The following is a 54,294-nucleotide window of genomic DNA, read 5'->3' on the forward strand; positions in this document are numbered from 1 at the left end:
CGATCAGGTGGAGAGCCTGGCCGGCATCATGGGCGGCGAAGCCACCTCGGTCACGCTCGACACTCGCAACATCTATCTGGAAGCCGCGTTCTGGTGGCCGCAGTCGCTCGCCGGCCGCGCGCGCCGCTACAAGTTCAGCTCGGAAGCCAGCCACCGCGGCGAGCGCGGCGTGGACTACGCCACCATCCCCGAGCACATCGAATTCATCACGCGCCTGATCATTGACATCTGCGGCGGCGAAGCCGGTCCGCTGGATGACCAGATCATCAACTTGCCCAAGCGCGAGCCCGTGCGCATGCGCCTGGCGCGTTGCCACCGCGTGCTGGGCGTGCCCGTCACGCAAGCCGAAGTCGCCAAGATCTTCGGCAGCCTGGGGCTGGACTTCAAGATCGAGGGCGACGACTTCATCGTCACGCCGCCTTCCTACCGCTTCGATCTGGAACTTGAAGAAGACCTGATCGAGGAAGTGGCCCGTATCTACGGTTTCGAGAACATCCCCGTGGAGCCGCCGATGGCGCGCGCCAAGATGTTCTCGCAGCCGGAAATCCGTCGTGGCGCCCATGCGCTGCGTCGCCTGGCTGCCGCGCAGGACTACCAGGAAGTCGTGAACTACAGCTTCGTTGAAGCCGACTGGGAACGCGACTATGCCGGCAACGAAACGCCGGTGCGCCTGGTCAATCCGATCGCCAGCCATCTGTCGGTCATGCGCTCCAGCCTGATCGGCAGCCTGGTCGCCAACATCCGCCATAACGCCAACCGCAAGCAGACGCGCGTGCGTCTGTTCGAACTGGGCCGCGTGTTCATGCGCGATGCGTCCGTTCAGGACGGCCCGCTGGAAGTGGCCGGCGTGCGCCAGCCCATGAAGCTGGCCGGCGCGGCCTGGGGACCGGCCGTGGAAGAGCAGTGGGGCGTGGCGACCCGCCAGGTGGATTTCTATGATGTGAAGATGGATGTCGAGGCGCTGTTCGGCGCGCGCGGCAGCCGCCTGCGCTTCGAAGCCGCCTCGCATCCCGCCCTGCATCCGGGCCGCAGCGCCCGCATCGAGCTGGACGGCAAGCATGTCGGCTGGATCGGCGAACTGCATCCGCGCTGGGCTCAGCAGGCCGACCTGGCGCATGCGCCTGTCGTGTTCGAACTGGACGCCGCAGCCTTGTCCGAAGGCGAACTGCCGCAAGTGCGCGAACTCTCGCGCCAGCCCATCGTGGTGCGCGACCTGGCGCTGTGGGTCGATGCCCACGTGTCGGCGCAATCCATGCTCGACACCGTCGCCGCGGTCGTGAAGGCGGATCCGCAACTGTCGGTGGTGCAGGACGCGCGCCTGTTCGACGTGTGGCGCGAGAAGGCCCACGGCAGCGAACCCGTCACCGAGAAAAGCCTTGCTTTCCGTTTCTGGCTACAGGACACTGAGGTCACGCTGGACGAGGCCCGCGTGGCGGATTGCCTGGCACGCATCAAGGAAGCCTTGGTGGCTGCGCACGGCGCTCGCCAACGCGCTTGAACCATGGGGAACAGTATGCTTGCTGCCGAGCCGCGCACTCTGACCAAGGCTGAACTGGCCGAACTGCTCTTCGAGCGGGTCGGCCTGAACAAGCGCGAAGCCAAGGACATCGTCGATACCTTCTTCGAGGAAATCCGCGACGCCTTGGCGCGCGGTGATTCCGTCAAGCTCTCCGGCTTCGGCAACTTCCAGGTGCGCGACAAGCCGCCGCGCCCTGGCCGCAATCCCAAGACCGGCGAGACCATCCCCATCGCCGCGCGCCGCGTGGTCACCTTCCACGCAAGCCAGAAGCTCAAGAGCGTGGTGGAACAGGCCGCGCCCGCAGCACCCGACGCCGAGGAGTGATACGCTTTGTCGGCAATTGTTATCGGCACCTGACGCATCGCGGCATAAAATCCCCTTATGACACGTACCGAATCCACCGTTACCTTACCGCCCATTCCCGCCAAGCGTTACTTCACCATCGGTGAAGTCAGCGACCTGTGTGGCGTCAAGCCCCATGTCTTGCGGTATTGGGAACAGGAATTCACGCAGCTCAAGCCGGTGAAGCGGCGCGGCAACCGCCGCTACTACCAGCATCACGAAGTGCTGCTGATCCGCCGCATCCGCTCGCTGCTGTATGAGCAAGGCTTCACGATCAGCGGCGCGCGCAATCGCCTGGGCGATGCGCGCGACGTGCCGCATGATCAGGACGCGGCAGTGCGCCTATCGGGCGCCGAAATGCAAGCCCTGCGCAATGAACTTGGCAACGTCTCGACGATGCTGGCCGAAGCCTTGGGCACGGCGGCAAACGCAGCAGGCGCAAGCGCCAGCAACGTCAGCCCTGCGGCCTGATCGTCGGCGCATCGTCTTCCCCATATGGTTTGAACGCAGTACCAGCAACGCGCGGCGCAAGCCGCGCGTTGCATTGAGCAGTACCTCGCGCAGCAATCATCGATGCGCATGCGGTTGATGCAATGGATGAACGCAGCGCGAAAATTTTTTTGAGTATTCAGCACTTTTTTTGCACGAATGCGTGCAAACAATTTTTTGTTCTGCTATACTCTTTTTCTTTCGGGGCGTAGCGCAGCCTGGTAGCGCACTTGCATGGGGTGCAAGGGGTCGCGAGTTCGAATCCCGCCGTCCCGACCAGTAGTTCCAAAGGCCGTCAGTGAGAAATCACTGACGGCCTTTTCATTTTTGTTGGCCTGATATCAGCGAGCGCGGTGCAAGCGCGTTATGCCAATGGCTGATAAAAAACTGCCGGCGTAAAACGGCGCCCTGGCAAAGTGTCAGCCATGGAAAAAGCCACCCGCAGGTGGCTTTGTTTTTTCCGATCAGCTCCGATACTCCAGATGGATCAACGGGTAGGCCCTGCCTTGATCATCAAGCGGCGAACGGCCCGTGCGCTTGAAGCCCATCCTTTCATAGAAGCCCACCGCCTGGCCGTTCTGTTCATTGACGTCCGTCGTCATGTTGGGATGGAGGGATAGGCCGTGCCGCACCAGCGCGGCGCCTATGCCGGTTCCGCGGCAGGCGGGATCGACGAACAGCGCTTGCATGTGGCCGTTGTCGATGAGCATGAATGCCTGGGGGTAGTCGCGGGCGTCGACCGCAAGCCAGAGCGGCACTTGCGGGAGAAAACCGCACACCATCTCGTCGATGGCCTGGCGATCCTCGGGTGAAAGAAAGTCGTGCGTGGCGTCTACCGCGCTGCGCCAGATTTCGACTGCGCGCGCGCCTTCGTCGGGGCGGGAGGTTCTTATCGTAATCATCCTCGCAGCGTATTTGATTTCTTTTTGCGGCGTCAAATTGACGAACCCGAATGGGTACACTGGGACGCTCTTCGACTAGGAAAAGAAATGGCGCAACAGAATGCCGTGAAGAACAAGGCGCGTCGTCGCATGCCTGACGGCCGCCGCTTTTGGTTTATCAGCCTGCTGGGCATCATTGTGACCTGCAGCCCAGATATCCTAGATGCATTGCGAGGCCAATTCGGGCCGGCGCAACGGCTGGTGATCCCGGCGCTGCTGCTGTATTGGCTGTATCGGGGCAGCGAATGGGCGCGCTGGATCTTGATGGTCCTGCTGCTCGGCATCGGTGCGATGAATCTCTACCTGCTGACGGGCATGCTCAAGTATTCCGCCCATCTGTGGTTGCATGCTTACGTCGCCAGCGCTGCGATGGTCCTGACCGGGTTCTATCTGGCATTGGCGAAGAAGGACTTCACGCGTTACTGCAGCCATGTCGCTGTGCGAAACGCCCGCAAGGCAGCCGCGCGGCAGGCGGAACCTCGTTAAAACGCCAGATTGGAAACGTGGAGTGGGAGGAAGTGCCGGTGCTGTACGTGGTCTTGTGGAGCGTGTTGGCGCTAGCTGCATTCACTGGCAGCCTGTTCGTCTTCTGGACGCGGCCGTTCCAGTTCAAGGAGCAGGGCGCGGGGCCGGACTATCGGCCGTCTGCCGGTATCGCAGGGGCCTTGATGACGATCGCCGTTCTCGCGCTGGTGATTGCGCTGACCGTATGACCGCGATCGGTTACGCGCCTGAATGGTATAAGTGCGCGGCAGCGCAATTGCGGTGCGATTGACGGTCAGTGATAACTCCAGGCGGTATGCGGATGAAAGTCATGAGAAGTCTTGCGGTGCTCCTTTTGCTGGCGCTACAGGCGGCCAGCGCTGTCGCTGAAACGCAAGCGGACACGTCGATCTCGCGTGTGGTGGAGGGCGGCCGCTGGACCGACGGCGCGGCCACGGGCGCGTACCGGATCGTCGTGGAAGGGGTAGGGTTCGAGCACGTCAGCTGCCGCATACGGATTCAATGGGTCGCTTCCACGGCCGCAGGCCGTCCCGCCAAGCTCGTTGCGGAACAGACCTTCGAGGAACTCTCGACCACCTTCTGGAGCTGCGGGCAGGGCAAGCAGAGCGTACTCGTCGCCGGCAATGTTTTGAAAGTGCAGGCCACGCACGCGTATTCCGGTGAGCCCTGCACATTTACGGCAAAGCTCGGCAAGCCGGGCCGATATCAATACGCGGGATGCCGCAACGAGGAACCGGCGCCCAAGACTGGCGGCTGAATCGTTTGCTGCACCCATGCATGGCGCGCTTACCTCGGCCTTCTGCAGCATGGCGCGCTGCTTGGTTAAGATAAAGCCCACTCTTCGATATGCCTATTTGATGCCTCCATTCCAACGCACGTCCCTGCTCAAAAGAATATTCGCCAGCAAGATCACGCTTCTGCTGATTGCCTGCAATGTCGCGGTGTACGGCGTGGCGGGATTTTTAGACTCGCGCGCGTTCGAGAGCCTGAGCCAAACCTCGTTCCTGATCGATTGGGGCGGCAACGTACCGGCCTTGACCTTGTCCGGGGAATACTGGCGCCTGTTCACCAGCATGTTCCTGCACATCGGCTTCCTGCACCTGGCAATCAACATGCTGGCGCTGTGGTCGCTGGGGATCATCCTGGAGGCGCGCATGCGTTCCGGGGTGTTCCTGGGCGTGTATCTGCTGTCGGGCCTATGTGGCAGCCTGGTCACCGCGTTATGGCATCGCGACGAGTTTTTCCTGAGCTGCGGGGCGTCTGGCGCAATCCTGGGCATTTTCGGGGCCGCGATCGTTTACGGCTTGCATGACCGGCGTATGGGCCGGCCCCACATCCCGCCCGGCAATCTGCTGTTCAGCCTGGTGCTGACCTTCGGCGCGGGCTTCGCGTTCGACGTCGACAACGCGGCGCACCTGGGCGGCTTGCTGTCGGGAGCGCTGCTCGCGGGCATCGCGCTGTATGCCGAGCGCTTGCGGCCCACCATGGCGGCGGTGGTCCTGGCCGCGACGGGCATGTTCGGCGCCGCAGCGCTGGTTGCGGTGACGCTCGGCAGTCATGATCGCGACATGCAGGAACAGCTTGCCGCCGCGCAGTTTGGGCGCACGCTGGGAAAAATGGGATTGCTGGGCTCGGATCGGGCGCTGTGGAAAGCGTCGTCGCTGGATGAGTGCATTGCCGGCGCGTTGTCCGCCGCTGTGCGCGACGGATCGCAAACGTCGGATCTGCGAGGTTGCGCGAAACCCGGCGACAGGGATCTAGCCTTGTTGGCGAGGTTCATGCCGCAGCAATACGAACGCTGCCATGCGCAGATCGCAGGGTTGCGGAAACTCTACCCGGCTGCCGCTGCGCAGGAGGCGTTGACCGCGGCAGACCAGTACTGCGAACTTCAGACTCGGCTCTATGGCGCGGTCTTTCAAAAAGACGCCGCTGAGCTCGATCCTGAAAAGGCGCGCCAGACACGTTTGAAGATGAACTTCCTGCTCGACACGAGGGGAATGTACCGGACCGATTCAGCGCAATTGCGGGCGCAGGCAGCGGCCTTGAAGGCGATACTCCGGCGGCCAGGTGAACTCGCGCTGGCGGTCATCAGCCGGTCTGGTTGCCCCTATTGGAGTTGCGAGCGCTAGCGCCTGCGATCAGGGGCATACGCAAACGCAGCAATAAACGGGAGGACAAGGCGCGTTCGCATTCGTAGGATGCAGGCATCATTCATGCCTGGAGCAGACGCCGATGTCTTTATCTCTTGCTGGAAAAGTGGCTTTGGTCACGGGCGCGTCCTCGGGCATCGGGCGCGCCGTGGCGTTGCGCCTGGCCGCCGAGGGCGCGGCGCTGGTGCTGACGGCCAGACGCCGTGATCTGCTGGAGCAGGTGGCCGTTGAGATCAGGAGCGCCGGCGGGCGGGCCTGCGTTGCTGCGGGAGATGTCGCCTTGCCGGACACGCACAGACTGGCGGTGCAGTACGCCCAGCGCGAGTTCGGCGGCCTGGACATCGCGATAAACAATGCCGGCACCATCGGGCCCTTCAAGCCGCTTGCGGAAGTTGCCCTGGAAGAATGGGAGCATACGCTGAGCGTCAATCTCACGGCGGCGTTCCTGGGCGCGCGCCATCAGATTCCGGCCATGCTGGAGCGGGGCGGCGGCGCGCTGGTCTTCGTGTCCAGTTTTGTGGGGACGAGCGTGGGCCTGCCCGGCATGACGGCCTACGGCACGTCCAAAGCCGCGCTGATGGGCTTGGTCAAGGGCATTACTGCGGACTATGCCGCGCAAGGCATCCGCGCCAATGCGCTCTTGCCTGGCGGAGTGGACACCGAGATGGCCGGGAGCCAGGAGCAGAAGGACTGGGCGGCCGGCCTGCATGCCATGAAGCGGATTGCGCGCGCAGATGAAATCGCCTCGGCGGCGCTGTTCCTGGCCAGCCCGATGGCAAGCTTCGTGACCGGGTCCGCGCTCTATGCGGATGGCGGCAACTCCGCCGTGAAGTGAGCGCGCCGTCCAGGCTCAATCGCGCAAGACGGGTGCGTCGTCGGCAATCGCCTGTCGGCGCGAGTACATCTCCAGGGCTTCCTCGGCATTGACGCCCAACGGCCCGAGAACGGCATCCAGCGCCTTGGCATTGCGGGCAAGCTGATCGCGGCCGGGCAGTTCACCGTTGACCGCCATGATGACGCGATTGCCCGTTTGCAGATTGAAGAATTCTCCGAACACCGCGGCATAGGTCGCCGATTCGCGTGCATAGAGCTGGCTCTCGGTGAAGGTGTTCGCCACCGCCACGCCGCCCGGCGCGAGGATGCCGCGCACGTGTTGCAGGAATTCCAGCGTCATCAGATGTTCGGGGATGTAGTCGACGTCGAACGCGTCCAGCATCACCATGTCGTATTGCAGGCCGTCGCGATGGGCGCGTTCGATGTAGGCGCGGCCATCTTCCAGAAAGAGGCGTTGCGCGGGGCCTTCCTGGTAACCGAAGTAGCGCGCCGCGACCTTGCTCACGGCGGGATCGATTTCCACGGTATCGATGACGGTATCGGGCAGGAGCGCGGCCAGGGTCTTTTGCAGTGTGGCGCCGCCCAATCCGACGATCAGGATGTTGCGCGGCTTGGGATTGATGTAGAGCGCGGTCATCATCATGCGCGTGTAGGAAAACACCAGCTGCCCGGGATGCTCGAGGCTCATGCAGGTCTGGCGGCCGACGTCGTGCATGGAGTTGAAGTTCATGCAGCGCTCGCCGTTTTCCTCGAACACGAGCAGTTTGCCGAACTGCGAATCTTCGCTGTGGATCAGCTTGGGGCCGCCCGTACCTCGCAGCAGCACCAAGGCGGCGCCGGCGATGACGAGGACGAGAATGGCGCGGAGGGCAACACGGAGCATTTGGCGGCAAGCAACAGGTAGGGGACGCGTCATCGTATCGTGGGCCGGGTCCACCGCGCGGACGCTGGCGTGAATCCCCTGGCGGCAAGACGCCGGCGGCGTCGCGACGGCAGGAATCAACGATCGGTTTTATTGAAAGACTCGTTCGATATATTTCATTTCCTTAAATGCTCGGCTCTCCTTAGAATTTCGCTCGAAACGGGGCGCATAGATTCCCGTCCGGTAAATCAGAGGAGACCTGCATGTTCTACGATCCCGTCCCCAGGATTCAAGCCAGCGTATACGCCCGGCTGCCCGACGAGCTGAAGTGGCAGGGTCAGGACCTGAACGAGTGGGTCGCTGGCCAGCCGCAGGGCAATCCGCCGCGCTCGTTGCTGGAAGGGCCGTCCTTCGGGCCAGACGGCCTGCTGTATTGCGTGGACGTCATCAACGGCCGCATCCTGCGGGTCGATGCGCGTGGCGAATTCGAGCCGCTCGTACAGTACGACGGCTGGCCCAACGGCCTGAAGTTCCATCGCGACGGCCGCGTCTTCATCGCCGACTACAAGCACGGCATCATGCAGTTCGACCTCGAGCGCCGCGAGGTGCGCCCGCTGCTCGAGCGCTACAACATCGAGCGCTTCAAGGGCGTGAACGACCTGTTCTTCTCGCAGGCGGGGGATCTCTATTTCACCGACCAGGGCATGACCGGCTGGCAGGATCCGACTGGCCGCCTGTTCCGCCTGCGGCCGGACGGCAAGCTGGACTGCCTGCTTGATTGCATACCCAGCCCCAACGGCCTGGTGATGGATCTGGACGAGCACGCGCTGTATGTGGCGGCGACGCGGGCCAACGCGATCTGGAAGGTGCCGCTGCTGCGCAACGGTCAGGTCGGCAAGGTGGGCACGTTCATCCAGATGTCGGGCGGCGGCGGCCCGGATGGCCTGGCGCTGGATGCGAAGGGCGGACTGTGCATTGCCCACGTGGGTCTGGGCACCGTCTGGTGCATGGATCCGTTGGGCCAGCCGGCTTTGCGCATCCAGTCTCCCGAGGGGCTGCACACCACCAACCTGGCCTTCGGGGGAGCCGCGGGCCGCACGCTTTACATCACCGAGTCCAGTTCGGCCAGCATCCTGCGCGTCGAACTCGATGTAGCGGGCAAGCCGATGTACCTGCCGGCGCCGGCCCCGCAGGCGCTCTGAGTACCACATACCCCAACTACCAAAAGGACGGAACAGATGGATCAGGCAATTGTGCTGGGCGCGGGCACCATGGGGGCCGACGTCGCCGCCGGTTTTCATGCGGCCGGCTGGCGTGTATGGCTGGTGGAGCCCGACGCGGCGGCGCGCGCGGCGGCCACGCGGCGCGTGAACGACTCCAGCGAAATGATCGGCGGGCAGGCGGACGCCGGGCGCATCGTCACCAGCGCAACCATGGAAGAAATCGACTGGAACGATACCCGCATCGTGGTCGAGTGCGTGCCCGAACTGCTGGAAGCCAAGCGTGCCGTATTCGCTCGCCTGGAACAGCTGGCGCCCGCTTCGATTCCCTTGACCAGCAATTCGTCGAGCTTTCCCATCAGCGCCATCGGCGAGGGCCTGCAGACCCGCGCACGCATGGTGGGTCTGCATTACTTCATGCCGGCCCATCTGGTGCCCGCCGTGGAAGTGATACGCGGAGAGGCTACCGATGAAGCCATGGCCCAGGAAGTCAGCCGCATCATGCGCGATACCGGCAAGAAGCCGGTGCAGGTCAAGCGCGACGTGCCGGGGTTTCTTGCCAACCGCATCCAGCATGCGCTGATGCGCGAGGCGATCGCGCTGGTCGAGGAAGGCTTCGCGTCCGCCGAGGACGTGGATACCGCCGTGCGCTACGGGTTCGGATTCCGCTACATCGCGGCCGGCCCGCTGCTGCAGAAGGATCTGGCCGGCATCGACATCCATTGCGCGGCGGCCGCGACGATGTATCCGCACCTGCGTACGGACGACAGGCCCAGCGCGCTCATGCGCGAGCTGGTCGAGCAGGGCAACATAGGCGTCAAGTCGCCTTCCCTGAAGGGCTTCTATCAATGGACGCCGGACCGCGTCGCCCAGGAGCAGCGGCGCTACCAGGTCGCCTTGGGCAAGGCCATGCAGATCCTGAAAGATGAAGAGGCGCTGGCCTGACGCAGACTGTCGCGGAGCGGCAGGGCTTCGAACTTGCGGATGTCGGGGTTCTTTAGCCGCCGAGGCTGCCCTGCGCCATTCCGATGCTCGCCCCGGCGGGGCTGCGCTTCGGATGGCTCCGGGGTCCTCGGCTGCCAGTCGCCTAATGCGTTGGTTTCAGCCGCCGTTCATGGGCAGATGCCGTGAGCCGGTGTCCGGGCGGAGGGATCCGAAGCGCAGCCCCACCGGGGCGAGCATCGGAATCCCGCAGTCCGGACGCCGGCGGCTTAAGAACCCTGCCGCACAAAAAAACCCAGCCTCACAAAACCGAGGCGGCAGGGCTTCGAGCTCGCGGATGTCAGGGTTCTTTAGCCGCCGAGGCTGCCCTGCGCCATTCCGATGCTCGTCCCGGCGGGGCTGCGCTTCGGATGGCTCCGGGGTCCTCGGCTGGCAGTCGCCTGATGCGGTGGCTTCAGACCACGTTCCTGGGTAGACACCGTGAGCCGGTGTCCGGACGGAGGGATCCGAAGCGCAGCCCCACCGGGGCGAGCATCGGAATCCCGCAGTCCGGACGCCGGCGGCTCAAGAACTCTACTTCACCAAACCGAAGTGCAGCCCGGATTTTCCTCATCCATACGTCCTAGGACTCTCACGGATTTTTTTGACAGAACATAAATTTTTTTCTCTTTTCGCAGGCGGGAGTTTGCGAACATGCGCCTAGAGCTTTCAAGCCATAAGAACGCATCGGGAGACAAAAATGTTCTGTAAGAATGCCGCGCGCAAGCGCATTCACATCGCCGCGGCCGCCTTCATCGCGGCTGCTGCTTTCACCGTTCCTGGCCATGCATCCGCGCAGGCCGCCGACAGCTATCCGAACAAGCCCATCCGCCTGATCATCCCGTATCCGCCTGGCGGCGCGACCGACGTGATCGGACGCATCGTAGGCCAGCGCCTGAGCGAGCAGATCGGCGGCCAGGTCGTGATCGAGAACCGCGGCGGTGCAGGCGGCAATATCGGTGCGGCGGAAGTGGCGCGCGCGCAGCCTGATGGCTATACCTTGCTGATGGGGGCGCTGACTTCGCATTCGGTCATGGCGACCCTGGAGAAGGACACCATCCCCTACGACCTGCGCAAGGACTTCGCGCCCGCCGGGGTGGTCGGCTTTGTGCCGCTGGTGGCCGTGGTCAATCCCAAGCTGCCCATCAAATCGCTGGCCGATCTGGTGAGCTACGCGAAGGCGAATCCCGGAAAACTCAATTTCGCCTCGTCGGGCGCGGGCGCGCCGCAGCGCATGGCGATGGAACTCTTCAAGCAGATCGCGGGCGTCAACATCGTGCACGTGGCCTATCGCGGCAGCGGCCCGGCCATGACGGACCTGGTCGGCGGCCAGGTGGAGACGATGACCGAGACGGTGCCCGCCGCGATCTCCTTCATCAAGTCCGGCCAGTTGCGTCCGCTGGCCGTGCTGACGCCGCAGCGCGTCTCGATGTTGCCGGACATTCCCACCGCCGAGGAACAAGGCTTCAGCGGCTTCAACGTCAGTTCGCTCTTTGGCGTGATGGCGCCGGCCGGCACGCCGGCTCCCATCGTCGCCAAGATCAACAAGGCGCTGACCACGGCGCTGGCCAAGGACGATGCCAAGGCCCAGCTGCTGCAGCAAGGCGTCTATGCCGACGCGCTCGACGTCGAAGCCTCCAAGGCGCGCCTGAACGCCGAAATCGAGCAGTGGGCCAAGGTCATCCGCGACGGCGGCATCACCGTAAATTAACTGGAAGCAGCTTGAACAAGATGAGCAAGAAAAACACCGAGGCGTCGCAGGGCGAGGCCGGCGGCCTGCGCAAAGGCCTCACCAGCTACGGCGACAGCGGCTTTTCGCTGTTCCTGCGCAAGGCCTTCATCAAGGGCGCCGGCTACACGGACGGCGCGCTGGACCGGCCGGTGATCGGCATCGCCAACACGGGCAGCGCCTACAACCCCTGCCACGGCAACGCGCCGCAGCTGCTGGAAGCCGTGAAGCGCGGCATCATGTTCGCGGGCGGCCTGCCGATGGATTTCCCGACCATCTCCATCCACGAGAGCTTTTCCTTTCCCACCAGCATGTACCTGCGCAACCTCATGTCCATGGACACCGAGGAGCTGATACGCGCGCAGCCCATGGACGCGGTGGTGCTGATAGGCGGATGCGACAAGACCGTGCCCGCCCAGCTCATGGGCGCCGCGTCGGCGGACATACCGGCGATCCAGCTTGTGACGGGATCGATGCTGACGGGGTCGCACCGTTCAGAACGGGTGGGCGCATGCACGGATTGCCGCCGGTACTGGGGCAAGTACCGCGCCGAGGAGATCGACAGCCAGGAGATCGCCGACGTCAACAACCAGCTCGTCGCCAGCGTGGGCACCTGTTCGGTCATGGGTACGGCAAGCACCATGGCCTGTATTGCCGAAGCGCTGGGCATGACCGTGCCTGGCGGCGCTACGCCGCCCGCCGTCACGGCTGACCGGATGCGCATTGCTGAACTCACGGGCGCGCAGGCCGTCGAGATCGCCAGGCAGCGCCTGTCGGTCTCGAAGATCCTGACCGCGGATTCCTTCGAGAATGCCATGCGCGTGCTGCTGGCCATCGGCGGGTCCACCAACGGCATCATCCATCTGACCGCCATCGCCGGCCGACTGGGGCTGGACCTGGATCTGCAGGCGCTGGACCGCATGGGGCGCGAGACGCCCGTGCTGGTGGACCTGAAGCCTTCGGGCCAGCATTACATGGAAGACTTCCACAAAGCGGGCGGCATGGCCACGCTGCTGCGCGAACTCAAGCCGCTGTTGAAGCTCGACGCGCTGACCGTGACCGGCAGGACGCTGGGCGAGGAGATCGAACGCGCGGGGCCGGGGTTCCCGCAAAGCGTGGTCAAGACGCGGCAGAACCCGATCTATCCACAGGGCGGCATAGCCGTCCTTTCGGGCAACCTGGCCCCCGAAGGCGCCATCATCAAGCAGTCATCCGCCGATGCCGGGCTGATGGAACACGAAGGCCGGGCCGTGGTGTTCGAGAACGCCGAGGACCTGGCGGGCCGCATCGATGCCGCGGACCTGGACGTCACGCCGCAGGACATATTGGTGCTGAAGAACATCGGTCCCAAGGGCGCGCCCGGCATGCCGGAGGCGGGCTATATCCCGATCCCCAAGAAGCTGGCGTCGCAGGGGGTGAAGGACATCATCCGGATCTCTGACGGCCGCATGAGCGGCACCGCCTTTGGCACCATCGTGCTGCATGTCACGCCGGAAGCGGCCATAGGCGGGCCGCTGGCCTATGTCAGGAACGGCGACCGCATACGCCTGAGCGTGAGTCGGCGCGAGATCTCCCTGCTGGTGTCGGACGAAGAACTCGACCGCCGCCGCCGCGAGCAGCCGGTCACGCCGCCCACGGCCGAGCGTGGCTACAAGAAGCTCTTCCTCGATACGGTGACCCAGGCCGACAAGGGCGTGGATTTCGACTTCCTGCGCGGCGTGCCGGGCAAGTCGAAGTAGGGCTACGGCGTTGCGCGGCGTGCTTCCATGTTGCCGAAGAGGGTCCGGGCATCCTGGGATATCGACGCGGCCATCTTGGCGTGATGGCCGCGGGTATTCCAGATCAGGCCGTTCCTGCGCACGGGCGCACGGTTGGGCAGCGGGATGCGCGCCACGTCGAGCGACTTCCACATGGACGACCAGTCCGGAATCAGTGCAACGCCCAGGCCTTCATGCACCAGCGCGACGATGGCTAGCAGGCCGTCGATCTCCAGCCGCTGCTTGGGCCAGATCTGGTGGTCGCGCAGATAGCGGTCGGCCAGCTGGCCGCCGTAGATGTTGCGGTCGTAGCGTATGAAGGGTTGGGTCGACAGCAGGGTGTGGGCGTCCTGGTCCGCAAGATGGGACGGCGCGACGACGACCAGCGGTTCTTCCATGAATGGCTGCCAGAGACAGCTCTTGGGCACCGCGAACTGCGGTTCCACCACGATGGCGGCGTCGAGTTCGCCGTTGACCACCTTGCCGCACAGGTCTATGGAGCCGCCGGGCGTGACGAAGACGGAGGCGTCCGGATGCTTGCGGTACAGCGATTTCAGTATCGGCGGCAACACGTTCGTCAATGCGGACACGAAACAGCCGATGCGGAATTCGCCCGGTTGGTCGCCGTCGATGGCCATGGCGCGCAGATCGCGGATGTTGCGGATGGCCGCCTTGGTGCCTTCGAGGATACGCATGCCGCTCTCGGTGGGCCGGACCGAACGCCCCGAGCGCTTGACCAGCGCCACGCCCAGGTCCATCTCCAGCGCCTTGATGCGCGCGGCGATGGCGGCCGAGGTCAGATCGAGCTTGCGCGCCGCTTCGGCGAATGAACCGGCTTCGACGACTGCGACGAAGCTCTGCATGCACTTGATGTCCATGATGCGATGGGCCTATTGCCCTGAAAGGAGAAACTTCAGGTTGAAGATCGCACGAACCGCTACGAACCCGGCTGCGATGGCTGCAGGCTTATCGCGCCAATTTTCCGTATGTTATAGCGTCGAGGTTGAAATCCATGATCGAGCATGAACTGGCCCAAGCGCGCCAGGCAGCAGCAAATGTCTCCGGCAAGGGGGACGGCAAGTTTCCCCCTCTGCTCAAGGTAGGGGTTTTTCCCGAGTCGGTGGAAGCGCAGTTCCGCTCGAGGTTCACGTTGATCGACGAGGCGGCGCTGCAAAACGATCCTGCGCAGGCCGATGCGATCGGCGGCATCGTCACGCGCTCGAACTACCGGATTTCCGCCGAGCTGATGGATCGCTTGCCGAAGCTGCGCATCATCGCCACCAACGGCGTCGGCTACGACGGCATCGCGCTGGACCGCGCGCGTGAGAAGAACATCGTCGTGACCAACACGCCGGACGTGTTGAACAAGGCCGTGGCTGAATTGGCGGTGGGGTTGTTGCTCGCCTTGCTGCGCCAGTTGCCTGCGGCCGACAGCTTCGTGCGCACGGGCGCATGGGAGGCCTCGCCCTTTCCGTTGGGGGCGAGCCTGGCGGGCAGGAAGGTCGGCATCGTCGGTTTAGGGCGCATCGGCAAAGAGATCGTCCGGCGGCTCGTGCCGTTCGAAGTGGACCTCAGCTACTTCGGCCGCACGCCCCAGGATACGCCGTGGCGGCATTTTGATTCTCTGCCTGCCATGGCTCGCCATGTGGACGTGCTGGTCCTGTCATGTCCCGGCGGGGCGGCAACGCGCCACATCGTCGACGCCGCCGTGTTGAGTGCGCTGGGGCCGGAGGGGGTGGTCGTCAACGTCGCCCGCGGCTCGGTGATCAATGAGGCCGACCTGTGCCATGCGTTGGCCAACGGCATCATCCAGGGGGCCGCGCTCGACGTGTTCGAAAGCGAGCCGCTGGGCGAGAGCCCCCTGCGGCGCCTGTCGAACGTAATCCTGGCGCCCCATATCGGCAGCGCCACGCACGAGACGCGCCGCCAGATGGCGGAGCTGGCGATGCGGAACCTGGTGTCGTTCTTTACGACGGGGAGGGCGGTTACGCCAGTGGCGTAGCCGGACGTCGGGCTACCCGCTAGAACCACACTGTCGCAATCAGCAGCGCGCAGCCCGCCGTGGCTGTGGCTGCCATGATGGCGGCCAGGCGCAAGGCGATCTTGCGTTCCTTGCGGCCGACGTTGGGGTTGCCGACGTTGGCGGACCGCAGTTGTTCCCAGGTCGACGCGGCGCCCGCTTCGCGGCTTTGCAGGGCCGACGCGGCGTTCGCCGTGGAGCGGGAAATGCGGGTGAGCCGCAGCGCCGGATAGGCCAGCAGCAGCCCGGCCAGGAACAAGGCGCAGGCGCTGATTGCGCCTGCCGTGAAGGCCGAGCTGTCGCGCGCCGCGAACAGGATTAGGGATGCCGCCAGGCCGATGAGGTTCAGGCCGGCCAAGGCTTTCAGCGCCTGGACTCCCCAGGGGCCGGTGGCTTCCTCGGTGAAGTCTCCGACCGAGCGCCAGTAGGCGGCGTCGTTGGATGCGGCCTGGAAAAAGAAGGCGAGATCTCTCAGGAGCACCTCGCCTTGCCTGTCATCGGGGCTGGTGTCTCCATGCCATTGGGTGGCGAACTTCCTGCTTCGATCAGCGTCCGCGTGATGCGCGCGGGCCCAGTTTTCAGCCAAGCCTATCGCGGCTTCGACGGTAAGCGCCTCTGCGGGTCTGGCACTGTCTTTCATGTTTAGCGTCCCCATATATGGGACATTGTACTAGGCCTGAGTGGACGCTACCTTGATGCAAGGCACACCCCGCGCGGATCAAGGCAAGGCGGCGCCGGGATGGGGTGCTGGCCGGGAAAAACACACTTCGAGCAAGCTGTTGCTGCGCAGTTTGAGGGTGACGTCCGTACGCTGCCCGCCCGGCGTAGTGGCGGCGAAGAAACCAAGGGCCAGCGCGCCGAACCAGGCGGGAAGAAAGCTGGCCAGATCCCAGCCCGACACGCTGGCGTTGTAGGGTTGCTTGACCGTCCGCACGGTCAGCCCATGTTCGCGGCACAGCGCCTGCAGCGCTGCCGCGGTTTCGTCGATGTCGACGATGTTCTCCAGAAAGAACGGCTCCTGGACTCGCATCAATCTGGCAAGTTCGCCTGCAGGCAGGCGGTTCTGGAAGTAGGTGCGTACCGTGGACATGTGGCGGGTTCCTGGTGAGCGCAAATCGTCATGCACCGGCTCGGGGGGCGGAAAGCGCCGGGCCAGCATAGTCTATGCCAGATCCACCCGCTGTTACGGTCCCGATTCATCGCCTCTGTGTCTGGTGGGCCGCGCGCCGGCCCCGCACACTTCCCGGGTCGCCGCGCAGTCCGCGTGGCCTGAGAGGACGTTCCATGCGCTACCGTTATGTCACCGCCGATGTGTTCACCAGCCAAGCGTACGGCGGCAATCCGCTGGCGGTCGTGTTCGACGCCCAGGGCCTGAGCACGGCGCAGATGCAACGCATCGCGCGCGAATTCAACTATTCCGAAACCAGCTTTGTGCTGCCGCCGCGGGATCCTGCCCATACGGCCTGGGTGCGCATCTTCACGCCCGACCGCGAGGTGCCGTTCGCCGGACATCCCAATGTGGGCACGGCTGTGGTGTTGGCGCGCGAAATGGCTGCCTCGGGCCTGACCGTGCCGGATGCCTTCGCGTTTGAGGAGGAGGCGGGACTGGTGCGCATTGCGCTGCGCCCAGGCGCAAACGGCGCGGCGGGTGCGGAACTGCTTGCGCCGCAACCGCTGTCGCGCGCCAGCGAGGCGCCGGCCGCCGCGGTTGCGCGGGCCTTGAGCCTGGAGCCTGCGGACATCGATACCTCCACGCATGCGCCGCAGGTGGCGTCGGTAGGCCTGATCTTCCTGGTGGTGCAATTGGCCAGCCGCGACGCCTTGCGGCGGGCCGTGCCAGATCCGGCGGGCTACGCGGCCCTGCTGCCGCTGGACGGCGCAAAGTCCATCTATGCCTACACCACTGACACGGGGGCGGGCGGGGCGGATGTCCAGGCCCGCATGTTCACCGGTCGCATGACGGAAGACCCCGCGACCGGCAGCGCGACGGCGGCCATGACGGCCTTGCGCACGGCCCTGCGCGGCGCCGGCGCAATGCGCCTGAGGGTGGAGCAGGGCGTGGACATGGGACGCGCCAGCGTGCTGCTGGCTCACGCCGAACCGCGCGCCGATGGCGTATGGGCGGGCGTGGCGGGCGAGGCCGTGGTGGTCATGGAAGGCACGCTGGAGGCGCCTGACGCGTCCTGACGTTGGCTGCGCTTCGCCGCCTCGTGTATGCTTGCCCTCATGAACGCACAGCATTTCGCGCCTATGTCTGGCGCAGCCTACCGACGAATCACTCGACGCTTACGTTGAGTGGCTGGTCACGTCCCGGCGCCAAACCATCGGCGCCATATCCTGAAAGCCACGATACCCCTCGTGGCTTTTCTGTTTCTGGCTGGTCCCGCTGTCGAGGCGTATCGCAAGGCTTTCGTTGCCATCCTTGAAGGAACGAAGCATGAGTGCGCAAGACCTCGCCATCCGGCCCTACCATTCGACCGACGAAGCGGCCATCATCCAGCTGTGGCATGACTGCGGCCTGACCCGCCCATGGAACGACCCGCGCAAGGACATTGCGCGCAAGCTTGCGGTGCAGGCGGACTTGTTTCTGGTGGGAGAGGCGGACGGCGCGATCGTCGCGACGCTGATGGGCGGCTATGACGGCCATCGCGCCTGGATCAATTACCTGGCGGTATCGCCCGCGCATCAGCGCCGCGGTCATGCCACCGCGCTGATGCAGGCGGTGGAGCGCAGGCTGCTGGAAATGGGTTGCCCCAAGATCAATCTGCTGATCCGGTCGGGCAATATTGCGGTGAAGGACTTCTACGCGACCCTGGGCTTTCAGCAGGACGAGGTCATCAGCCTGGGCAAGCGCCTGATTCCGGACCTTTGACGGATCCCGATCAGGCGCTTGCGGATGGCGATCAGATCGCCACGGTCAGGTACACCGCTTCGCGACCCACGATGGGCATGCGCGTGGGCATGAAGATGGTGCAGTCGTCGCAGGGCGAACGGATTTCCTCGGTGCCGTTCATGGCGATGAGTTCACCCTTGGCGAAGGTTTCGAAGCCGATCACCGGACGGGTAAAGGTGAAGTCCTCGGACTTCACCATATGCACTTCGAGCAGGCGGTAGCGCTGCGGCGCGGCCGGGGGCGGCGTGCCGGCAGGCATGTCGATCAGGCCCGTGTGCGCGAGGAAGCGCAGCGTGACGTCGGTGGCCAGGTCGGCGGCGGATTGCGCGAAGTGCTGGCCGCATTCGACCACCAGCGAGCCGCTGCTGTCGGAGTGCGGATCGCCGTGGCGGCCGTAGCCCATGACGCCAGTGCCGGGGAAGAGGTCGGGCGGCATCACCAGATGCACCTGCGGCACGCCGACGGCGCTGGCCAGCGCCGTGTTGCGGTCCATCTCGGTGTAGACCCAGAAGGGTTGCACCGGCGCACGCGTGGAATGGATGTCCAGCACGAAGTCGGCGGCGTCCAGCACCGGCCGCAGCTCGCGGGCGCGGCGCAGTTCGGGGCTGTCTTCCGGGCCGTCCAGCATGGCTGCGGACCAGATGCGGTTCAGGTTGTGGACGAGCTGGCGGTTCTCGTAGGGGTTCTCGATATCGAAGGCTTCATAGGCTTCGACGTGCGCGAAGCTGACGGTGAGCGTGCCGATTTTGGGGCGCACGCCCGAGTCCAGCAGATGGGTCGCAGCCACCATGCCGCAGATTTCGTTGCCGTGCGTGATGGCGTTGATCAGCACGTGCGGGCCGGGACGGCCCGACTCGAACCGGTGCACGTAGGGGATGCCGACATTGCCCTCGCGATAGGCCGAGAGATCGCGCGGCAGGACTTCGAGCGGGGCGGTGTCGGGTTCGAAAGCGGGATTTTTCATGGGAGTAAGGCCTATTCAGGACGGATGCCGGCGCGGTCGATCAGGTCTTTGTACAACGCCAGGCGCTCGGACATCATGGCGGTGAACTGTTGCGGGGTCTGGTTCTCGGGGGGCAGCGCGCCGGCCTTTTCCAGGGATTGCGGCATGCCGTCCTCGGTGGCGGCGGTGCGCACGGCGGCCAGCAGCTTCTGGACGATGTCGGGCGGCGTGCCTGCGGGCGCGGCCAGGCCGATCCACGACATGGAATTGAGCACGGGGTAACCCAGTTCCTCGAAGGTCGGCACGTCGGGCAGGGAATCCAGGCGTTTTGGCGCGGCCACCGCCAGCGCGCGCATCTTGCCGACCTGGATGTGGGGCAGGAAGGGCGCGAGGTTGTCCAGCGCGAACTGCGCCTGGTCGGACAGCAGCGCGTTGATCAGCGGCGCGCCGCCGCGATAGGGCACGTGCACGGCCTGCAGCTGCAGGGTGTTCTTCAGCAGTTCGGCGTTGAGCTGGCCCATGCTGCCGATGCCTGCGGTGGCATAGTGCAACTGGTCGGGGCGCGCCTTCAGCAGCGCCACGAACTCCGCCAGGTTGCGGGCCGGCACGGCGGCATTGGTCACCAGCACATTGGGCGTGCGCGACAGCTGCGAGATCGAGACGAAGTCCTTGATCGGGTCGTAGCCCAGGTCATTGCGCATCAGCGGGTTGGCCAGGTGCGAGCTTTGCGAGGACGCGACCAGCGTGTAGCCGTCCGGCGCGGCGCGCGCGACGCGCTTGCTGCCGATGGCGCCGCCCGCGCCGTCGCGGTTCTCGATGATGACGCTGGTACCCAGCGCCTTGCCCAGGGCGTCCGCGTACAGTCGGCCGATCAGGTCGACGGAGCCGCCCGCAGGGAAGGGGACGACCAGCGTGATGGGGCGCGAAGGATAGGCGTCGGCGCGCGCGGCCAGCGGCAGCAAGGCGGCGCCCAGACCGGCCAGGATCAGGCTGCGGCGGATCGAGGACGGTCCCTGCGATTGATGCTTCATGGAATTCTCTTGTGGTGACTGCGGGTTTGGTCTAATTTGCAATGAAGATTGCAGGCAGCAATATAAGATGCAATGTGTATTGTGAAATTTGGGGTTATCACCTAGGGCCATGCAAGGATGAACCTGCACCAACGTATTGCCGGCTACGGCCGCAAGCTCAGCAAGAGCGAACAATTGCTGGTCGAGGAGATGCAGGCGCGCTATCCGCAAAGCCTGCTGGAATCGGCGACGGCGCTGGCCAGGCAGGTCGGCACCAGCGCTTCCACCGTGGTGCGCCTGTTGGCCAAGCTCGGCTACGAAAGCTACGCGCAGGCCCAGATGGAGGCGCGCACGGAAGTGACGGCGCGCCTGGCCTCGCCCGGCGAGCGCGCGGACGCGGTGGGCTCGGACAAACCGTCGGCGCGCGCCTGCTTGCATAACGCCTTGCTGCATGACCAGCACAATCTGAAGGAGACCTACGCGTCGATCGACGTGGCCGCCTTCGAGGCTGCCGTCCGACTGCTGACGCAGCGCAAGGGGCGGGTGCATGTGCTGGGGCTACGCCAGGCCGCGCCGCTGGCCAGCCACGTGGCGCTGTACTTGAACCTGTGCCTGCCTTCGGTCAAGCCCATGGTCGCCGCCGGTCCGCTGTTCCTGGAAGACCAACTGCTCTGGATCGACGAGGCCGACGTGCTGCTGGCGTTTACCTTCAGGCGCTATTCGGTTGCCGCGGCCAAGGCGGTGCAGTATTTCCGGCAGCAAGGCGGCAAGGTGATTCTGATCACCGATTCGGCGTCGGCGCCCGCCGCGGCCTCGGCACACCACGTGCTGATAGCGCGCAGTTCCAGCGCGTCGCCATTCGATTCCTACACTGCGGCCTTTTCCGTCTGCAATGCCTTGCTGGCGGCGGTTGCGCAGCGCAGCAAACAGGCCTTGGGCGCGGCTTTGGAGCGCGGCGAAGGCTTGTGGGACGCGCAATGGATACGTCCGCCGGGCGGCTGAAAGATGCTGCTCGCACCGTTCTTGCGGCGAGCGCGAAAGGCCAGGATTTGGACCGATTTTCGGCCATTTGGATGAGCTTCAAGATGCGTTCGCACTACCTGCTCTAGTACTTCATAACTCCTTGAAAACATTACTTTTCAAGCCAAAAATTTTTTGGCATATTGCGGCCGGGAAAAACAATTTCGAGGAGCAAGGAATGGGCGCGTGGCCACAGCGTCATATTGATGGATTCGAGGTGGAATGTCAGGTCATCCGGCTGGATACCGGCATGTTGGCGATCGAGGTAGCGGTGTGCCGGAGGGTGGAAGGCGAATTCGAGCGGCGCTGGTCGCTGCCGCGTTTCGTGACCTTCGAGGATCCCGGGACGGCAAGACGCCACGCCGAACTGGTGCTGTCGGGCATCGTGTCGGTGGACGAAGCCACGGGCGAACCGCGCTACGGCATCCTGTAGCGGCGGGCCGGACCCGCAGCGGCAGGCAGGGTTTTGTTTCTTTTCACACAATCGCGTGCTTTGCGCTGGCGGATTTGCCCGGTACATTGGTGTAGGGTGACAACAACAAAGGAGAGTTCCATGTTTGATACTTTTCCTGTCTTGCGTCGTGTCGGCCTGGCCGCCGCGGCGATCGGCGTGGCCGGCCTGATGTTCACGGGTTGCACCACCAACAGTTCCAAGTCAGAGGCCACCGCGACCGAACAGCGCCAATCGTTGAACAGTGCGGCCGACGCCACCTTGGGCAAGCTCTATCAAGCGTCGCCGCAGTCCAGGGAACTGGTCGCCCGCGCCCGAGGCGTGCTGATTTTTCCTGATGTGTTGAGCGGCAGCTTCATCATCGGGGCCGAGCATGGCAAGGGCGTGCTGCGCGTGGGCAGTTCCACCGCCGGCTACTACAGCACCACGGCGGGTTCCGTCGGCTTCCAGGCGGGGGCGCAGTCCAAGGCGATGGTGCTGTTGTTCATGACGGATGAGGCGCTTGCCAAGTTCCGCAACAGCAGCGGCTGGACCGTGGGCGCCGATGCGACGGTTGCGGTTGTCAATGTGGGCGCCAACGGCCGCATCGACACCAACACGGCACAACAACCCATCGTCGGCTTCGTGATGAACAACGGCGGCCTGATGGCAGGCGTGTCCCTGGCCGGTACCAAGATCTCCAAACTGAATCTTTGAACGGGCCTGCCAAGCAAAACGCCGCGGATGTTCTCCGCGGCGTTTTTGTTTGGCGCGTCTGCCGGCGCTTCAGCCCATGAGCGTATCGCCGTTGTTGCGCACCGAGCTCTCGCGCTGCATTTCGGCGGCTTCGATGTCCGGGTCCAGGCCGCGCCAGCGTCTGATCCGGCCGCGATCCTGCTCGGGCTCCCAGCCGAGCAGACCGTAGCGTGTGATTTCGGTTTGACCCGTTTCGAATTCCACTTCGAAGTAGCCCTGACGATCGGGTAGCGTGCCGCCGGGGAACCAGTCGGTTTCAGGCATGGTGTTCTCCTTGCTAGGCGATGGGAGGGGCGCCGGCGCGGGGCGCGGCGCTTTCATTGTGGAGGGGCGCCACGGATCCCGCAAGTTGCCGCCGCGGGCTTCACGCGAGCGGGACGGCGGTGGTGTACAGCACCTGCTTCAAGGCGAAGCTGGAACGGATGCTGGCGACGCCCGGGATGCGGGTGATGTGTTCGACGATCAGCCGCTCCAGCGCGTCCACGTCAGGCACCAGGGCGCGTATCAGGTAGTCGGCGTCGCCCGACATGAGGTAGCACTCCATGATTTCCGGCAGGACCGCGATTTCGCGTTCGAACACGTCCAGCGCCGCCTTGCGCTGCTTGTCCAGCGAGATCTGGATGAATACGTTGACCTTCAGGCCCAGCTTGCGCGCGTTGAGCAGCGTGACGCGGCGGTCGATCAGGCCCTCGGTTTCGAGCCGGCGCACGCGCGCCAGACAGGGAGAGGCGGACAGGTTCACGCGCGCGGCGAGTTCGACATTGGTCAGCCGCGCATCGCGCTGGAGTTCGTTGAGGATACGGATGTCGGTGGCATCCAGGTTGATTTCCGGCATAAGTCACCCAGTTACGGTCATTCAGCAATTCATCTGTGCTGAGTATGACGGGTATCTCCCTTGAATGCAGTGAAATATGCTGGGGTTAACCCTATAGACTATTCCATCATTTGGTAATTGTGCCAAAGCGCGGAATATTCAAGCAGTAGATTGGGCAGTAATGAGTCAGCAGAGCACGTTGGGCAGGTTTTTGCCGCTGGTCGGCGCGGTCGCCATCTGGGGCGGCAATTGGCCCGTCATGAAGCTGGGGCTGACGCATATGAGCCCGCTGTGGCTGGCCGCCAGCCGGTTCGGCTCGGCCGCGCTGATCAGCGCGCTGGTGCTGGGCATGCTGGGCCGCCTGCGTCTGCCGACGCGGCAGGAAATGCCGCTGGTGGCGGGTGTGGCGCTGCTGCAGATGGGGGCGTTCACGGCGCTGGCGCTATGGGCGATGCAATACGTGGCGCCGGGACGCGCGTCCGTGATCGCCTACGCCACTTCCATCTGGGTGATTCCGCTGTCCTCGCTGATCCTGAAGGAGCGCCTGTCGATGGCGCAATGGCTGGCGACGGGGCTGAGCTATGCCGGCATCGCCGTCATCGTCGCGCCCGCGTTCAGCCCTTGGCAGGCGCACACGGTGGTCGGCCTGGCCATGTTGCTGGGTGCGTCCTTTGCGTGGGCCTGCAATATCATCCAGCTGCGCGGCTACCGGCATATCCGCCTGGGCGCGGACATGATTCCCTGGCAGACCGCCATCGCGGCGCTGCCGCTGGCCGCGCTGGCGTGGATGCGCGATGGCGCGCCCGTTTTCCTGGCGCAGCCCGAGGCATGGCCCGTGATCCTGTACACCGGTCCGCTGGCTACCGCGCTGACCTTCATCGTGGTGCTGGGCATGACGCAGAAGATGCCGCCGGTGGCGACCTCGATCGCCATGCTGTGCGTGCCGGTGATCGGATTGATCGTGTCGTCGCTGGTGTTCCAGGAGCGCATTTCGGCCGACCTGGCGCTGGGCTTGGCCCTGATCGGCGCCAGCGTGGCGGCGTCGGCGGCGGCGACGCGCCTGAAGCGGCCGCTGGCGCTGCGGGCTTCCTAGCCCGTCAGTACGCCGCAGGCGCGAAACCGGCCATCGGCGCGTTCTAGAATGTCGAGCGCCGGAACCGTTCCGGCTTCTCTTGCAGGCGTGCGGCGGGTATGGATTCCTTATATGTGCTGGTCGCGGCGGGCGCCATGGCCGCCGGTTTTGTGCAGGGCCTCTCGGGCTTCGGCTTCGGCATGGTGGCCATGTCGTTCTGGGCCTGGACTATAGATCCCAAACTCGCGGCTGCGATGGTGGTGTTCGGCTCGCTGACCGGCCAGTTGCTGGCCGCGTTCACGATGCGCCGCGGATTCACGATGGCGCACCTGCTGCCCTTCGTGGCGGGCGGATTGCTGGGGATTCCGCTGGGCGTCAAGCTGCTGCCCTATCTGGATCCGCTGATGTTCAAGGCGCTGGTCGGCGGACTGCTGGCGGTCTGGTGTCCGGTGATGCTGTTCGCGACGCGCTTGCCGCCTATCACGGCGGGTGGACGATGGGCCGACGGCGTGGTGGGAGCGATGGGCGGCGTCATGGGCGGCATAGGCGGCTTCACCGGCGTCATTCCGACTTTGTGGTGCACCTTGCGTCGCTTTGACCGCGACGTGCAGCGCGCGGTGATCCAGAACTTCAACCTGTCGATGTTGGTCGTGACGATGGCGAGCTATGTCTACACCGGCGTGGTGACGCGCGACATGCTGCCGCTCTTTGCGGTGATCGTGCCGGCGATGCTGGTGCCGACCTTGTGGGGCACGCGCGTCTACGTGGGCATCAGCGACGTTGCGTTTCGCCGCATCGTGCTGGGCCTGCTGACCGTTTCGGGCGTGGCGCTGCTGGCGTCGTCCTTGCCCAAGCTGCTTGCCTAGCGACTTTTACAGGTCGCCAGGGCGGGGCATGGCAACATGCTATCGTTGGGTATTCAAGAGAGAATCACCGCATGGCATTGCACCGTTTCGAGAAAGGCGAGTTGGGACATTGGCTGCGCATCGTGGCCGACAATTGCGAGCCCGGCGCTGCCCAGACTGAAGTGCCCGCCCACGTGGCGCAGGCGCTGGAGACGTTGCGTTGCATTGCAGCCGACGCCGACGGCCGCTGGCTGATCACCGAGAAGGGCAAGCTCGCCCTGCGCATGGAAGAGCCGGGCGCCATCCATTTGCGCTAACCCGCAAAATCCAATTATGTCGACAGCAGGCGCGGCCCGGGGCCGCCCTCCGCGTTTCGCCGCGTCTTGACCGTTTGGCGCGGGGATTTCCACACAATTTGCGAATGTTTTCGCAGTATTTCGCGAGTTCGCGACCAAGAGGGCCGTGCTACGGGAATTTCCTGAGACGGAATGCGCGATTTGGCTGCTTTTCGACGTATCGCGACCCACGAGTCGCCAGTAAGATGAACTTGCGTGACGTTTGCAGGTCTATTCATTTGCGCGGGGATTCTGCCCCCGCAACGTCACGCGTGGTTCACGCGTTTAGGTAACCGACTGGGAGGTAGCACATGCAGCATCGTGACCAGGAAGTTCTGATCGACGTTTCCACAGCGGCCATGGATACCGGCGGATATGGCGTACTGCTGACGGTTACGGCCGAGGGCGGCACCGAAGTGGATGCCGCGTTTTCCCACTTGGGCAACTGCGCTTCGTTGGACGAAGCACGCGATCGCGCGGAAGTATTCGCGCAGAACTGGGTAGAGGAAAACATCTTCCGATAGGGCGCCACGCCCTGGACGGAGCTGATCGGCGGGACCGGTCTGTGTGAGCATGACGCTTCGGAGAATACTCAAAGGTTTGCGACGAAAATTTCGGTTATCGTTGCTGCTCCAAAATCTGGGGCCCTCATTGGGTATGCGCCGTTCCAAGATGACTGCCGCACAGACCAACTCTTCACTTGCGGAACACATCCGCGCATTCCGCGACCATTTTGATTCCGTTGTCCTGCCCCTTTGGATGGGGCAGGGTTTCAATGGCGCGCTGGGTCTGCCTTATGAATCGCTGGACGCGGCGACGGGCGCCGCGCTGCCGGTCGAGCGCTACCGCGCCATGGCTTGCGCGCGCCAGCTCTACGTTTTTTCGGAAGCGCCGGGCGACGCTGCGGGCGCGCATGCAGATGTGCTGTTCGAATCGCTGCGGCGCGTGTTCCGCGACGAGCATCACGGAGGCTGGCGCTATAGCGTGGACGCCGCGGCGCATCCGCTCGATGACACGCAGGACCTGTACACCCACGCGTTCATCGTGCTGGCCTGCGCCGCCTATTTCCGCCGCAGCCGCAATGCCGATGCGCGCAAGCTCATGCTGTCGACTTCCTCGACCATCGAGGCGCGCTTCAAGACCGCCGACGGGCTGTATCACGCGGCGCTCAGCGCCGAGCTGAGCCAGCCTCTGCGCGCGCCCGCGCAGAATCCCATGATGCATCTGACCGAGGCCTACCTGGCCGCAGCCCAGGTTGCGGAGCCGGCGCTGTACGCGCAGCGCCTGCGCGGCCTGGCGCAAGGCATCAGCCATTTCTTCGTGCATGCGGCCTCGCAGTGCATCGCGGAAGAGCGGCAAGGCTCGGCCGGCAACCGGCTGGAGCCCGGGCATCAGTTCGAGTGGCTGTCGCTGGTGCAAGGCTCGGCCGAGGTTTTCGACGGCCTGGAGTTGACGGAGTCGCTGCCGCGCGCTGTGCGCTGGTCGCGCCGCCATGGTGTGGACGCGGGCGGAGTGGTGGCGTCGCTGGACGAGTCCGGCGCCGTGATCGACGATACGCGCCGGATCTGGGCGCAGACCGAGTACCTGCGGGTGCTCGGCGTGCTGGGCGACCTGCCCGCGCTGGAGGCCGGCCTGTCCATGTTCCGCGCGCGTTTCCTGCACCCCGGCGGCTGGTACGAATGCCTGGACGCGGAAGGAGCGGTGGTGCGCAAGGACATGCCGTCGACCTCTCCGTATCACCTGGCAACCTGCCTGGCGGCCCTGCCCACTGTTGTTTAATTGTGGCGTTAACAATATTTTTTGGATTTAGGGGCCTGATTCGATAGAAAAGTATTGGTGGAATCCCTTACAATTTAGTTACTAAAATTGTAGGGAAGCACCAATGAGCGTTATGTGCCTGGCTTGCCAACGCATTAACCCCGGGCTTGCAGGCGTTGCGCCGCATGCCCATCTGGGACACCAGGGGTTCACCAATCCCACGCAGAAAGGCCGTGAAGAAAGCCGTGAAGACCATTTCCGCTGCCTGAATTGCGGCGCGAAATGGCTGCGCGAGACCGACAAATGGGGCGTGGACCTCGGGTTCAAGCTCGCACCCTGAGCATTTTCGACCGCGCCGGCAGCATGGCGCAGACCCCCGCAGCGGGCTCCAGATCGGGAGCCCGTTTTCATTTTGTAGTATTCCCGCGCCGGGCGCCGGCAACCGGTTGTGTCCGCAGGCTAGGCGCTCAGGCTGGGCTGGCGGCGATCACGTCGGGATCCTGCCCGGCGGTTTCCAGCAGCCATCGCCGGAAACAAGCCAGCGCGTAATGGTCGCGGCGCTGGGCCGGGGCGCATAGATGGTAGCCACGGTCGATGCGGATGGGCAGGTCGGGAAACGGGGCCACCACGCGTCCGGCCTGCAGGTCGTCGCGGACCAGGCAGCGCTGCAGCACGGCGATGCCCATGTCGGCCATGACGGCGCGAACCAGGATGGAAACCTGGTCAAAGCCATTGGAAAGCTGGACCGAGGCGCGCGGCACGCCGGCGGCGGCCAGCCACTGCGCCCAGTTGTCCATGCCATTCGAGTGATACAGCAGCGGTTCCCCGAGCAGGCCGGCTGGCGTGTCCCAGAGTCCCTGCGCGCGCCGGGCCGCCAGACGGGCGGGGTGGCAGATCACGACCAACTCGCGCCCGATCACGTAGTCCACCTGCCAGCCCGGCCATTGCTCCGGCATGCCGGACAGGATGCTGGCATCGGGCGTCTCACCCGAAAAATCTTCGTTGCGGCGGTAGGCCGCGAAGCTGAGCTGGATATCCGGATGGCGCGCATGAAAGTCGGACAGGCGGGGCACCAGCCAGGCGCTGGCCAGCGTCGGCACCGTCGACAGCGTCAGGCGCAGGCGACGGTCATTGGCGCGCAATCCGGCGCTGAGCGACTCGATCTGCTGCAGCGGGCCTAGCGTGCCGTCGTACAGGCGGCGTCCGGTTTCAGTCAGGGTCAGGCCATGGGCGTTGCGATGCATCAGCGGCTGGCCGAAATGCGCTTCCAGTCGGGAAATGGCGCGGCTGACGGCGCCCTGGGTGACGCACAAGACCTCCGCGGCGCGGGTGAAGCTGCCCAGGCGTGCCGCCGTCACGAAGGCGTGCAGTTCGGACATGGAGGGCGAGTGCAGTCGCATCTAGCATGACCATTGGTAATGAAGCCGTGCAATATAGTCGTTTGAAAGGGGATCGTAAAGTTCGGACACTGGCGGCCTTGTCGACTGACCTTCAACTTTCGGAGTCATCCCCCATGTCCCGCCGCCTCCTGGGCCGGTCCGCGCGCTTCGCGCTCGCCGGCATGTTCGCCACGTTGTCCTTTGCCGGCATCGCCCAAGCTGCCGACTATCCCGCCCGCCCCATCAAGCTGGTGGTGCCGTTCGCCGCTGGCGGTTCGACCGACATCGTGGCGCGCCTGGTGGCCGAGTACGCCGGCCGCGACCTGAAGCAGACCATCGTGGTCGAGAACAAGGCTGGCGCCGGCGGTTCCATGGGCATGGAGCAGGTGGCACGCGCCACGCCCGACGGCTACACCATCGGCATGGCCACGATGAGCACGCACGGCTCGAATCCGGCCGTGTTCCGCAAGATGAACTACGACCCGGTGAAGGATTTCGTGCCGGTGGCCAACGTGGTTGCCGTGCCCAGCATCTTCGCGATCAATCCGGGCCTGCCGGCCAAGAATATGGCCGAGTTCGTGGCCCTGGCCAAGAAACAGCCGGAGCGCTATAGCTTCGCCTCGCCGGGCGTGGGCTCGCTGGGCCATGTGAACATCGAGAACTTCATGATGCTGTCCGGCATCAAGCTGCTGCACGTGCCGTACCGCGGCGCGGGTCCGGCGTTGAATGACGTGATGGGCGGGCAGGTGGACGCGATCACCGACAACCTGTCCTCGACCCTGCCGCAGGTGCAGGGCGGCAAGCTGCGCGCGCTGGCCGTGCTGGGCGCCGAACGCTCGCCGCTGTTGCCCGACGTGCCGACCTACATCGAGCTGGGATACCCCGACATGGGTACGGGCGGCTGGTTCGGCCTGGTGGCGCCCGCCGGCACCCCGCCGGCCGTGATCGAACGCCTGAACAAGGCAGTGCGCGCAGCCCAGGACGATCCGGAATTCCGCAAGAAGGCCGAGGAAGTGGGTGGTACGCTGGTGCGCACCACGCCCCAGGAATTCGAGGCGCAGATCCAGCAGGCCCTGGCACGCTACGCCAAGGTCGCCAAGACTGCCAACATTCAGGCTGATTGACGATGACCCACGCCGACTTCGACGCTGTTTCCGTACACGAGCCCACGGGCCCGGCCTTGCCGCTGGTTTGCGATTCGCCGCATAGCGGCGAGCGCTATCCCGACGATTTCGGCGCCGCGGCCACCCTGGCGCAATTGCGCCAGGGCGAGGACACGCACGTGGACGCGTTGTGGTCGGCGGCGCCGGCCCTGGGCGCGACGCTGATTGCCGCGAACTTTCCGCGCGTCTATATCGATCCCAACCGCACGCTGCAGGACCTGGACCCGGAGCTGCTGGCGCAACCCTGGCCCGAGCCGCTGGACCCGGGCGAGAAGACCCGCCTGGGCAAGGGTTTGATCTGGCGCAGGATGGACAGGTCCACGCCGATCTACGACCGCAAGCTCACGCTGGCCGAAGTGCGCCACCGCATCCAGGCGTATTACGAGCCCTACCACGCGGCGCTGTCGCAGGCGATCCAGCAGGTGCGGCAGCGTTTTGGCGCGGTCTGGCACCTGAACCTGCACTCTATGCCCAACGACGCTTACGAGCGCCTGGGCCGCAAGAGCGAGCATCCGCTGGCGGACTTTGTGCTGGGCGACCGCGACGGCACCACCTGCGAGCCGGAGTTCATCGCCCTGATCGAGACCGCTTTGCGCGGCAAGGGCTACACCGTGGCGCGCAACGACCCCTACAAAGGCGTGCAGTTGATCGCGCAGATCGGCCAGCCGGCCTTGAATCGGCACAGCTTGCAGGTGGAGATCCGCCGTCCGCTGTACATGGACGAAGCCACGCGCGAGCGCAACGCCGGCTTCGCGCCGCTGCAGGCGGACCTGTCCGACGTGCTGGCCCAGGTGGCGGCCTACGTGCGTGCGCGCCAGGCGGCGCTGGCTTAAGTTTTCCCGCGGCGGGCCGTAGTCGGTAACAAGGAACCGCGCTTTTTTGGGCGCGGCCACACGGAACCGCAATGGCTGAGAAGATCATCAACGGATTTTCGGTGCTCGCGTACGCGACCCAACCCGAGGGGCGCGTGCCGCCGCGCGCTTTCATCGAAACGCGGCGGTTGCCGAAGAAAAAGAGCCAGGCCGAACGGGACGCGCAAGCGGCAGCCCAGGCCGATGCGCCACCGGATGACGCCGTGCAGCAGGAAGCCGAGCCCGACACCCAGGCTTTCGAGATCTTCATCAGCCGACGCTTCCGCAGCACGGTCGAGGCCATGTCGGCCGCGCGCAACGCGCTGGACCGCGTCAAGCAGGTCGACGAGGACGGCGTTCCGGACCATTTGCCCGAATAGTCCAGCCCCTGGGCGGCCATGCGTCGCCCATATTGTTATCCCGACTTTGTATTTGTCTAACCCCTGAGCGCAGGTCGATGATGCCGCATGGCAATCATCGCCATTCACAGTCTGCTCAAAAGGAAGGTTGATGAATACGAACGTCCATTCCCGCGCCATCTCCACGCGGGGAATTTCGCGCCGTGCGCTGCTGCGCGCGGCAGGCGCCGCAGGCCTTGCGGCGCCGCTGGGCATGCTGGGCTCGCGCGTGCTGGCCGCCAACGCCGCACCGCGCACGTTCAAGATCGCATGGAGCCAGACCGCAGTCTGCCAATCGCCCGTGTCGGTGGCGCTGGAGCGCGGCTTCTTCGACAAGTACAACCTCAAGGTCGAACGCATCAACTTCAGCGGCTCCACCGACCAGCTGCTGGAGGCGATCGCCACCGGCCACGCCGATGGCGGCATCGGCATGGCGCTGCGTTGGTTGAAACCGCTGGAGCAGGGCTTCGACGTCAAGCTGGCGGTGGGCACGCATGGCGGCTGCATGCGCTTGCTGACGGCGCAGGATTCGCCGATCAAGAGCGTCAACGACCTGAAGGGACGCCGCGTGGCCGTGTCGGACCAGGCCAGTCCGGTGAAGAACTTCTTCGCGATCCGCGTGGCGCAGCTGGGTATCGATCCCGAATCCGTGGACTGGCGCCAGTACCCGCAGGACCTGTTCGGCGAGGTCCTGCGCAAGGGCGAGGTCGACGCCATTGCGGGTGACGATCCGCTGATCTACACGCTGCGCGAGGACAACAAGCTGCGAGAGATCGCCACCAACATCGAGGGCGATTACGAGAACCGCACCTGCTGCGTGCTGGGCCTGCGCGGCGATCTGGTGCGCAAGGATCCAGAGGCCGCCGCGGCCATTGCGCGCGCGGTGATCGACGCGCAGCGCTGGACGGCTTCCAACCCGGACGAGACCGCGCGCATCTTCGCGCCGTATGTGCCCGGCAAGGTGCCGGCCGAACGCGTGGCCGCGATCCTGCGCAGCCACAGCCATGGCCATGCCTCGACGGGCGCCGCGTTGCGCGAAGAGATCGTGGGCTACGCCCGGGACCTGAAGACGATCAAGGTGCTGAGCGCGGGTCTGGACGTCAACAAATACGCGCAAGTGGTGGTGCCCAATGTCCTCGGCTGACGTATTGCACGCCCCGGCCGCGGGCGTGAATCCGCCCGCGCGCGACTGGCGCTTGTGGAAGACCGGTATCGCCGCCGCCGCGCTGTGGGCGGGCGTGGGCGGCGTGACGCTGGCATGGCCGAACGTCGAGGTGGGCTTCTCGTCCTGGGGCTACACGCGCGAATTCGGCGCGGCGGCCTTGGCGCTGGCGTTGCTGCTGTTACTGGCGGCGGCGCCGGGGGCGGGGCAGTTGCGCGCCGTGCGCGCCTTGCACCGCGCCGGCCCCTGGCTCGCGGCCCTGGCCGTGGCGGTGGGCGCCTGGGAGATCGCGACGGCCAAGCTGGCGCTGCTACCCAGCCCGTTCTTCGCGCCGCCGCAGTCGCTGATCGAAGTCTACGTCTCCGACTACAAGCGGCTGGCCGACAGTCTGGCGAATTCGCTTTGGCTGCTGGCCAACGGCTTTCTGCTGGGCGCGGCCGCGGGTTTCCTGACCGGGGTCGCGATCGGCTGGTCGCGCGGCCTGGGCTATTGGGTGCATCCGGTGCTGCGCTTCCTGGGGCCGGTGCCTTCCACGGCCTTGCTGCCTATGGCGTTCTTCTTCTTTCCGTCGAGCTGGTCGGCAGCGGTCTTCCTGATCGCCCTGGCCACCTGGTTTCCGGTCACGGTGCTGACCTGGTCGGGCGTGGCGGGCGTCAACCGGGCCTACTACGACGTGGCGCGCACCATGGGCGCCAATGAGTGGTTCCTGGTGCTGCGCGTGGCGATTCCGGCGGCCTTGCCGCAGGTCTTCGTGGGCCTGTTCATGGGCCTGGGCGCCTCGTTTTCGGTGCTGGTGGCGGCCGAGATGATGGGCGTGAAGTCCGGGCTGGGCTGGTACCTGTCATGGGCCCAGGGCTGGGCGTCCTACGCCAACATGTACGGCGCGCTGATCGTGATGGCGCTGGTGTTCTCGGGCCTCATTACTTTGCTGTTCCTGGGGCGCGACCGCCTCCTGGCCTGGCAGAAGGGAGTCGTGAAATGGTAGCGGCAGCGGTGCCTGACAAGCGGGATGCGGCCGGCGCCGCATTGGCCGTGCGCGGCGTGAACCATCACTTCGACCTGGACGGCGCGCAACTGCCGGTGCTGGACGGCATAGACCTGGACGTGAAGCCGGGCGAGTTCGTCGCCCTGCTGGGCCCCAGCGGCTGCGGCAAGTCGACGCTGCTGCGCCTGGTGGCGGGCCTGGAGCCGCCCGCCGCGGGCGGCCTGCTGGCGGACGGCGAGCCGATCACGGGGCCTTCGCCTTCGCGCATCGTGGTGTTCCAGGACCCCACGCTATATCCGTGGCGCACGGTCTGGGACAACGTGGCCCTGGGACTGCAGGCGCGCGGGCTGTTGAAGACGCAGCGCAGCCGGGTGGACGAGGCCTTGCAGCGCGTGGGCCTGAAGGCGTTCAGCCAGGCCTATCCGCATCAGCTGTCCGGCGGCATGGCGCAGCGCGCCGCGCTGGCGCGGGCGCTGGTCAACGATCCGCGCATCCTGATCCTGGACGAGCCGCTGGGCAAGCTGGACTCGCTGACCCGCATCGCCATGCAGTCCGAACTGGTGGACCTGTGGCAACGCGAAGGCTACACGGCCTTGCTGGTCACGCACGATGTGGAGGAGGCGCTGTTCATGGCCACGCGCATCGTGGTGCTGAGCGAGCGGCCGGCGCGGATCAAGGACGAAATCGTCAACGACCTGCCGTACCCCAGGCATCGCGGCGATCCGCGCCTGGCCGCGTTGCGCCATCGCGCGCTGGCCTTGTTGGGGCTGGATGCGACGTGGTGAGCATCGTGCAACGCCGGCCGGCGGATGCCGCTGGCGCGGCGCGGTGGGCCCGGCGGCGCATGGCGGCGCTGTTGACGGTCGGCTTGGCCGCATTGGCGTTGGCCCTGGGCGCCGCGGTCTGGCGCTCGCTGGGCCAGGCTCCGGCATTGGCGTATTGGCCATTCGCGTGGCGCTACGACCCGGACCTGCCCGTCAGCCCGCACACGTGGCGCCAGCTTTGGCTGGCGCTGGCGCAGTCGGCGGCGGCGCTGGCGTTGCTGTGCGGCGCGCTGTTCGCCAAGCGCCGCCGGCTGGCATGGCTGGGCGCCGCCGTCGCGCTGGCGCTGCTGACTGACTGGCCGAACCCGCGGATGTTGCTGGTCGAGGCGCACAGTTCTTCCTATCAGCGGTCGCCGTTGCCGTTTTCCGATGCCAATCTGTTGCAGGGCGGACGGCTGTACCAGGCGCATTGCGCCGCATGCCACGGCGCGGCGGCAGATGGGCGGGGCGAGCGCGCCGCCAGCCTGCCGGTGTGGCCCAGCGTGCTGGGACCGGCCCTGTTCCAGAACAGGCTCGAAGGCGAGCTGCACTGGCGCATCGCGCAGGGCGGCCAGGAACCGGCGGCCAACCCCGCGATGCCGGCGTTTGGCGCAATGCTGAACACGGAAGAGATCTGGCAGGTGCTGGACTATCTGCGCCTGCGGGCCTATGGCGTCAGCGGCGGCAGCGGCATGCCGGCGGTCGCCGCACCCGTCGTGGCGCTTGCCTGCCGCGACGGCCGGGCGACGCGGCTGAGCGGTTTGCGCGGCTTGCCCCTGCGTGTGATGGCCTACGCGCAGGGCGCGGCCGAGGAACCGCAGGATCCACGCCTGCTCACCGTAGCGCTGACGCGTGGCCACACACAGAGCGTAGACGCGGATTGCGTGGCGGCAGGCGTAGAGGCCTGGAACGCCTATGCGCTGGCAGCCGGCGTGTCTCCTGACGAGCTGGCGGGCGCGCAGTTCATGGTCGACCGCCAGGGCTGGCTGCGCGCGCGCCGCCTGCCAGGCGCGGCTCCGGCGTGGACCAGCGCGGACGATGTCTGTGGGCCGGGAGGACGGATGGAGGGAGCGACGGCCCGCGGGCTGGGCCAACTATTGCAGGCGATGGATCGTGCGCCCATCGCCATTCCGGATATGCGCCGCGAACATTGACTGCGGCGCTTGCCCAAGCACATATCAACCCCAAGCGAGGTCTGCAACATGAGTACGTTGAACGAATACCTGGGCCAGAAACGCGAGGCCGTGCTGGCGCGCAACGCGCGCGATCCGCACACCGTGACGCCGGTGAAATTGCGCGCACAGGTCAGCGCCGAAGGCCGCAGCGGCGTGCGCCGCATCCGGATCCGCGATCACCAGGTGGTCAGCGACAGTCCCGCGGATTTCGCGGGCTATGACCTGGGACCGAGTTCGCCCGAGCTGCTGCTGGGATCGCTGGGCAGTTGCCTGACGCATATCTTCCTGATCAAGGCGGCCGAACTCGAATTGCCGCTGGAGTCGCTGCAGGTGGAGATCGAAGGCGACCTGGACCCGCGCGGCGGCAAGCCGGGCTATGAGCAGGTGCCATTCTTTCCGCACAACATCCGCTATACCGCGCACATCGTGTCGCCGGCCGACGAGAGCGCGGTGCGCGCCGTGCATGAGGCGGTGGAGCAATGGTGCCCGATCCTGAACCTGCTCAAGCAGCCGCAGCCGCTGGAAGGCCGCGTGCAGCACACCCGCTCGGCGGCGCAATAAGCAAAGGCCTCAAGTCAGCGTGCTGCGCATCAGGATCTCGGTCAGCGCGCGCGTGGGCTTGTTGGGCGCGGGCGCCGAGATCACGATGAATTCCACCTGCGGCAGCGCGGGCAGTTGCGCGGCGCCTGCTGGCGCGGCAAGGCCGAGCGTGGACAGGTGCGAAGGCTGCACCGTGATGCCCAGGCCGGCGCGGGCGGCCGCCTGGCAGCCCGCATAGCTGGTGCTGGTGCAGACGATCTGCCAACTGCGGCCGGCGCGGGCCAGCGCGTCCAGCGTCAGGCCGCGGGTCACGCTGGGTTCGCGCAGCAGGATCAGCGGCAGCGGTTCGTCCGGCGCCACCCACAGGCCTTCCTTGGCCTGCCACAGCAGGGCTTCCTTGTGCAGGGTCTGGCCGCGGCGGTCGCCCTTGCGGCGCTTGCCTATCATGACGTCCAGGCCGTTGTCGTCCAGCAGCTTGTAGAGCTCGCTGGTGACGCCGATGGTCAGGTCCAGTTCGACCTCCGGGTGGGCCAGCCGGAAGGCGGCCAGCACGTCGGGCAGAGGTCCCATTGCCAGATCGTCCGAGGTGCCCAGGCGCACGCGCCCGCGCAGGCGCGGGGCGTCGAACAGGCGCTCGGCCCGCTCGTGCGCGTCCAGGATGATCTGCGCATGCACCAGCAGGCTGCGGCCGTCGCTGGTGAGCGCGAGCGAATGCGTGTCGCGCTGGAACAGACGCCGGTTCAAGGCCTGTTCCAGCTGGCGGATGTGTTCGCTGACCGTGGGCTGGGTCAGGCCCAGGCGCCGGGCGGTCTCGGTGAAGCTGGGCGCGGCGGCGGCCGCGGCGAAGGTCTTGAGCCACAAGGGATTGAGCATAGCGGCCTGGTCATAGGAAAGTCCGATGACAGTTAAAGTACCCAGTGGGCTTCACGATGGCAAGCGCCGTGCCTATAGTTTCCGCAATCCCTACGGAAATCTTTGCCATGCGCCGCTTCCTGCCCGACCAATTCACGCTCATCCTGATCGCCACGGTGGTCTTCGCCAGCTTTTTCCCTGCCGTGGGCAAGGGCGCGGCGTTCATGACCGTGGCCAGCAACATCGCCATTTCGCTGCTGTTCTTTCTGCACGGCGCCAGGCTGTCGACGGACGCCATCGTGGCTGGCGTGAAGGACGTGCGCCTGCACGCGCTGATCCTGGCTTGCACCTTCCTGCTGTTTCCGGCGCTGGGGCTGGGCCTGCGGGCGCTGTTTCCCGGCCTGTTGACGCCTTCGCTGTGGCTGGGCGTGCTGTTCGTCTGCACTCTGTCTTCCACCGTGCAGTCGTCTATCGCCTTTACCTCCATGGCGCGCGGCAACGTACCGGGCGCGATCTGCGCGGCCACGGCTTCCAACCTGCTGGGTACCGTGCTGACGCCGCTGCTGGTGGCGGTGCTGCTGCACCGCCAGGGCGGAGGCCACGGGCTGGCCGACGCCGGCCGCATCCTGTTGCAGCTGTTGTTGCCGTTCGCGGTGGGCAGCCTGCTGCGGCCCTGGATCGGCGCCTGGGCCCAGCGCAACAACCGCACGCTGTCGAAAGTGGACCGCAGCTCCATCCTGCTGGCCGTCTACACGGCGTTCAGCGAGGCGGTGGCGCAGGGTATCTGGCACGCGTTCCCGGCCATCGACCTGGCGTCCATGGTGCTGGTGAACGCCTTGCTGCTGGGAACGGTGCTGCTGGTCACGACCTGGGGCAGCCGCAAGCTGGGGCTGTCCAAGGAAAACGAGATCACGCTGGTGTTCTGCGGCTCGAAGAAGTCGCTGGCCTCGGGCATTCCGCTGGCCACGGTGCTGTTCGGCACCTCGCAGATGGGCGTGGTGGTGCTGCCGCTGATGATCTTCCACCAGATGCAGCTGATGGTCTGCGCGGTGCTGGCGCGCCGCTACGCGGAGCGGCAGGCGCCGGCTGAAGCGGCGGCGGCGCGGGCTTGAAGTCTCTTGCTTGAGCGTAGCCCCCTAGGCGGGCGTATCTTCCAAAGGGCGGATCTTGCCGGCCGGCTGCCAGTAGACCGCGCCTTCGCGTTCCTCGACCGTCAGCACGGTCAGGCGGCCGTTCTTACAGGGGCCGCCCACGCATAGCCCGGTGTCCGGCTGGTAGGTGGCGCCGTGGCGCGCGCACATGATCAGGTCGCCGGCGCGGGTGAAGAAGCTGCCTTCCCAATCCAGTTCCACGCCCACGTGGGCGCAGCGGTTCAGATAGCCGTGCACGCGGTCCTGGTAGCGCACGAAGAAGGCCGTGGTGCGGCCGGCGGCATCTGACACGGGGATCTTCACGCCCAGGCCGCCGTTGGCGAGGTCGGAGGAAGCGCAGACGCGGACGGCGGGGACGGGGGCTGAATCCTGCATGGTGGGCCTGGAAATCAAAGGGTGCGATGTTCGGACAGGGGCGCGGGCTTGTCAATCCGGCGAGCCGGTCAGGGCGCTTTGCTGCTGGCGGGCCCACATGCCGGCGTAGATGCCGTCCTGCGCCAGCAGTTGGGCATGGCGGCCGCGCTCGACGATGCGGCCTTCGGCCAGCACGATGATCTCGTCCGCGTCCGCCACCGTGGACAGGCGGTGGGCGATGATCAGCGTGCTGCGGCCCTGGCTGACTTCGCGCAGATTGGCCTGGATTTCGCGTTCGGTGTGGGTGTCCAGAGCGCTGGTGGCTTCGTCGAACAGGAAGATGGGCGGGTTCTTCAGGATGGTCCGGGCGATCGCCACGCGCTGCTTCTCGCCGCCGGACAGCTTCAACCCGCGTTCGCCCACCATGGTCTGGTAGCCGTCCGGCATGGCCATGATCAGATCGTGGATATGGGCCAGGCGCGCCGCCGCCTGGATCTCTTCCTCGCTGGCGCCGGGGCGGCCGTAACCGATGTTGTAGAGGATGGTGTCGTTGAACAGCACGGTGTCCTGCGGCACGACGCCGATCGCGGCGCGCAGGCTGGACTGCGTCACGTTGCGCACGTCCTGGCCGTCGATGAGGATCGCGCCGCCGTCGGCGTCGTAGAAGCGGAACAGCAGGCGCGCGATGGTCGATTTCCCGGCGCCGGACGTACCGACGACGGCCACGGTCCTGCCGGCGGGGATGGTGAAGCTGACGCCCTTCAGGATGGGGCGGCGCGCGTCGTAGCCGAAATGCACGTCGCGGAACTCCACCGCGCCGCCCGCCACGCGCAGGGGCTGGGCATCGGGCCGGTCGGCCACCTCGCGGTCCTGTCCCAGCAGTTCGAACATGCGCTCCATGTCGATGATGGCCTGCTTGATTTCGCGGTAGACGAAGCCGAAGAAGCTCAGCGGCTGGTACAGCTGCAGCAGGTAGGTGTTGACCAGCACGAAATCGCCCAGCGTGTAGCGGCCTTCGGCGATGCCGGTGGCGGCCATCCACATGACCAGGGTCAGGCCCACCGAGATGATGGCGGCCTGGCCGATGTTGAGGATGGACAGGCTGACCTGGCTGCGCACGGCGGCGCGTTCATAGCGCTTTAGCGACGCGTCGTAGCGGCGCGCTTCGTGTTCCTCGTTGCCGAAGTATTTGACCGTTTCGTAGTTCAGCAGGCTCTCGATGGCTTTGGTGTTGGCCTCGGAGTCGGTTTCGTTCATCTGGCGCCGGAACTTGGCGCGCCATTCCGTGACCAGCAGCGTGTACGCCATGTACAGCGTGACGGTGGCGCCCGTGGCCAGCGCCAGCCAGATGTCGAACATCTTCCACAGCACCACGCAGACCAGCCCGATTTCGAAGAAGGTCGGCAGGATGCTGAAAAGCAGGAACGACAGGAGGGTCTGGATGCCCTTGGTGCCGCGCTCGATGGCGCGGTTCAGGCCGCCGGTCTGGCGCGTCAGGTGAAAGCGCAGCGCCAGCGCATGCAGGTGGCGAAAGACCTGCAGGCCAACCGCGCGGATGGCGTGCTGCCCGACGCGCGCGAAGATGGCGTCGCGCAGTTCCGAGAACAGCAGCGAAAGCACCCGGGCCGTGCCATAGGCCAGGATCAGGCCCAGCGGCACGGTGACGGAACCCGGGGCGCCCTGGCCCAGCTCGTCGATGGCGTGCTTGTACAGCAGGGGGACATAGACCGTGGCCACCTTGGCCGCGAACAGGCACAGCAGGGCCGCGATCACCCGCGTTTTCAGGCCCGTCTCGCCGGGCGGCCAGAGATAGGGAAAGAGCGTGCGCAGGGTGGAAAAGCCGCCGCGGCGCGCGGGCCGCGTGTCAGGAGCGTTCATGGTCTTGGGGGGATGCATGGGCCGTCGGGCCGTCGGAAGCGCATTATCGGCCACAGGCTGCAATTCTGTCGCAGCACCGCGCCCAGGGGCGGAAACGCCTGCTTTGGCAGAGGGGATTCAGGGATTTTGCGGCTCTGGGGGTAATATCGGCCTCACGACCCCTGGGATGTTTAGACCTCTCCCGGGGGTTTTCAATCCGGCATGGTGACTCGGGCGCAGCCTGGCGGGCCCGTTCTTTACTGTCTCAACCAAGGATGAAGCCTGGCTGCCCCTTGGTTGCGCGACCCGGCGCATATTCGCCGCGCGGACGTCGCGTCGCAAGCTACGGAGGGTCTTATGGCGAAAGTACCGGCAATGCAATTGAACGACGGCGGCAAGATTCCCCAGCTGGGCCTGGGCGTCTGGCAGGTGCCGAACGATCAGGCCGCCGCAAGCGTGAAAGAGGCGCTGGCGGCAGGCTACCGCTCGGTGGACACTGCGGCCATCTACGGCAACGAGGCTGGCGTGGGCGCGGGCTTGCGCGCGGCCGGCGTGGCGCGCAAGGATCTGTACGTCACGACCAAGCTCTGGAACGACAGGCACGGCTACGACGAGGCCCATAAGGCCATGGACGAGAGCCTCGAAAAGCTGGGCCTGGCCTACGTGGACCTGTACCTGATTCACTGGCCCGTGGCCGGCAGCACGAAGTTCCTGGACGCCTGGAAGGCCATGGTCGAAATGAAGGAAGACGGCCGCGCGCGCTCGATCGGCGTGTCCAACTTCACCCAGGCCAACCTGGAGCGGCTGCTCGACGCGTCCGGCGTGACGCCGGCCGTGAACCAGGTCGAACTGCACCCAGGCTTCACGCAGCAGGCGCTGCGGGCCTTCCACGCCAAGCACGGCATCGCGACGGAGTCATGGAGCCCCTTGGCCCAGGGCGGCGTGGCCAAGGACAAGGTCATCCTGGAACTGGCCAGGAAGCACGGCAAGTCGCCCGCCCAGGTGACGCTGCGCTGGCATCTGCAGCACGATCTGATCGTGATCCCGAAGTCGGTGACGCCCGCCCGCATCCGCGAGAACATCGACGTCTTTGACTTCGAACTGTCGGCGGCCGACATGGCCGCCATCGACGGCATCAAGGAAGGCGCGCGCCTGGGGCCGGACCCCGAGACCTTCGGCAAATAATGCCGCACGCCGGCACGGAACTGGCGGTCGCGCCTAGCGCTGCAGCGGGAATACCCAGTAGCGCACGATGACCGCCAGCAGGATGGCCAGGGCGATCCAGGACGCCCAGTGCCAGCCTCCCGTGCCCAGCAACGCGGCCAGCAGGCCGAACACGCTGAGCACGCCCAGCAGGATCGGCGCGCCCCAGACAAACATGAAACCACGGGCCGTCTTGCTCATGCGGGAGTCCTTTTCGGGATGGCGGCGGCCTGGTGCTTGCGCACGAGTTCGGCGATGCGCGCCTCGGTGGCGCGGCGGCGGGCCAGCCAGAGATAGAGGCCGCTGACCAGCACGATGATGGTAATGACGTCCAGCAGCGCCCAGATGATCTTCAGCGGCATGCCGCCGTAATCGCCGAAATGCAGCGGCCGCGACAGTTCCAGCGCGGTCAGGTACCAGGGCATCTTGGCCACGGTGGTCAGTTCGCCGGTCTTGCCGTCCACCAGCACAGGCGTGTTCAGCTTGGAGGTGAGCGGCGTGTCGCCGCGCATCCAGGTGATGTAGTGGTGGGGACTGCCGAAGGCATTGCCGGGAAAGGCGATGAACGACACCTCGTTGCCGGGCAGGGCCTTCCTGGCCGTGTCGGCGGCGCCCTGGGCCGAGGCCAGCTCGGTGGGTACGTTCTGGCCCTTGTAGGGTTCCAGGATGCGCACCAGTTCGGTGGACTGCCACAGGCGGAATAGCGGCGTGGAGAGTTCGTTGATCACGCCGGTCACGCCCACCACGAAGGCCCAGACCAGCGTCACGATGCCCAGCAGGTTATGCAGATCCAGCCACTTCAGGCGCGTGGAGCGGGAGGCGCGCACCGTGCCGAATTCCAGCTTTTTCATGAAGGGGCCGTAGAGCACCACGCCGGACACGATTGCGACGCAGAACAGCAGCCCCATGAATCCCAGGAACAACTCGCCGGGCAGGCCCGCGAACAGGTCCACGTGCAGCGCCAGCATGATGCCCATGAAAGAAAACTTGTCCTCCGTGTACAGCGGACCGTCCAGCAGCACGTCGCCGGTGCGCGCGTCCATGCGCACGGCGTGGCCGGACACCTGGCCGTCGCCGGGCGTTTTCGCCATGCCCACATAGACCTGAGGTTCGTCGGGATCGAAGAACAGATAGTCGACGACCTCGCCCGGATACATGGCGCGGGCGCTGTCGACCAGCTTGTCCAGGTTGGCGCGCGGGGTCGAGGCAGGGACGTCGGACAACGGCTTGCCGTCGTCGAGCCAGTGTTCGATCTCGTGGTGGAACACCAGCGGCAAGCCGGTAAGACAGATGACGAGCAGGAAGATCGTGCAGACCAGGCTGGTCCATTTATGGACCAGATACCAGGTTTTGATGGTGGACGCGGCAGTCATGGGGGAGGGCGGGGCCCTTGCAGGCGCGGATTGGGGAAAACTGAATATTATCGCGAATAATATCGATTCTCGTAACCAAATTTTGACCACGGCGCGGCAAAGGGGGACAGACGGAGCGGCGTGAAAGCGGGTTAAAAAGAGGGATCGAGCATCAACCAGTGGTAGCCCCCGGATCATCATGGAGCAGCGTTTTCTCAAAGTCCCGCGCAACGAGCTAGGCCGCGATTTCGCGGTGGGCGACCTGCATGGGCATTTTTCCCGCCTGCAGGAAAGCCTGGACGAGCTGGGCTTCGACCCGTCCCGGGACCGCCTGTTTTCGGTCGGCGACCTGGTGGACCGGGGGCCGGAAAGCGAGGCCGCGCTGGAGTGGCTGGCGCGGCCGTGGTTCCACGCGGTTCAGGGCAATCACGAGGATTACGCGATCCGCCACGTGCGCACGGGGCAGGTGGACGTGGACAACTGGCGCGGCTACGGCGGCGGCTGGTTCCTGGACCTGCCTTCTGATCGCCAGCAGGTCTTTGCCGAGGCTTTCGCGCAATTGCCCATTGCCATCGAGGTCGAAACCCTGGACGGCGCCGTGGGGCTGCTGCACGCGGATTGCCCGGTGCTGTTCTGGCCGCGGCTGGAATCCGCCTTGCAGGACCGCTACCGGCGCACCAGCGCCGCCTGCCAGTGGTCGCGCGACCGCCTGCGGCAGATGGACCGCACCGGCATCCGCGGGGTGCGGGCAGTGGTGGCCGGGCACACGCCGGTGCCGGCGCCGCTGCTGCTGGGCAACGTCTACCACATCGATACCGAGGGCTGGAAATCCGGCTACTTCACCTTCCTGGACCTGGAATCCCTGCGGGCCTGGCCACGCGAGGTCGTGACCGAACTCGCGGAGCAGGAATAGCCAGGCCTGGATTCCCGGCGGCCGGCGCCGGCCGCGGTCAGAGCGGCCGGGCGGCCACCGGTCCGGCACCGCTGACGGCGCTGGCGCGGGCGGGCGTGTCGGCGTCCACGCGCGGCACGGGGATGGGCGGGATGGCAGGCGGCGCGTTGCCTGCCGGTGCGCCGCCCGCGGGGGCCACGGGAACCGGCAGGGCCACCGGCGGTTGGGCCGGACTGCTTTGCGGCATTGCGCCGCCGCCGGGCGGCAGGGGTTTGACCGAGGTGTCCACGCCGTCCGTCGAACGGTTGTTGTTCAGGAAATCGGTCAACGCGTCGCCCGAGGACAGGTCCAGCGAGGCCACGGCCTGGCCCGGCGGGAATTCCGAGAAATAGTATTCGCCGTTGTCCACGATCAGGCCGTCCGGCCGCGGCGCGGGCTTGGCTTCGGGCACGCCTTTCAAGGCCGGCTGCATGTAGTCCAGCCAGGTGCTCAGGGCCAGGCCGCTGCCGAATTCGTTGGTGCCCAGCGACTTGGGCTGGTCAAAGCCCATCCAGACGGTGGTGGCCAGGCTGGGCGTGAAGCCCGAGAACCACACGTCCACGGCCTCGTTGGTGGTGCCGGTCTTGCCGCCGATGTCGTTGCGCTTGAGCACCTGGTGCGCGCGGGCGGCGGTGCCGCTGACCGTGACGCCGCGCAGGATGTCGTCCATGACCCAGGCGGTGCGGGGATCGATGGCGCGCGCCAGGGCGTCGCCGGCGACGACAGGCTGGGCCTGCATCAGCACGTTGCCCGAGCGGTCGGTGACGCGGTCCACCAGATACGGGGTGACGCGGTAGCCGCCGTTGGCGAACACGCTGTAGCCGTTGACCACTTGCAGCGGCGTGGCGCCGCCCGCGCCCAGCGCCAGCGGCAGCACGGCCGGCCAACGCGACTTGTCGAAGCCGAAGCGGGTCAGGTAGTCCTGCGCATATTGCGGCGAGATGGCCTGCAGGATGCGGATCGACACCATGTTCTTGGACCGCATGAGGCCCTGGCGCAGCGTCAGCATGGGCTCGTACTTGTTGCCGTCGTTCTTGGGCTGCCAGGCCTTGGAGCCGGTCTGCTCCGCGGTCAGCATGAAGGGCTGGTCGGAGATCTGCGTGGCCGGGGTCAGGCCGCGTTCCAGCGCCGCCGCGTAGACGAAGGGCTTGATGTTGGAGCCGGGCTGGCGCCAGGCCTGCGTCACGCGGTTGAAGCCGCCGCGGTTGTAGTCGAAGCCGCCGATCATGGCGCGCACGGCGCCGTCCTGGGGCACCATCGAGACCAGCGCCGCCTGCAGCGTCGGCATGTTGATGATTTCCCAGCTGTCGCCGTTCTTGTGGATGTAGACGACCGAGCCGCGGCGCAGCCGCTGGCTGTCGCTGGCCTTGGGGTTGAGCGCGCGCGCCACCACTGCCAGCGCCTTCTTGTCGCTGATGGTGATGATGTCGCGCGCGCTGCGCGCCAGCGTCACTTCGGTGGGGCTGGCGGCCAGCACCACGGCGGTCAGCAGGTCTTCGCTGTCAGGCGTCTTTTCCTGCACGCCGTCGAGGATTTCATCCAGCGCGGCCGGGTCCTTTTCGACGCCCTCGGGCAGGTCGATCTGGTCCTCGGGGCCCGGATACACGGCGCGGCGCGTGTAGTCCAGCACGCCGTCGCGCACGGCGCGGTAGGCGGCTTCCTGGTCCTTGGAATCGATGGTGGTGTAGACGTCGATGCCCTTGGTGTAGGTCTGTTCCTGGAACACGCCGTACATGAGCTGGCGCGCCAGTTCGGCCGGGTAGTCGCCGTGGATCGCGAAGCCGCGCGCGCTGGCGCCGTCCGCGCCGCGAATCGTCAGGCGCTGCTTGAGCGCCTCGTCGGCCTGTTCGGGCGTGAGATAGCCCAGCGTCTTCATGCGGCCCAGCACGTAGTGCTGACGGATCTCGGCGCGCGGGAAATTGGTGATGGGGTTGAAGCGCGACGGGGCCTTGGGGATGCCGGCGAGCATGGCGGCCTCGGCCGGCGTGACTTCCGACAGGGGCTTGCCCAGATAGGTGCGCGAGGCGGCCGCGAAACCGTAGGCGCGGTGGCCCAGGTAGATCTGGTTCATGTAGAGCTCAAGGATCTGGTCCTTGGAGAGCTCGGATTCGATCTTGAACGTCAGCAGCAATTCATAGAACTTGCGCGAATAGGTCTTTTCCGACGACAGGTAGAAATTGCGCGCCACCTGCATCGTGATGGTGCTGCCGCCCTGGCTCTTGGAGCCCTTGACGAGGTTGGTCACGACCGCGCGCGCCACCCCCATCCAGTCGACGCCGCCGTGGCTGTAGAAGCGGTCGTCCTCGGCTGCCAGCACCGCCTGGCGCATCACGGGCGGGATCTCGTCAAAGCGCAGCACGTTGCGGTGCTCTTCGCCGTACTCGCCGATCAGGACCTTGTCCGCCGTATAGATGCGCAGCGGCACCCGCGGACGGTAGTCCGTCATGGCGTGCAGGTCGGGCAGGCTGGGCCAGGCCAGGGCCAGCGCCAGGCCGAGCGCGATGCCGCCGCACACGGCGGCGCCGCCGGCGGCTACGCCCGCCTTGACGAGAATGCGTTTCCAGGGGAGGCCCGGTTTGCCGCCCGGGGTGGCGGAGGATTGCTGGGGGGTGCTCATTGCAGGCGATTCTAGGGCAGAACACGATGGACCGCCCAGAGGGTCATAAGGTTTCAGTAACTAAACATGAATTGCGTCGCGAGTGACGGCAAATCCGGTTGCAGGCGTCAGCCATTGTTCAGGTAGCGTTGGGGCGGCGCGCCCAGCGCACGGTGGAACATGGCCGAGAAGGCGCTGGCGCTGCGGTAGCCCAGGTCAGCGGCGATGCGCGCGACCGGCACGCCCTGCGACAGCCGGCACACCGCCTCGGCCAGCCGGACCTGCTGGACCCACTGCCGGTAGTTCAGCCCCAGTTCGGCCTGGAACAGGCGGATCAGCGTGCGGGCGCTGGCGCCGACTTCGTCGCCCCAGTCCTCGATGCCGCGCTGCAGCCCCGGATCGTCCAGGATCGCCGCGCAGATGGTCTGCAGACGCCGGTCGCGCGGCCAGGGGATCTGTAGCGGCGCGACGCGTGCGGCGGCCAGCTCGGAAAGCAGCAGGGCGGCGACCTGCCCGGCGCGGCCGTCCAGCGGATAGTCGATGGGTTCGGCGGTCAGCGCCAGGATCAGCTCTCGCAGCAAGCCGCCGACCTCGACCACCTGGCATTGCGGCCAGTAGCCGCGGGCGGTCTCGGCTTCGAGATAGAGCGAACGCATGGACACCGCGCCCACCATGTCCACGCCATGCGGCACGCCCGCCGGCACCCACAGCGCGCGCAGCGGCGGCAGGGCCCAGAAGCCGCTGGGCGTGGTGACGCGCATGACGCCTTCGACCGCGTAGACCAGTTGCGCGCGCGGATGCGAGTGGGTGCCCGTGCGGGTGCCTGGCAGGAATTCCTTGGCCATGGCCGTCACGGCGCGCGGCCGGTGCTGGTAGTCCTGCGGATTGACGCTGCGGGCGGGGTCGGGCAAAAGGAGTCGGGCGGGCATGCGTGTCACTTCCGGCATAAGGATGAGTTGGGCGGCTCAGGGCTGGTTTGCGTATTTTGTCACCATATTTTGTCACTTGAGCGACGAAAATTGGCAGATCGGTTCCGTCCCGGATTCCTACACTGGGTATTGGTCCGGCGTGGCGCTGGACATGTCCATCCCCCTTACTTGCGTCCATCGCCCATGAATCCCCCTCAGAACTCCGCCGCCGGCGTCGCCGACGCCAATCCGGTCCCGCCGTCCGCCGCTTCCTCGGACCCATCCACTGCCTTCAAGGTGCTGGGCGCGATCAGCGTGGCGCACCTGATGAACGACATGATCCAGTCGATCCTGTTGGCCATCTATCCCATGCTGAAGGATTCATTCAGCCTGTCGTTCGCGCAGATCGGGCTGATCACGCTGGTCTATCAGCTCGCGGCCTCGCTGCTGCAGCCCTTCATCGGTTTCTATACGGACCGCAATCCCAAACCGTACTCGCTGCCGGTGGGCATGGGCTTCACCCTGGTGGGGCTGTTGCTGCTGTCGATGGCGCCGTCGTTCGGCTGGCTGCTGGTGGCCGCGGTGCTGGTGGGCACGGGCTCGTCGGTGTTCCACCCGGAATCCTCGCGCGTGGCGCGCATGGCCTCCGGCGGACGCCACGGCCTGGCGCAGTCGCTGTTCCAGGTGGGCGGCAACGTGGGCTCGGCGCTGGGGCCGCTGCTGGCCGCGCTCTTCATCATCCCGCACGGGCAGCGCAGCGTGGCCTGGTTTTCGCTGGCGGCGCTGTTCGGCATCGTGGTGCTGACCGGCATCGGGCGCTGGTACAGCGCCAACCGCGTCCTGCTCAAGCCGCGCGCGCGGCGCGAGGGCGCGGGCAACGGGCTGTCGCGCAACCAGGTGCTGGGCGCGCTGGCGGTGCTGGGCGTGCTGGTGTTCTCCAAGTATTTCTACCTGGCCAGCCTGAACAGCTATTTCACGTTCTACCTGATCGACAAGTTCGCGCTGTCGGTGCGCGAGGCGCAGCTCTACCTGTTCCTGTTCCTGGCCGCGGTGGCGGTAGGCACGGTGGTGGGCGGACCGGTAGGCGACCGCATCGGCCGCAAGATCGTGATCTGGGTGTCCATCCTGGGCGTGGCGCCGTTCACGCTGCTGCTGCCCTATGTGAACCTGTTCTGGACCGGCGTGCTGGTGGTGATCATCGGCATGGTGCTGGCCTCGGCGTTCTCGGCCATCGTGGTCTATGCGCAGGAGCTGGTGCCGGGCAAGGTGGGGATGATCGCCGGACTGTTCTTCGGCTTTGCCTTCGGCATGGGCGGCGTGGGCGCCGCGGCGCTGGGCAAGCTGGCTGATGCCACCAGCATCGGCTATGTGTACCAGGTCTGCGCCTATCTGCCCTTGCTGGGCGTGGTGGCGATCCTGCTGCCGAATGTGGAGAAGGCGCGCCGCTGAAGGCGGGCGCCGGGGCTGGCGCCGTCAAGCCTGGAGGCTCACAGCGCCAGGCAGGGACCGTATCAGCCGGCCTGCACCGCGTTCAGGCGGGGGCGGCTGATGTCGATGCCGGTGATGTCGCCGGCCGCGCCGTGGTGGACGACGCAGGTGTGCGCGGAGCGCACCTGCATCAGCTGCGCCGGGCTGATCGCGAAGCTGGCCGCCACGCGGCGGTCGCCCACCGGCTTGATGGGCTTGCGGCGGTCCTTACCTGCGAACTTGCGGTGGTTGTAGACGGCCCAGCCCACCAGCACGCCCGCGTTGATCAGGGCCAGCAGCGCATAGCCCCACAGCGTGTGCACGGTGGGCAGGAACACCGGCCAGAGCGAGACATCGGGGCCGCCCGCGGCGGCGCGCAGGATCGCCAGGATGCCGGCGCCGAACAGATAGACGAAGGCGAACCAGCCGACGGCGGTCAGGACCAGGTCGAACAGATAGCCTGCGCGGGAACGTTGCGTGGTGATGATCATGACGTTGCGTCCGGTGATTTGATGCCCCGGTCCGGGCTGGTCCAGCGCGCGCGCCGGGCCTGCTTGCGGAGCATGACTTTGGGGAAACTGACCAGGGTGGTGAACAGGCTCACCATCCAGAAGGCCAGCGGATACCAGATGACCCAGTACAGCGAGCGGGCCAGGCCGGGCTCGTAGCGGCGGTCGATCAGGATGCTGACGACGAACTGCAGCAGGCAGACCACGGCCAGCATCATGCCGGTGAAGGCGGGCGGCATCAGGCTGGCGATCTGCATGTTGTTGGGCAGCGTGACCACCTGGCTGACGGCCCAAAGCAGCACCGACACGCCGAAGGCGAAGGCCCAGGCGGTGGACAGGCAGAACTCGGCCATCAGCGGCCACAGGCGGCGGTGGCGCCAGACCCAGATCGAACGCAGGTTCTTCAGGAAGACCTCGGCGCCGCCCTGGGCCCAGCGCAGCCGCTGCTTCCACAGTCCGCGCAGGGTTTCGGGCATCAGGATCCAGCACAGGCCGCGCGGCTCATAGAAGATCGACCAGTGGTCGCGCTGCAGCTTCCAGCTGATGTCGATGTCCTCGGTGATCATGTCCAGGCTCCAGTAGCCCACGCGGTCCAGCGCCGCGCGCCGGAAGGCGGCGACCACGCCGGATACGGTGAACACCTGGCCGTAGACGCGCTGGGTGCGCTTGATCAGGCCGATGATGGAAGAGAATTCGCCCACCTGGATGCGCCCGATCATGGTGGAGCGGGTGCGGATGCGCGGGTTGCCGGTGACGGCGCCCACGCGCGGGTTGTCGATCAGCGGCGCCACCAGGTAGGCGGCTGCGTCCGGGTCCAGCATGGCGTCGCCGTCGATGCAGACCAGGTACTCGCTGCGCGCAGCCATGGCGCCCATGCGCAGCGCCATGGCCTTGCCCTGGTTCTGCGCCAGGTGCACCACGCGCAGCCGCGGATGGGCGGCGGCCATGCGGTCCAGCATGTCGGCGGTGCCGTCGCTGGAGCCGTCGTTGATGGCGATGACCTCGATGTGCGGATAGTTCTGGCCCAGGGCGGCCAGCAGCGTCTCTTCGCCGTTGTCGGCCTCGTTGTAGCAGGGCACCAGGATGGACACCAGCGGATTGCCGGCCAGCACTGGCGGCTGGCTGTCCTTGCCCCATTTCCAGTGCCGCTCCCAATGCCACCAGAAGTAGATGCCGCCAGCCATCCACATGCCGGACATGAACAGGGGGTAGAAGAACACGAAGCCCAGCAGCGCTTCGCCGGTCAGCATCAGGGTGAAGCCGAAGGGCGCGCCAAGCACCGCGCAGAGAATCAGCAGGGCAATCAGTCGGTCTATCATTTGATCGGATACCAGGCTTCGGAGATGGCGGGCCGGATGCCTTGCAACCGGGGCTGGTCTTGCGAGAAATCGTCGGGGTAGTAGCCGAAGCTGCGCGAGCCGCGCAGCTGCAGCCGCTTCATCCAGCCGGCCAGCACGGCCGTGTCGACCGGCGTGGCTTCGGGGCGGCCGGGGCCGGTGCGCCAGTCGCGGGCCTGCAGCTCGAACACGGTCCTGTCCAGCGCCCCGGGGCGCTGCGCGACGGTATCGACCAGCCGGTCCAGCCAGGCGTTTTCCTGGCCGGCGGGCACGTTTTCCATCAGCGGCATCGCCATCGGCGCGGTCCAGTCGTAGGCGCCGAGGAAGTCGTCCAGGTTCTGCGCGAACCAGGTTTCGCTGCCGGGATTCAGGATGGGTTCGGCAAAGATGTTGCGCGCCGTCTTGATCTGCGGGCCGCGCACCGCGCGCACCCGCTGCGTGAGTTCGGCGGTGAAGTCCACCAGCGCGCGGCTCTTGTAGCGGGTCCAGCGTTGCAGGGTGTCCGGATCCGCGCGCAGTTCGGCGATGCTGCCCGGCAGGCCCGCGGCCCGGTAGGCGGCCAGCGCGCCGGGGCTGGCGTCTTCGAAGTCCGACAGCAGCGCGTCGTCATGGAACAGGATGCCGTCGAAGATCGCGTAGCGGGACAGGTCCTCGTACAGATCGCCGATGCGCGCACGCACGGTCGGGTCGAACGGCGACAGGCGGCGGTACTGGTCGGGATCCGGCTCTGGCTGCGCCTGGCCTTCCTGCCAGCGCGTGACGCGGGGCAGGGCGGGATCCAGGTCGAAGGACAGCACCGGCATCCAGGCGTAGACCATCACGTTGGCGCGGTTGTGCAGCTGCCATGCGGCGCGGTTGAAGAGATCGGCGCGCATAGGCAGCCAGCGGTTAGGGAAGTAGACGGACTTCACCAGGCCGTCGCCCACGGGGTCCGAGTAGGCCTGCAGGAACACCGTGTTGATCTGCATGTCGAGGATGCGCTGCACCAGCTCGCCCAGGTTGCGGTCGGTCTGCGCCGGGTCCGGGTCGTAGACGTAGTCCAGGTCCACGTGCGCCACGCGCATGAAGGGCTGGGCTTCCATGCCGACCACGCTGTTGGCGAAGGGCTTGAGCGTCGGGTCGCTGGACAGCAGCAGGCGCGGCGTGGACATCAGGCGGCCGACGCGGCCCGGGCCGTCCTCCAGCGTCAGCGCCAGCTGATAACCGTGCTCGGCGGTAATGCGCAGGGTGGAGCCGCCTTCGGCGCCATAAGGCCAGACCCAGACGCGCGGCTTCTTGCCGGTGGCGCGGCGGATCTTTTCGGTGATGGCGGCGACGTCGCCGCCCATGCGCGCGTCGAACTCCGCTTCGGTCTCGTAGCGGCGGGTCTGCGCATCGTAGGCTCGGATGGCGGCGGCGGGCTCGGTATTGCCCTGGGGATTGGCCAGCGCGCCGTAGTGCGAGGCATTGGTGTGCGCAGCAATCTCGACCAGCCCCGAGCGCGAGATCTCGCGGACCTCGTCCCAGTTCAGGAAGCGCTTGCGGTCTTCGGGGCTGCCGCCGAAGTCCACGCGCTGGTTGGCCGGCGTGTCCATCCAGACGCCGACCGGCGCCAGCAGCGCGGGCCATTGATAGGCTTTCAGGATGGGAAGCACGCGGGTGTAGAAGCTGCGGTAGCCGTCGTCAAAGGACAGCAGCACGGCGCGCTCGGGCAGCGGCTTGCCGCCCTGGCGCGCGGCCAGGATCTGATCCACGGTGACGGCCTGGTAGCCATTGGCGCGCAGCCAGGCCAGCTGTTCGACCAGACGGTCGGTGCGCACGCTGAGAAAGCCCTGGTCGGGGTCTTCGTCTTCCACGTCGTGGTAGGCCAGGGCCAGGAACTGGCCCTGCACCCAGGGCTGTTCGGCGGGGGCGAGCGGGCGCTGGTCCGGCGGCGTGTAGACCGGGATGTCCTTGGCGCAGGCGGTCAGCGCCAGGATCGCAAGCAACAGCAGGCCGGCGAGAATCAGGCGGGTATGGGTTTTAAGCATCATGGCGTTACTCGGATCCGGGTTCAGAAGCGGTACGTCAGGTCGAACACGATGCGCAGTTCGCGCTCGCGTTCGCCGTCGTACGGGCGGCTGGTGCCGGTGATCATGGCGCCCATGTCGAGGACGTCGTTGGCGCGGTATCGCTGGCCGTAGCCCAGCGCGATCACGCCGCCGGTGCCGTAGCCTTGCTGGGTGTAAGCGCCTGCGCCCAGTGTGCCGATCTGCTCCCAGGCGGTTTCGTAGCGGCGGTACAGGGTGTGCGTCAGGCGCACGCCGGGCAGCAGCATCAGGTCCGACCGCGGATTGAAATAGGGCACGTTGCTGTCGTGGCTGTTGCGCTGGGTGGACGCCTCGAACTCCAGGTCCGCCAGCAGGTGCGGCGAGGTGTAGACGCGCTCGCGCCCGGCCAGGCCCAGCGCCCAACGGTTGTTGCCGTCGCTGAAGTGCGAAGGCGACAGCGCCAGCGTCCATTCGCGGCGCTCGTCGGCTCGCCAGCGCACGTAGGCCGACAGGCTGTTGGAATAGATGCCGCTGGTCAGCGCGCGCAGCGGCGTTTCGCGCGACATGATTTCGCCCGAGCCGCCCACCTGCCAATGGTCGTCCAGGTCGTAGGCGGCCGACAGGCGCGCGCCCGGCTTCACGCCGTGGCCATAGTCGTGGGTGGAGACTTCGCCTTCGATCGTGAGGTCGCGGCCGCGCCATTCCACGCCGGTGCGCAGCCAGCGGTAGTTGCCGCGGCCTTCCTCGAAGTCGCCGGAGGCGTAGCCGCCGCCGCCGAAGACTCGCCAGTTGTAGTCCAGCGGCGCGGAGTACAGCACGGCGTCGATGCCGAAGTCGCCGCTGCCGGTGACCGGGCTGTCGGATGCCAGGCCGCGGTAACCGTTGATGCGCAGCTCGGCCTTGTTGTGCACTTCCCATTCGCGCGCCAGGCGGCGGCTGGTCAGGTTTTCGGGCGAGCGGGCCATGGTGTCCTGCGACAGCGCTTCGGCCTGGCGCCATTCCTGCAAGTCCAGGGCGGTGAAGCCCTGGCCGTTCTCCACGCCCAGGCTGCGCGGCGCCAGGGTCTCGGCCATCTTCAATTCGACCTCCGAGGCGCGGGGGAGCGATTGGGCGCGGTAGACGGTGGCCAGGTCGCTGCGCAGTCCGGAGTTGTTGGGCGCGTTCTCGACCATCTCTTCGAGGCGCTGCCGGGCGGCGACGGTGTCGTTGGCCTGCAGGCGAGCCGACGCCAGGGTCTGGCGGCTTTCCAGGTTCAGGTCGTTGGGCATGCGGGTGGCCTGGCCCTTGTAGTACAGCCAGGGGGCGTAGCCCGATTCGACGCCTTCGGTGACGGCGCTGGTCTCGTTGAACTGTTCGCCCTCGGCCAGCGAGTAGTACAGGCCGGTCTCGGTCGCCAGGCGCTGCTCGGCATCGTCGCCGCGCAGGGCGTCGTCGGCCGCGACCTGCCGATAGATGTCGCGGGCGCGTTCGGGCTGGCGCACGTACAGGTAGGCCGATGCCACGTCGTTCAAGGCGTAACGCGGCACCGTGACGCCCTCGGCCAGCAGGGCTTCGTATTCGCGGACCAGATCGGCCATGCGCACGCGGACGTGCAGGGCGTGCAAGCGGTCGATACGGGCGCGCAGCGCGTCGGCGCGGGCGTCTTCCTGCTGCTGCCAGACGGGGATCAGTTCGTCGTAACGCGCCAAAGCCTTGTCGGCCAACACGAAACGTTCAGCTTCCGACCGCGTGGGCATGGCCGCCAGCCGCACCTGTTGGGCCAGCGCGTCGGCCTCGAAGCCGCGCATCTGGCCAGCGTCGAACAGATCCTGGTGACGGCGCGCCAACTCCAGCGCCACGTCCGCCATGCGCGCGCGCTGCAGCGCCCAGATGTACTCGCGCAACACGTAAGGGGTGCCGGGCGCGGCGGCCAGGGCCAGGTCGGCCTGGTGCAGCGCTTCATAAGGCTCGCCCTGGCGGGCGTGGACGTAGCTCAGGGCAAGGCGGGCGTCGACATCGCGGGGATGCCGCTTGAGCCAGCGCGCCGCAGCCTCGCGCGCCTCGGGGTAGCGGCCGGCATCGGCCAGGGTCATGATTTCGCCGGCGCGA

The 54,294-nt window shown here is 66.2% G+C and carries 57 protein-coding genes and 1 tRNA gene (2 of these 58 running past the window's edge); 37 read left to right on the plus strand and 21 right to left on the minus strand.

The window, feature by feature from the left end:
* From pheT to IB258_RS21880, 4 genes are all read left to right on the plus strand, one after another.
* Positions 1-1,498, plus strand: the 3' portion of a protein-coding gene (gene pheT / locus IB258_RS21865) for a phenylalanine--tRNA ligase subunit beta (protein ID WP_175161086.1). Its footprint begins 920 nt before the window's first position; 1,498 of the gene's 2,418 nt are visible here — the last part of the coding sequence; its start codon lies beyond the left edge, outside the window; its stop codon occupies positions 1,496-1,498.
* A gap of 3 nt (positions 1,499-1,501) precedes the next feature.
* A complete protein-coding gene (locus tag IB258_RS21870; protein WP_054458248.1) occupies positions 1,502-1,843 on the plus strand; it encodes an integration host factor subunit alpha in 342 nt (113 codons plus the stop codon).
* Between the two features lie 57 nt (positions 1,844-1,900).
* Positions 1,901-2,332 (plus strand): MerR family transcriptional regulator, encoded by a 432-nt coding sequence (locus IB258_RS21875; RefSeq protein WP_054458247.1) that lies wholly within the window; start codon positions 1,901-1,903, stop codon positions 2,330-2,332.
* Between the two features lie 220 nt (positions 2,333-2,552).
* Positions 2,553-2,629 (plus strand) — tRNA-Pro (locus IB258_RS21880).
* Between the two features lie 185 nt (positions 2,630-2,814).
* Here IB258_RS21880 and IB258_RS21885 read toward each other — a convergent pair.
* Positions 2,815-3,252 (minus strand): acetyltransferase, encoded by a 438-nt coding sequence (locus IB258_RS21885; protein WP_054458246.1) that lies wholly within the window; start codon positions 3,250-3,252, stop codon positions 2,815-2,817.
* 87 nt (positions 3,253-3,339) lie between these two features.
* Here IB258_RS21885 and IB258_RS21890 point away from each other — a divergent pair, with 87 nt between their 5' ends.
* The 5 genes from IB258_RS21890 (at position 3,340) to IB258_RS21910 (ending at position 6,780) form a co-directional block, all read left to right on the plus strand.
* Positions 3,340-3,777 carry a hypothetical protein gene (locus IB258_RS21890; protein ID WP_119451627.1) on the plus strand — a complete coding sequence of 146 codons (438 nt, stop codon included), beginning with the start codon at positions 3,340-3,342 and terminating at the stop codon, positions 3,775-3,777.
* A gap of 38 nt (positions 3,778-3,815) precedes the next feature.
* The gene (locus IB258_RS21895) at positions 3,816-4,004 is read left to right on the plus strand and encodes a hypothetical protein (protein ID WP_054458306.1); all 189 of its coding nucleotides are present in this window, start codon (positions 3,816-3,818) and stop codon (positions 4,002-4,004) included.
* A 101-nt stretch (positions 4,005-4,105) separates the two neighbouring features.
* Positions 4,106-4,552: a hypothetical protein gene (locus IB258_RS21900; protein ID WP_192353197.1), complete on the plus strand. Its 447-nt coding sequence runs from the start codon at positions 4,106-4,108 to the stop codon at positions 4,550-4,552.
* A gap of 100 nt (positions 4,553-4,652) precedes the next feature.
* The gene (locus tag IB258_RS21905) at positions 4,653-5,924 is read left to right on the plus strand and encodes a rhomboid family intramembrane serine protease (RefSeq protein WP_192353198.1); all 1,272 of its coding nucleotides are present in this window, start codon (positions 4,653-4,655) and stop codon (positions 5,922-5,924) included.
* A 103-nt stretch (positions 5,925-6,027) separates the two neighbouring features.
* Positions 6,028-6,780: an SDR family oxidoreductase gene (locus IB258_RS21910; protein WP_192353199.1), complete on the plus strand. Its 753-nt coding sequence runs from the start codon at positions 6,028-6,030 to the stop codon at positions 6,778-6,780.
* A 15-nt stretch (positions 6,781-6,795) separates the two neighbouring features.
* Here IB258_RS21910 and IB258_RS21915 read toward each other — a convergent pair whose 3' ends face one another.
* Positions 6,796-7,662, minus strand: a complete 867-nt coding sequence (locus tag IB258_RS21915; RefSeq protein ID WP_192353200.1) for a spermidine synthase — start codon at positions 7,660-7,662, stop codon at positions 6,796-6,798.
* Positions 7,663-7,904: 242 nt separating this feature from the next.
* On the opposite strand from IB258_RS21915, the gene IB258_RS21920 reads away from it, so the two are divergent.
* The 4 genes from IB258_RS21920 to IB258_RS21935 all read left to right on the plus strand — a co-directional run bounded on the left by IB258_RS21920 (position 7,905) and on the right by IB258_RS21935 (position 13,310).
* Positions 7,905-8,843: an SMP-30/gluconolactonase/LRE family protein gene (locus tag IB258_RS21920; RefSeq protein ID WP_192353201.1), complete on the plus strand. Its 939-nt coding sequence runs from the start codon at positions 7,905-7,907 to the stop codon at positions 8,841-8,843.
* Positions 8,844-8,879: 36 nt separating this feature from the next.
* Positions 8,880-9,806 (plus strand): 3-hydroxyacyl-CoA dehydrogenase family protein, encoded by a 927-nt coding sequence (locus IB258_RS21925; RefSeq protein ID WP_192353202.1) that lies wholly within the window; start codon positions 8,880-8,882, stop codon positions 9,804-9,806.
* A 736-nt stretch (positions 9,807-10,542) separates the two neighbouring features.
* Positions 10,543-11,553, plus strand: coding sequence for a tripartite tricarboxylate transporter substrate binding protein (locus tag IB258_RS21930; RefSeq protein WP_054458235.1), 1,011 nt, complete (start codon positions 10,543-10,545; stop codon positions 11,551-11,553).
* A 20-nt stretch (positions 11,554-11,573) separates the two neighbouring features.
* Positions 11,574-13,310 (plus strand): IlvD/Edd family dehydratase, encoded by a 1,737-nt coding sequence (locus IB258_RS21935; RefSeq protein ID WP_054458304.1) that lies wholly within the window; start codon positions 11,574-11,576, stop codon positions 13,308-13,310.
* A gap of 2 nt (positions 13,311-13,312) precedes the next feature.
* Here the strand turns inward: IB258_RS21935 and IB258_RS21940 are convergent, their stop codons facing one another.
* A complete protein-coding gene (locus IB258_RS21940) occupies positions 13,313-14,206 on the minus strand; it encodes a LysR family transcriptional regulator (protein ID WP_054458234.1) in 894 nt (297 codons plus the stop codon).
* Positions 14,207-14,340: 134 nt separating this feature from the next.
* Here IB258_RS21940 and IB258_RS21945 point away from each other — a divergent pair, with 134 nt between their 5' ends.
* Positions 14,341-15,330 carry a 2-hydroxyacid dehydrogenase gene (locus IB258_RS21945; protein ID WP_192353203.1) on the plus strand — a complete coding sequence of 330 codons (990 nt, stop codon included), beginning with the start codon at positions 14,341-14,343 and terminating at the stop codon, positions 15,328-15,330.
* 19 nt (positions 15,331-15,349) lie between these two features.
* Here IB258_RS21945 and IB258_RS21950 read toward each other — a convergent pair whose 3' ends face one another.
* Together IB258_RS21950 and IB258_RS21955 are read right to left on the minus strand one after the other, a co-directional pair.
* Complete coding sequence (locus tag IB258_RS21950; RefSeq protein WP_125471554.1) at positions 15,350-15,988, minus strand: hypothetical protein; 639 nt, start codon at positions 15,986-15,988, stop codon at positions 15,350-15,352.
* A 78-nt stretch (positions 15,989-16,066) separates the two neighbouring features.
* A complete protein-coding gene (locus IB258_RS21955) occupies positions 16,067-16,438 on the minus strand; it encodes a hypothetical protein (RefSeq protein ID WP_054458232.1) in 372 nt (123 codons plus the stop codon).
* A 194-nt stretch (positions 16,439-16,632) separates the two neighbouring features.
* On the opposite strand from IB258_RS21955, the gene IB258_RS21960 reads away from it, so the two are divergent.
* Positions 16,633-17,535 carry a PhzF family phenazine biosynthesis protein gene (locus IB258_RS21960; protein ID WP_054458231.1) on the plus strand — a complete coding sequence of 301 codons (903 nt, stop codon included), beginning with the start codon at positions 16,633-16,635 and terminating at the stop codon, positions 17,533-17,535.
* 250 nt (positions 17,536-17,785) lie between these two features.
* Positions 17,786-18,220, plus strand: coding sequence for a GNAT family acetyltransferase (locus IB258_RS21965; RefSeq protein ID WP_054458230.1), 435 nt, complete (start codon positions 17,786-17,788; stop codon positions 18,218-18,220).
* A gap of 31 nt (positions 18,221-18,251) precedes the next feature.
* Here IB258_RS21965 and IB258_RS21970 read toward each other — a convergent pair whose 3' ends face one another.
* Both IB258_RS21970 and IB258_RS21975 read right to left on the minus strand, forming a co-directional pair.
* Entirely contained in the window at positions 18,252-19,205 is a 954-nt protein-coding gene (locus tag IB258_RS21970) for a succinylglutamate desuccinylase/aspartoacylase family protein (RefSeq protein WP_192353204.1), read from the minus strand.
* Positions 19,206-19,216: 11 nt separating this feature from the next.
* Positions 19,217-20,215 (minus strand): tripartite tricarboxylate transporter substrate binding protein, encoded by a 999-nt coding sequence (locus tag IB258_RS21975; RefSeq protein ID WP_054458228.1) that lies wholly within the window; start codon positions 20,213-20,215, stop codon positions 19,217-19,219.
* Between the two features lie 117 nt (positions 20,216-20,332).
* Here IB258_RS21975 and IB258_RS21980 point away from each other — a divergent pair, with 117 nt between their 5' ends.
* From IB258_RS21980 to IB258_RS21990, 3 genes are all read left to right on the plus strand, one after another.
* Entirely contained in the window at positions 20,333-21,196 is an 864-nt protein-coding gene (locus tag IB258_RS21980; RefSeq protein ID WP_192353205.1) for a MurR/RpiR family transcriptional regulator, read from the plus strand.
* A 235-nt stretch (positions 21,197-21,431) separates the two neighbouring features.
* Positions 21,432-21,647 carry a hypothetical protein gene (locus IB258_RS21985; RefSeq protein WP_244958708.1) on the plus strand — a complete coding sequence of 72 codons (216 nt, stop codon included), beginning with the start codon at positions 21,432-21,434 and terminating at the stop codon, positions 21,645-21,647.
* A 120-nt stretch (positions 21,648-21,767) separates the two neighbouring features.
* Positions 21,768-22,361: a YSC84-related protein gene (locus IB258_RS21990; RefSeq protein WP_054458225.1), complete on the plus strand. Its 594-nt coding sequence runs from the start codon at positions 21,768-21,770 to the stop codon at positions 22,359-22,361.
* A 69-nt stretch (positions 22,362-22,430) separates the two neighbouring features.
* On the opposite strand, the gene IB258_RS21995 is transcribed toward IB258_RS21990, so the two are convergent.
* Together IB258_RS21995 and IB258_RS22000 are read right to left on the minus strand one after the other, a co-directional pair.
* Positions 22,431-22,664, minus strand: coding sequence for a hypothetical protein (locus IB258_RS21995; RefSeq protein ID WP_054458224.1), 234 nt, complete (start codon positions 22,662-22,664; stop codon positions 22,431-22,433).
* 100 nt (positions 22,665-22,764) lie between these two features.
* Positions 22,765-23,235, minus strand: a complete 471-nt coding sequence (locus tag IB258_RS22000) for an Lrp/AsnC family transcriptional regulator (protein ID WP_006226939.1) — start codon at positions 23,233-23,235, stop codon at positions 22,765-22,767.
* Positions 23,236-23,395: 160 nt separating this feature from the next.
* Between IB258_RS22000 and IB258_RS22005 the strand changes: the two genes are divergently transcribed.
* The 6 genes from IB258_RS22005 (at position 23,396) to IB258_RS22030 (ending at position 27,564) form a co-directional block, all read left to right on the plus strand.
* Entirely contained in the window at positions 23,396-24,307 is a 912-nt protein-coding gene (locus IB258_RS22005) for a DMT family transporter (RefSeq protein ID WP_054458223.1), read from the plus strand.
* Between the two features lie 98 nt (positions 24,308-24,405).
* Positions 24,406-25,152, plus strand: coding sequence for a sulfite exporter TauE/SafE family protein (locus IB258_RS22010; RefSeq protein ID WP_054458222.1), 747 nt, complete (start codon positions 24,406-24,408; stop codon positions 25,150-25,152).
* 71 nt (positions 25,153-25,223) lie between these two features.
* The gene (locus tag IB258_RS22015; protein ID WP_054458221.1) at positions 25,224-25,448 is read left to right on the plus strand and encodes a hypothetical protein; all 225 of its coding nucleotides are present in this window, start codon (positions 25,224-25,226) and stop codon (positions 25,446-25,448) included.
* 329 nt (positions 25,449-25,777) lie between these two features.
* Entirely contained in the window at positions 25,778-25,990 is a 213-nt protein-coding gene (locus IB258_RS22020; RefSeq protein ID WP_008159938.1) for a hypothetical protein, read from the plus strand.
* A gap of 148 nt (positions 25,991-26,138) precedes the next feature.
* Positions 26,139-27,245, plus strand: a complete 1,107-nt coding sequence (locus IB258_RS22025) for an AGE family epimerase/isomerase (RefSeq protein ID WP_192353206.1) — start codon at positions 26,139-26,141, stop codon at positions 27,243-27,245.
* Between the two features lie 103 nt (positions 27,246-27,348).
* The gene (locus tag IB258_RS22030) at positions 27,349-27,564 is read left to right on the plus strand and encodes a hypothetical protein (protein ID WP_042792993.1); all 216 of its coding nucleotides are present in this window, start codon (positions 27,349-27,351) and stop codon (positions 27,562-27,564) included.
* Between the two features lie 127 nt (positions 27,565-27,691).
* Here IB258_RS22030 and IB258_RS22035 read toward each other — a convergent pair whose 3' ends face one another.
* Positions 27,692-28,624, minus strand: a complete 933-nt coding sequence (locus IB258_RS22035) for a LysR substrate-binding domain-containing protein (protein WP_175182130.1) — start codon at positions 28,622-28,624, stop codon at positions 27,692-27,694.
* Positions 28,625-28,737: 113 nt separating this feature from the next.
* Here IB258_RS22035 and IB258_RS22040 point away from each other — a divergent pair, with 113 nt between their 5' ends.
* The 8 genes from IB258_RS22040 (at position 28,738) to IB258_RS22075 (ending at position 35,701) form a co-directional block, all read left to right on the plus strand.
* Complete coding sequence (locus IB258_RS22040; RefSeq protein WP_054458219.1) at positions 28,738-29,727, plus strand: tripartite tricarboxylate transporter substrate binding protein; 990 nt, start codon at positions 28,738-28,740, stop codon at positions 29,725-29,727.
* Positions 29,728-29,729: 2 nt separating this feature from the next.
* Positions 29,730-30,599, plus strand: a complete 870-nt coding sequence (locus IB258_RS22045) for an N-formylglutamate amidohydrolase (RefSeq protein WP_192353207.1) — start codon at positions 29,730-29,732, stop codon at positions 30,597-30,599.
* A gap of 71 nt (positions 30,600-30,670) precedes the next feature.
* Complete coding sequence (locus IB258_RS22050; RefSeq protein WP_175160932.1) at positions 30,671-30,997, plus strand: hypothetical protein; 327 nt, start codon at positions 30,671-30,673, stop codon at positions 30,995-30,997.
* A 130-nt stretch (positions 30,998-31,127) separates the two neighbouring features.
* A complete protein-coding gene (locus tag IB258_RS22055) occupies positions 31,128-32,159 on the plus strand; it encodes an ABC transporter substrate-binding protein (protein WP_054458216.1) in 1,032 nt (343 codons plus the stop codon).
* Positions 32,146-33,162 carry an ABC transporter permease gene (locus IB258_RS22060; protein WP_054458215.1) on the plus strand — a complete coding sequence of 339 codons (1,017 nt, stop codon included), beginning with the start codon at positions 32,146-32,148 and terminating at the stop codon, positions 33,160-33,162. The genes IB258_RS22055 and IB258_RS22060 overlap by 14 nt, the downstream gene beginning before the upstream one ends.
* Entirely contained in the window at positions 33,156-33,947 is a 792-nt protein-coding gene (locus tag IB258_RS22065; RefSeq protein WP_119451643.1) for an ABC transporter ATP-binding protein, read from the plus strand. The genes IB258_RS22060 and IB258_RS22065 overlap by 7 nt, the downstream gene beginning before the upstream one ends.
* Positions 33,944-35,119, plus strand: a complete 1,176-nt coding sequence (locus IB258_RS22070) for a c-type cytochrome (protein WP_370539852.1) — start codon at positions 33,944-33,946, stop codon at positions 35,117-35,119. Before IB258_RS22065 ends, IB258_RS22070 begins: the two co-directional genes overlap by 4 nt.
* 48 nt (positions 35,120-35,167) lie before the next feature.
* The gene (locus IB258_RS22075; RefSeq protein ID WP_054458213.1) at positions 35,168-35,701 is read left to right on the plus strand and encodes an OsmC family protein; all 534 of its coding nucleotides are present in this window, start codon (positions 35,168-35,170) and stop codon (positions 35,699-35,701) included.
* 9 nt (positions 35,702-35,710) lie between these two features.
* On the opposite strand, the gene IB258_RS22080 is transcribed toward IB258_RS22075, so the two are convergent.
* The gene (locus IB258_RS22080; protein ID WP_192353208.1) at positions 35,711-36,553 is read right to left on the minus strand and encodes a LysR family transcriptional regulator; all 843 of its coding nucleotides are present in this window, start codon (positions 36,551-36,553) and stop codon (positions 35,711-35,713) included.
* 107 nt (positions 36,554-36,660) lie between these two features.
* On the opposite strand from IB258_RS22080, the gene IB258_RS22085 reads away from it, so the two are divergent.
* Positions 36,661-37,644 carry a bile acid:sodium symporter family protein gene (locus IB258_RS22085; RefSeq protein WP_054458211.1) on the plus strand — a complete coding sequence of 328 codons (984 nt, stop codon included), beginning with the start codon at positions 36,661-36,663 and terminating at the stop codon, positions 37,642-37,644.
* Between the two features lie 24 nt (positions 37,645-37,668).
* On the opposite strand, the gene IB258_RS22090 is transcribed toward IB258_RS22085, so the two are convergent.
* Together IB258_RS22090 and IB258_RS22095 are read right to left on the minus strand one after the other, a co-directional pair.
* Positions 37,669-38,058 carry a Rieske (2Fe-2S) protein gene (locus IB258_RS22090; RefSeq protein WP_054458210.1) on the minus strand — a complete coding sequence of 130 codons (390 nt, stop codon included), beginning with the start codon at positions 38,056-38,058 and terminating at the stop codon, positions 37,669-37,671.
* Positions 38,059-38,109: 51 nt separating this feature from the next.
* Positions 38,110-39,915, minus strand: coding sequence for an ABC transporter ATP-binding protein/permease (locus IB258_RS22095; protein ID WP_192353209.1), 1,806 nt, complete (start codon positions 39,913-39,915; stop codon positions 38,110-38,112).
* A 336-nt stretch (positions 39,916-40,251) separates the two neighbouring features.
* On the opposite strand from IB258_RS22095, the gene IB258_RS22100 reads away from it, so the two are divergent.
* Positions 40,252-41,079 (plus strand): aldo/keto reductase, encoded by an 828-nt coding sequence (locus IB258_RS22100; protein ID WP_054458209.1) that lies wholly within the window; start codon positions 40,252-40,254, stop codon positions 41,077-41,079.
* A gap of 33 nt (positions 41,080-41,112) precedes the next feature.
* On the opposite strand, the gene IB258_RS22105 is transcribed toward IB258_RS22100, so the two are convergent.
* Positions 41,113-41,298 (minus strand): hypothetical protein, encoded by a 186-nt coding sequence (locus IB258_RS22105; protein WP_054458208.1) that lies wholly within the window; start codon positions 41,296-41,298, stop codon positions 41,113-41,115.
* Complete coding sequence (locus tag IB258_RS22110; RefSeq protein ID WP_054458207.1) at positions 41,295-42,470, minus strand: PepSY domain-containing protein; 1,176 nt, start codon at positions 42,468-42,470, stop codon at positions 41,295-41,297. Before IB258_RS22110 ends, IB258_RS22105 begins: the two co-directional genes overlap by 4 nt.
* A gap of 178 nt (positions 42,471-42,648) precedes the next feature.
* Between IB258_RS22110 and IB258_RS22115 the strand changes: the two genes are divergently transcribed.
* A complete protein-coding gene (locus IB258_RS22115) occupies positions 42,649-43,362 on the plus strand; it encodes a metallophosphoesterase (protein WP_054458206.1) in 714 nt (237 codons plus the stop codon).
* Positions 43,363-43,399: 37 nt separating this feature from the next.
* Here IB258_RS22115 and IB258_RS22120 read toward each other — a convergent pair whose 3' ends face one another.
* Together IB258_RS22120 and IB258_RS22125 are read right to left on the minus strand one after the other, a co-directional pair.
* A complete protein-coding gene (locus IB258_RS22120) occupies positions 43,400-45,997 on the minus strand; it encodes a penicillin-binding protein 1A (protein WP_054458205.1) in 2,598 nt (865 codons plus the stop codon).
* Between the two features lie 107 nt (positions 45,998-46,104).
* Positions 46,105-46,905: a helix-turn-helix domain-containing protein gene (locus IB258_RS22125; RefSeq protein WP_054458295.1), complete on the minus strand. Its 801-nt coding sequence runs from the start codon at positions 46,903-46,905 to the stop codon at positions 46,105-46,107.
* Positions 46,906-47,088: 183 nt separating this feature from the next.
* Between IB258_RS22125 and IB258_RS22130 the strand changes: the two genes are divergently transcribed.
* On the plus strand, positions 47,089-48,333 hold the full coding sequence (locus IB258_RS22130) for an MFS transporter (RefSeq protein ID WP_054458204.1): 1,245 nt from the start codon (positions 47,089-47,091) through the stop codon (positions 48,331-48,333).
* Between the two features lie 62 nt (positions 48,334-48,395).
* Here the strand turns inward: IB258_RS22130 and pgaD are convergent, their stop codons facing one another.
* The 4 genes in view from pgaD to pgaA are tightly spaced (at most 20 nt apart) and all read right to left on the minus strand, a layout consistent with a single transcriptional unit that may run on beyond the window.
* Positions 48,396-48,842: a poly-beta-1,6-N-acetyl-D-glucosamine biosynthesis protein PgaD gene (gene pgaD, locus IB258_RS22135; RefSeq protein WP_054458203.1), complete on the minus strand. Its 447-nt coding sequence runs from the start codon at positions 48,840-48,842 to the stop codon at positions 48,396-48,398.
* The gene (pgaC, locus tag IB258_RS22140; protein ID WP_118934541.1) at positions 48,839-50,179 is read right to left on the minus strand and encodes a poly-beta-1,6-N-acetyl-D-glucosamine synthase; all 1,341 of its coding nucleotides are present in this window, start codon (positions 50,177-50,179) and stop codon (positions 48,839-48,841) included. The genes pgaD and pgaC overlap by 4 nt, the downstream gene beginning before the upstream one ends.
* Positions 50,176-52,209, minus strand: a complete 2,034-nt coding sequence (gene pgaB, locus IB258_RS22145) for a poly-beta-1,6-N-acetyl-D-glucosamine N-deacetylase PgaB (RefSeq protein ID WP_054458201.1) — start codon at positions 52,207-52,209, stop codon at positions 50,176-50,178. Before pgaB ends, pgaC begins: the two co-directional genes overlap by 4 nt.
* A 20-nt stretch (positions 52,210-52,229) precedes the next feature.
* On the minus strand, positions 52,230-54,294 hold the 3' portion of the coding sequence (gene pgaA / locus IB258_RS22150) for a poly-beta-1,6 N-acetyl-D-glucosamine export porin PgaA (protein WP_175162742.1). Its footprint extends 407 nt past the window's final position; only the last 2,065 of its 2,472 coding nucleotides appear in the window; its start codon lies off the right edge, out of view; its stop codon occupies positions 52,230-52,232.

The sequence above is a fragment of the Achromobacter sp. ACM02 genome (assembly GCF_014851605.1).
GTDB classification, from domain to species: Bacteria; Pseudomonadota; Gammaproteobacteria; order Burkholderiales; family Burkholderiaceae_B; genus Achromobacter; species Achromobacter aegrifaciens.

Coding starts and splice junctions, on each gene's coding strand:
- IB258_RS21950 (WP_125471554.1), bottom strand. CDS start 15,988: ATGAAAGACAGTGCCAGACCCGCAGAGGCGCTTACCGTCGAAGCCGCG.
- IB258_RS21945 (WP_192353203.1), top strand. CDS start 14,341: ATGATCGAGCATGAACTGGCCCAAGCGCGCCAGGCAGCAGCAAATGTC.
- IB258_RS21980 (WP_192353205.1), top strand. CDS start 20,333: ATGAACCTGCACCAACGTATTGCCGGCTACGGCCGCAAGCTCAGCAAG.
- IB258_RS22020 (WP_008159938.1), top strand. CDS start 25,778: ATGCAGCATCGTGACCAGGAAGTTCTGATCGACGTTTCCACAGCGGCC.
- IB258_RS21990 (WP_054458225.1), top strand. CDS start 21,768: ATGTTTGATACTTTTCCTGTCTTGCGTCGTGTCGGCCTGGCCGCCGCG.
- IB258_RS21910 (WP_192353199.1), top strand. CDS start 6,028: ATGTCTTTATCTCTTGCTGGAAAAGTGGCTTTGGTCACGGGCGCGTCC.
- IB258_RS22115 (WP_054458206.1), top strand. CDS start 42,649: ATGGAGCAGCGTTTTCTCAAAGTCCCGCGCAACGAGCTAGGCCGCGAT.
- IB258_RS21925 (WP_192353202.1), top strand. CDS start 8,880: ATGGATCAGGCAATTGTGCTGGGCGCGGGCACCATGGGGGCCGACGTC.
- IB258_RS22130 (WP_054458204.1), top strand. CDS start 47,089: ATGAATCCCCCTCAGAACTCCGCCGCCGGCGTCGCCGACGCCAATCCG.
- IB258_RS21935 (WP_054458304.1), top strand. CDS start 11,574: ATGAGCAAGAAAAACACCGAGGCGTCGCAGGGCGAGGCCGGCGGCCTG.
- IB258_RS21975 (WP_054458228.1), bottom strand. CDS start 20,215: ATGAAGCATCAATCGCAGGGACCGTCCTCGATCCGCCGCAGCCTGATC.
- IB258_RS21920 (WP_192353201.1), top strand. CDS start 7,905: ATGTTCTACGATCCCGTCCCCAGGATTCAAGCCAGCGTATACGCCCGG.
- IB258_RS22055 (WP_054458216.1), top strand. CDS start 31,128: ATGAATACGAACGTCCATTCCCGCGCCATCTCCACGCGGGGAATTTCG.
- IB258_RS22035 (WP_175182130.1), bottom strand. CDS start 28,624: ATGCGACTGCACTCGCCCTCCATGTCCGAACTGCACGCCTTCGTGACG.
- IB258_RS22045 (WP_192353207.1), top strand. CDS start 29,730: ATGACCCACGCCGACTTCGACGCTGTTTCCGTACACGAGCCCACGGGC.
- IB258_RS22025 (WP_192353206.1), top strand. CDS start 26,139: ATGACTGCCGCACAGACCAACTCTTCACTTGCGGAACACATCCGCGCA.
- IB258_RS22125 (WP_054458295.1), bottom strand. CDS start 46,905: ATGCCCGCCCGACTCCTTTTGCCCGACCCCGCCCGCAGCGTCAATCCG.
- IB258_RS22105 (WP_054458208.1), bottom strand. CDS start 41,298: ATGAGCAAGACGGCCCGTGGTTTCATGTTTGTCTGGGGCGCGCCGATC.
- IB258_RS22000 (WP_006226939.1), bottom strand. CDS start 23,235: ATGCCGGAAATCAACCTGGATGCCACCGACATCCGTATCCTCAACGAA.
- IB258_RS22030 (WP_042792993.1), top strand. CDS start 27,349: ATGAGCGTTATGTGCCTGGCTTGCCAACGCATTAACCCCGGGCTTGCA.
- IB258_RS21905 (WP_192353198.1), top strand. CDS start 4,653: ATGCCTCCATTCCAACGCACGTCCCTGCTCAAAAGAATATTCGCCAGC.
- IB258_RS22080 (WP_192353208.1), bottom strand. CDS start 36,553: ATGCTCAATCCCTTGTGGCTCAAGACCTTCGCCGCGGCCGCCGCCGCG.
- IB258_RS22075 (WP_054458213.1), top strand. CDS start 35,168: ATGAGTACGTTGAACGAATACCTGGGCCAGAAACGCGAGGCCGTGCTG.
- IB258_RS22085 (WP_054458211.1), top strand. CDS start 36,661: ATGCGCCGCTTCCTGCCCGACCAATTCACGCTCATCCTGATCGCCACG.
- IB258_RS22015 (WP_054458221.1), top strand. CDS start 25,224: ATGGCATTGCACCGTTTCGAGAAAGGCGAGTTGGGACATTGGCTGCGC.
- IB258_RS22090 (WP_054458210.1), bottom strand. CDS start 38,058: ATGCAGGATTCAGCCCCCGTCCCCGCCGTCCGCGTCTGCGCTTCCTCC.
- IB258_RS22060 (WP_054458215.1), top strand. CDS start 32,146: ATGTCCTCGGCTGACGTATTGCACGCCCCGGCCGCGGGCGTGAATCCG.
- IB258_RS21970 (WP_192353204.1), bottom strand. CDS start 19,205: ATGAAAAATCCCGCTTTCGAACCCGACACCGCCCCGCTCGAAGTCCTG.
- pgaC (WP_118934541.1), bottom strand. CDS start 50,179: ATGATAGACCGACTGATTGCCCTGCTGATTCTCTGCGCGGTGCTTGGC.
- IB258_RS22095 (WP_192353209.1), bottom strand. CDS start 39,915: ATGAACGCTCCTGACACGCGGCCCGCGCGCCGCGGCGGCTTTTCCACC.
- IB258_RS21900 (WP_192353197.1), top strand. CDS start 4,106: ATGAGAAGTCTTGCGGTGCTCCTTTTGCTGGCGCTACAGGCGGCCAGC.
- IB258_RS21965 (WP_054458230.1), top strand. CDS start 17,786: ATGAGTGCGCAAGACCTCGCCATCCGGCCCTACCATTCGACCGACGAA.
- IB258_RS21870 (WP_054458248.1), top strand. CDS start 1,502: ATGGGGAACAGTATGCTTGCTGCCGAGCCGCGCACTCTGACCAAGGCT.
- IB258_RS22050 (WP_175160932.1), top strand. CDS start 30,671: ATGGCTGAGAAGATCATCAACGGATTTTCGGTGCTCGCGTACGCGACC.
- IB258_RS21890 (WP_119451627.1), top strand. CDS start 3,340: ATGGCGCAACAGAATGCCGTGAAGAACAAGGCGCGTCGTCGCATGCCT.
- IB258_RS21995 (WP_054458224.1), bottom strand. CDS start 22,664: ATGCCTGAAACCGACTGGTTCCCCGGCGGCACGCTACCCGATCGTCAG.
- IB258_RS21955 (WP_054458232.1), bottom strand. CDS start 16,438: ATGTCCACGGTACGCACCTACTTCCAGAACCGCCTGCCTGCAGGCGAA.
- IB258_RS22010 (WP_054458222.1), top strand. CDS start 24,406: ATGGATTCCTTATATGTGCTGGTCGCGGCGGGCGCCATGGCCGCCGGT.
- IB258_RS22065 (WP_119451643.1), top strand. CDS start 33,156: ATGGTAGCGGCAGCGGTGCCTGACAAGCGGGATGCGGCCGGCGCCGCA.
- IB258_RS22110 (WP_054458207.1), bottom strand. CDS start 42,470: ATGACTGCCGCGTCCACCATCAAAACCTGGTATCTGGTCCATAAATGG.
- IB258_RS21875 (WP_054458247.1), top strand. CDS start 1,901: ATGACACGTACCGAATCCACCGTTACCTTACCGCCCATTCCCGCCAAG.
- pgaD (WP_054458203.1), bottom strand. CDS start 48,842: ATGATCATCACCACGCAACGTTCCCGCGCAGGCTATCTGTTCGACCTG.
- IB258_RS22120 (WP_054458205.1), bottom strand. CDS start 45,997: ATGAGCACCCCCCAGCAATCCTCCGCCACCCCGGGCGGCAAACCGGGC.
- IB258_RS21960 (WP_054458231.1), top strand. CDS start 16,633: ATGCGCTACCGTTATGTCACCGCCGATGTGTTCACCAGCCAAGCGTAC.
- IB258_RS21930 (WP_054458235.1), top strand. CDS start 10,543: ATGTTCTGTAAGAATGCCGCGCGCAAGCGCATTCACATCGCCGCGGCC.
- IB258_RS22100 (WP_054458209.1), top strand. CDS start 40,252: ATGGCGAAAGTACCGGCAATGCAATTGAACGACGGCGGCAAGATTCCC.
- IB258_RS21885 (WP_054458246.1), bottom strand. CDS start 3,252: ATGATTACGATAAGAACCTCCCGCCCCGACGAAGGCGCGCGCGCAGTC.
- IB258_RS21940 (WP_054458234.1), bottom strand. CDS start 14,206: ATGGACATCAAGTGCATGCAGAGCTTCGTCGCAGTCGTCGAAGCCGGT.
- IB258_RS22005 (WP_054458223.1), top strand. CDS start 23,396: ATGAGTCAGCAGAGCACGTTGGGCAGGTTTTTGCCGCTGGTCGGCGCG.
- IB258_RS22040 (WP_054458219.1), top strand. CDS start 28,738: ATGTCCCGCCGCCTCCTGGGCCGGTCCGCGCGCTTCGCGCTCGCCGGC.
- IB258_RS21915 (WP_192353200.1), bottom strand. CDS start 7,662: ATGCTCCGTGTTGCCCTCCGCGCCATTCTCGTCCTCGTCATCGCCGGC.
- pgaB (WP_054458201.1), bottom strand. CDS start 52,209: ATGATGCTTAAAACCCATACCCGCCTGATTCTCGCCGGCCTGCTGTTG.